The following is a 53,874-nucleotide window of genomic DNA, read 5'->3' on the forward strand; positions in this document are numbered from 1 at the left end:
CGACCAGCGCACGGCCGCCCTGGACGCCTGGCTGGAGCACTACAACACTGCCCGCAGCCACTCCGCCCTCAAAGGTCAGCCGCCGATCAGCCGCCTCGCCGCGTGAACAACCTGTCCGGTCACGACAACTAGCCGACCGGGCCGGCCCAGCGGGTCAGCGTCGCGGGGTCGACGACGCCGGGGCGCACCCGCTGCGGGTGGTCGCCGACCGGCACCGTCGCCACGACCTCGGCGGTGTCGTAGTCGATGACCACCACGCGGTCGTCCCCGCTGACCGAGACCCAGCACTCCTCGCCGTCGGGGCCGTTGGTCGTCCAGTACGGCTTCGCGCCCACGTCGACGATCGTGTGCTCGAGGGTGTCGCGGTCGACCAGCGCGGCGTAGTCCGACATCGTCCCGGCGGCGCACAGCGTGCTGCCGGTGGGGTCGATCGCCAGCCCGTGGTGCGCGGAGTCCAGCGTGTACAGCTCCCGGGGCAGCCCGTCGGTGCGGTCCGGCAGCGGGACGACGCGGCGGACGGCGCCCACGGTCGGCTCGCCCGGGTAGGTGACCTCGGGATCGGTGGCCTGGGTGTCGAACTCGACGAGGCCGTGGAAGAACGACACCTGCAGGTAGACGAAGCGCTCGTCCGGCGCCAGCGCCATCGGACGGACCGCCGAGGCCATGCCGGGGTACCCGGCCTCCGCCAGCTCCGCGCCCATGTCCCACCGGGACTCGATCGACATGTCCTCGGTGCGCACCACCTGGAACACCTGCTCGCCCTTGAGGGTGTCGTAGGCGGTGCCGAACTCGGGCCGGTCGACCGGCGTGTAGACCCGCCCGATGCTGGCGTGGAACACCCGTCCGCCGTCGGCGGTGTAGGTGTTCTCGTGCGGGGTGTCCCCGCTGGGGAAGGTGCGCAGCTCCGTGCCGGTGCGGATGTCGAGCTCGTGCACCACGTTCGCCGTCGAGTCGCTGACCAGCAGCCGCTCGCCGTCGGGGGACAGTCCCATGTGGTCGGCGCGGTAGCCCTCCATCGGGAACCGCCAGACGATGTCGCCGGTGGCCAGGTCCATCCCGACGACGTCGGCGAAGCTCGGCCGGCTGACCGCCAGCAGGCTGCCGTCGGGTGTCGTGTACGCGTCGTCGGTGAACTGGTCATGGCCCTCGCCGATGCCGGCCCGGATCGCCAGGTAGAAGGCCAGCCGGTCGGGGCGGGAGAGGACCTCGGCCATCCGCTGCGCGCGGTCGGGGATCACGTCGATCCGGGCCAGCGGCTGGTGGTCGGTGGCGTCGACGACGGTCACCGTCCCGTCCCGGTTGTCCCCGACGAGCATCACGTCGCGCAGCGCTCCGTCGTCCTGACCGGTCGGTCGTGTCTCGCCGGAGGCGGCGGTGGTGCCCGCGGTGAGGACCAGGGCGGTGGCGAGAGCGGTGACGGTGCTGCGGCGCATCGGCTCGTCCCCTCGGGGCAACGGGAGCAGGGTGGTGCTGCTGGGCTGGACAACGGCCCAGCAGCGAGCAGGTCACGGCTGACCACCGGGTTGCCGGGAATTCCCTGCGCACAGGGTCCGTCCACGTCCTGGACTGCCGATATCTCCGGTGTGACCGCCTCCCCGCTCCGCCGCCAGGCGCCGGGGACGTCCCCGGGGAGCCCGACCTGAGCGCCCTCGCCGCGGGGGAGCCGACCCCCGACGTGCTCGTGCCGTACTGGCTGGCCGCACCCGCGCGTGCCGCGCTGGCCACCGCGGTCCGGCACGGGCTGAACGCCGGTGAGGTGCACCCGGTCGCCGCGATCCACCTCGCCGACGTCCTCACCGAGCTGCACGTGGCCATGGCCCGCGACGCCGTCTGGCCGGATCCGGCCGCCCGGGTGCGCCGGGTCACCGGGTGGGACGACGACGTGCTCCCGGTCCGCCTCTCCGCCGTCGAGCTGGAGAGCGTGCTCGCCCTCCCCGCCCTCCCCGAGGTGCTGCGGGCGGCGCTGGCGCGGGTGCCGCGGTGACCGATCCCCGCTTCGGGCGGTCCTCCGCCGGGTTGCTGCACCGGTTGCGGCCGGTGCCGGTGGACCCCGAGGACCTGCGCGAGGTGGCGGCCGAGGTGCTGCCCGAGCTCGCGACCGCGCGACTGCGCGTGGTGCTCGCCGACGACCGCGTCGACGGGCCGGTCGTGGTGCTGCGGGAGGACGAGCGCACGCTGCGCACCTCGGTGCGCGACCTGGCCGAGGACATGACCGCGGCCGGGGTCGCTCCCGTCCCCGACTCCCTCGCCGCGGCGCTGTCGTCGTGGGTGGCGCACCGCCCCGTGCCCGATGCCGCAGCGGCCGCCGCCGGGACCGCGGTGCTGGACTGGACCGACCGGCGGCGGGCCGCGGTGGGCTGGCGCGTCGTCGTCCGGCGCGACGACGTCGCCCTGCCCTGGACGCCGTCGCCGTCGGCCGGGCCCGAGGACGTCGCCCGGGTCCGCACGCGCGCCGTCGGTCGTTCGGCCGAGGTGCGGACCGAGCTGCGGGTCCAGGGCCCGGTCGCACTGTGGTCGCACCCCGTGGTGCCGCTGCTGGCGTCCGCGCCGTTCACCGCTCCGGAGCTGGTGCTGGACCGGGTGGCCGCGGCCGGGCTGCCGATGCCCGACATGCACGTCGTCGTGACGCCCGGCCGGCCGGTGGCCGGTGCCGGCGCGGGGGTGGCCGCCCGGCTGGCCGAGTCGACCGGCGAGCCGTGCGTCCGCCTTCCCTGGCGGAGCCTGCCCACCCTGCCCTGGATCTAGCGGAGTCGCTGGAGCGCGGGAAACGCACTCCGGCGACTCCGATGCCTCACACGTCGAGCAGGTGGCCGAACTCCCAGTGCCACGCCTCGGGCTTCTCGCCGCCCGGCTGCGCCCAGTCCGGCTGCACGAAGCCGAACCGGCCGGCATTGGCGACCATCCACTGCCACTCGGCGCTGCCGCCGCGGTTGATGCCACCGCAGAGGTCGACCGCCAGGGCCCAGCCGTGGTTCGACGTGCCGGGGAAGGCCGCCAGCCGGGGCTTGGCGCGGTACGCCGCCACCTGACCGGCGTAGGACCGGTAGGAGTCGGTGATGCACAGCGGCCGGCCGAAGTCCTGGGCGAAGGCGGCGGCGAGCGCGTTGTAGCCGGCGGCGGCGTCGCAGCGCAGGGCGTGCGACCCACCGATCGAGCACAGCGCCTCGGCCGGGATGCGGCCGTTGCCGTAGCCACCCCACATCGGGCTCACCGGGCCGACCGGTGCCGGCGGGGTGCCGCAGGCGCCGTTGCCGGTCACGGCGGGCGGCAGCGGCGGGTTCGGCGTCTCCGGCGCGGGCAGGGTGACCCGCACCGTGCCGGTCGTGCCGGTCAAAGTCCGCACGCCGACCGACCATCCGGCGGCCGAGGACGCGAGGACCTGGCCCTCGCCGACGTACACGCCGACGTCCGCGCCGGCGTCGGTGAACACCAGGTCGCCGACCTGGAGCTGCGACGCCGGGACCGGGGTGCCGGTGGCCCACTGCTCGGCCGCCGCCGCGGGCAGGCCGACGCCGGCCTGCACGTAGGCCGCCGCGGTGAGCCCACCGCAGTCGTAGGCGTCCGGACCGGTGCCGCCGGCCTGGTACGGACGGCCCAGCTGGGAGAACGCGACGCTGACGGCGGTCACGGTCTCGGCCGACAGCACGGTGACCGGCCGGTTGCCGGCAACGGCCAGCGCCACGCCGGGGATCGGCGTGCCGGTGCCGTCGAGCGCGGGGGAGAAGCCGTCGGGGAGGGCGGCGGGATCGGCCAGCTCGGCGGCGGCCGGAGGCTGGACGCCGGCGACGGCGAGCGTGCCCAGGTAGTCCTGCCAGCGGTGCAGCGCCTGCTGGTTGCGCTCCTGCTGCTCGCCCGCGGCCGGGACGGCGGTCAGGCCGGCCAGCTGCGCGGTGGTCGCCGGCGACAGCTCGGCGACCTGCTCGCGGACGGCGGCCAGCAGCTCCTCGGCCTCGGCCTCCGCGGCGTCGACGGCGACCTGGGCGGTCAGCGTGGCCGAGGCGGCCGCGGTCACGGCCTGCTCGGCGCGGGCGGCGCGGACGACGGCGACGTCCCGGGCCTCGTCGGCCCGCTCGGCGATGCCCTGGAGCCACAGCACGTCGGTCACGGCGTCGGCGTCGTGCACGTCCAGGCCGAACACCGGGGAGCGCTGGGCGGCCGTCATCCGGTACAGGTCGGCGGAGCCGTCGCCGACGGTGGCCCGCGCCGTGGTGGCGGCCGCGCGGGCCTGCTCCTCGGCGGCCCGGGCACGCGTGAGCGCGTCGCGCCGGCCGACCAGGTCCTGCTGCAGCCGGCGGTAGCTCGCGGCGTCCTCGGCCAGGGCCTGCTGGGTGGACGCGGCCAGCCCCAGCGGGTCGGTGGCGGCGGCGGTGGCCGGGACGGGCGGGGTGGGGGAGAGGGCCCCGGCGATGGCGGGCAGCACGACCCCCAGCGCGACGACGACCGCGCGGTGCTTCCAGCGCCGGGCGTCCTGGGCGGCGAGGTACTGCCGCCACGCCGGCGGGCGGGCGGGACGGCGGGTGCGGCTCCGCGCGCCGGTGCGCGACGACGGCCGGCGGGTGGACGAGCGGCGCCCGGCGGAGGCCGTGCGCTTCGCGGCCGGCTTCCGGGCGGCAGTGCTGCGGCCGGGGGCGTCCCCGGCGGCGGCCCGGGCCGCCAGCAGGGCGCGGACGGCGGCCGCCTCCTGGGCGGTCATCGGCGCGCGCGTGGCGGTGCTGCGGCTCGCGGCGGGCCGGGCGGTACGGGCAGCCCTGGGGGCGGGCGTGCGTGGTGCGGGCACTGCGGGTCCCCCGGGGGTCTCGTCCTACGCGGCCGGCGCGCTGCGGTGCAGCGGCCTCGCCGTCGTATCGACGGGACACGGGGGTGCCCGGAGGGGCAGGGGGGAGCCCCTCACCCCTCCGGGTGAGGGTGGTTTCGGGATGTCGCCCGATCGGTGGAACGCGCGGACTCCGGTGTCCACCGCGGCGGCGACGGCGCCCACCAGGCGCCGTGCTGCTCCACCAGCGGGACGCGGTGCTCCACGCCGTCCTCGGTGCGGACGACGAGGGCCACCTCGGCGATCCGGCGGGAGGCGTCGGCGGCGCCGCCGCCGGGGAGGAGTAGTCCCGTCGCCAGCGGCAGCGGCGGCAGGACGATGGACTCCTCCCCGGACGGCTCGGACACGCGCGGACCCGTCAGCGGTCCCCGAGCTCGACGTACGCGCGCTCGGTGGGACCGGTATAGAGCTGGCGGGGGCGGCCGATCTTGGTGGACGGGTCGGCGATCATCTCGCGCCACTGGGCGATCCAGCCGGGGAGCCGGCCGAGCGCGAAGAGCACGGTGAACATGCGCGTGGGGAAGCCCATCGCCCGGTAGATCAGCCCGGTGTAGAAGTCGACGTTGGGATAGAGCTTGCGCTGCACGAAGTAGTCGTCCGACAGCGCGATCTCCTCGAGCTGACGCGCCAGGTCGAGCAGCTGGCTGTTGCCCCCCAGCTTGTCCAGCACGCTGTCCGCGGTCTGCTTCACGATGGCCGCGCGCGGGTCGTAGTTCTTGTAGACGCGGTGGCCGAAGCCCATGAGCTTGACGCCGGGCTCCTTGTTCTTGACCCGGTTCACGAAGGTCTTGATGTCGCCGCCGTCGCGCTGGATCGACTCGAGCATCTCCAGCACCGACTGGTTCGCGCCACCGTGCAGCGGACCGAACAGGGCGTTGATCCCGGCGGACACCGAGGCGAACAGGTTGGCGTGCGAGGAGCCGACGAGCCGCACGGTCGACGTCGAGCAGTTCTGCTCGTGGTCGGCGTGCAGCACGAACAGCATGTCGAGCGCCGCGGCGAGCTCCGGGTCGACCTCGTAGGGCTCGGCCGGGAAGCCGAACGTCATGCGGAGGAAGTTCTCGACCAGTCCGAGGGAGTTGTCCGGGTAGAGGAACGGCTGTCCGACGGACTTCTTGTAGGCGTAGGCGGCGATCGTCGGCAGCTTGGCCAGCAGCCGCAGGGTGGAGATCTCCACCTGGCGCTCGTCGAAGGGGTCGAGCGAGTCCTGGTAGAAGGTCGACAGGGCGCTGACCGCCGAGGAGAGCACCGGCATCGGGTGGGCGTCGAGCGGGAAGCCCTTGAAGAACTGCTTGAGGTCCTCGTGCAGCAGCGTGTGCCGCCGGATGCTCGAGTCGAAGGCCGCCAGCTGGTCGGCCGTGGGCAGCTCGCCGTAGATCAGCAGGTAGCTGACCTCCAGGAAGCTGGCCTTGCCGGCGAGCTGGTCGATCGGGTAGCCGCGGTAGCGCAGGATGCCGGCGTCACCGTCGATGTAGGTGATCGCCGACGTGCACGCCGCCGTGTTGACGAAGCCGATGTCGAGGGCGACGCGGCCGGTCGTGGCCAGCAGCTTGCTCGTGTCGAAGCCGTCGGCGCCCTCGGTGGAGGGGACGACGGGCAGGGGCAGTTCTCCACCGGGGTAGCGCAGGGCGACGTCAGGCGTGGCTACGTCACCGGCGCTCGTTGTCTCGCTCATCGGAGGGGACGCTACTACCGGCGGGGGTGCGTGGCCCTCTGCGCCGCTGCCCCGGCCCGGGGAGCTCAGGCGATCGGCTCCGCGGGAGCGTGGAGGGGGAGCTCGACGGCCCAGACCGCGTCGGCCCGCCCGGCGTGCCAGGTCGCCCCGCGAGCGGCCACCGCCAGCCAGGAGTCGCGCAGGAGCCCGGTCGGTTCGTCCGTGGGCACCAGCTCCACGTCGACGTCGGGTCCCCCGGCCAGGGCGGCCTCGACCAGCGGGGCGGTCGTGGTGAGGTGGTCCGGCGCGACGGCGAGCAGGAAGCGCTCGGCCGCGCCGGCCGAGCGCACGTCGCGGAATGCCTGCACGAGGGCGTCGACCTCGTGCCGGTCCGGGGAGGGGGCGGTGAGTGCGCCGAGGGCGACCGCCTGGGGGCGACCCCACACGTCGAGCTCCCGGGCGAACCGGTCCAGCAGCGGGGACGTGTGCGCCCGTTCGACCAGGGGCCGGGCGTCCCCGTCCGGATCGGCGCCCATGAGCTCGACGAGTCGCGCCGTGGCGAGGAAGGTCGCCTCCAGCGCGGCTGCGGCGGCGTGGCCACCGCCCAGCTCCGCCGAGCGCGTGGCGGTCATCAGCAGGGACTTGAGGTAGGCCCGCCGCTGGCGCTCCGTGTCGGCGAGGAAGCCGTTGCGCACTCCCCAGTCGATGAGTCGGGGCCAGTCGCGCAGGCCCCGCTCGATGAGCGCCGGGTTCTGCGAGCTCTGGTCGCCGTGCACGCGGAACCGGCTGAGGGTTCGCGGGGTGTAGAAGGCCGGCCCCCGGGCGAGCAGCCGCAGCCACAGCGCCAGGTCGCCGAGGACCGCCAGGCGCCGTCCGTCAACCTGCCAGAGCTCGGCCACGTCCACGTCCTCGCGGCGGAAGAGCACCGTGGTGAGCTCGCCGACCACGTTGCTGCAGTGCTCGAGCATGGTGTCGCCGAGCTGGCGGCCGTCCAGCGGCCCGGTGCGCTCGGTCAGCGGGGCCAGCTCGCCGCCGGGCACCGGGCGCCCGTCCTCGCCGATGACCACGCGGCGGGAGAAGGCCATGGTGGCTCCCGGGGTGGCCTGCATGCCGCGGACCAGGTCGCGAACGCAGTCGGTCGCCAGGACGTCGTCGTGCAGGAGGAACTTCACGTACTCGCCGCGCGCCAGTTCCAGCAGCCGGATCGGATTGGCGAAACCGCCCACGTTGGTCTCGTGCCGGACGACGCGGACCCGGTCGTCGGTGGCGGCGACCGAGGCGAGCACGGCGGCGGTGCCGTCGGTCGAGGCGTCGTCGCCGACGATCACCTCGATCTCCCGGTAGGACTGGCTCAGCGCCGACCGGAGCGCGGCCTTGAGGAAGCGCTCGCCGTTGTAGGTCGGCACGAGGATGCTGACGAGCGGGTTGCTCACGGTCGGAAGCTCCTGACTGCGTCGATCACGAGGTCCTGCTGGTCGTCGCGGAGGTGCGGGCCCATCGGCAGGCTGAGCACCTCGCACGCAAGCCTGTCGGCGGCGGGGAGGTGGGCGTCGGCGGCGGCGGTGCCGGCGAACGCGGGCTGGCGGTGCGGCGGCACGGGGTAGTGGACGAGGGTCTCCACCCCGTGCGCGGCCAGGTGCGCGCGGAGGGCGTCGCGGTGCGGGGTGCGGACGACGTAGAGGTGCCACACCGCCGTCGCCCAGTCGGCGACCACCGGCAGCACCAGGCCCGAGTCGGCGAGCGCCTCGCCGTACCGCAGCGCCGAGGCGTGGCGGCGGGCGTTGTGCCGATCGAGGTGGGCCAGCTTCACCGACAGCAGGGCCGCCTGCAGCTCGTCCAGCCTGCTGTTCCAGCCGATCTCGGCGTGCACGTACTTCTCGGTCGAGCCGTAGTTGCGCAGCGAGCGGACCCGCTGGGCCACCTGCGGGTCGGAGGTGGTAACCGCGCCGCCGTCGCCCAGGGCGCCGAGGTTCTTCCCGGGGTAGAAGCTCCAGGCGGTCGCGGCGGTCAGGCCGCCGACCGGACGTCCCCGGTAGGTCGCACCGTGGGCCTGGGCGGCGTCGTCGAGGACGGCCAGGTCGTGCCGGGCGGCGAGGCCGAGCAGCGGGTCGAGGTCCACCGGGTGGCCGTAGAGGTGCACCGGCACCAGCGCCCGTGTCCGGGGGCCGATCGCTGCGGCCACGGCGTCGGGCTCCCAGACGCCGGTCTCCACCGAGACGTCGACGGGCACGGGGGTGGCGCCGGCGTGCACGACGGCCAGCCAGGTCGCGACGAAGGTGTGCGAGGGGACCAGCACCTCGTCCCCGGGACCGACGCCGAGCGCCTGCAGGCCCAGCGTGAGCGCGTCCAGGCCGCTGGCGACCCCGACGCCGTGCGGGGCCCCGACGACGCGGGCCCACCGCTGCTCGAAGCGCTCGAGCTCGGGCCCGAGGAGCACGCGCTCGCTGTCGAGCACCCCCAGGGCGGCCTCGGCCAGCTGGTCCCGCAGCTCGACGTGGAGCGACCGCAGGTCCATGAACGGCACGCGGACCCTGGCGGGAGGCCGCGTCACGGAGCCGTCCCGGCGGCCTCGGCCTCCCGCCGGGCCCGGAGGAACCCGTCGTAGTCGCGGTGGTAGTCCTCCTCCGTGTAGGGCAGCGACGCCAGCACGAGGCACACGCTGCCCGTGGAGAAGTTGCCCAGCTCCCGCCAGGTGAGCCGCGGCACGAGCAGGCCGTAGTAGGAGCGGTTGAGGTGGAAGCGCGCCACCTCCGTCCCGTCGTCGACGACGACGTCGAAGCTGCCGGCGGCGGCGATGATCAGCTGCTGCAGGTCCTGGTGCGCGTGCCCGCCGCGGGACTCCCCGCCCGGGACGTCGTACAGGTAGTAGACGCGGGCGATGTCGAACGGGATCTGCGACCCGCCCTCGATGGAGGTGAGGTTCCCCCGAGGGTCGGTCACGCGGGGGAGGTCGACGATCCGGCACCCGGCGCCGTTCCCCGACGGCGGTGGGTTCCAGTCGGTCACCCTGCGGCCGGGGAGGAGTGAGCGACGGTCGTCGCGGACACCGGTTGGGTCGGTCACCCTCCTCTCATCGGCAGGGGAGAGGATCAGCGATACGGATCGGGGACGGGAGCGCCGGTGGCGGAGCAGTTGCTGGGCGGGGGGTTGCTGTTCTGCGACGCCCGGTTCCACGACCTGAACGGCGTGCCGTCCGGCGCACGCCGGTGGTACGACCACCGCGGCCGCGAGGGGACGCTGGTCGGCGTGCTGTCGGGCGTGGTCACCGACGGCGTCCTGCTGTCCGGGCACAGTGCTCCCTTCGGCGGGCCGGACCTGGTGCGGGAGGACCCGACCGTCGACGACGTCGTGGGGCTCGTCAGGGAGGGGCTCGCCCGGGCCCGTGCCGACGGTCTCCGGGAGGTGCGGATCCGCTGCCGGCCGCCGGAGTACTCGGCCGCCGAGCCGCTGGTCGAGTACGCGCTGCTGCAGGCCGGGTTCGCCGTCGAGCACTGCGACCTCAACCAGGTGGTGGACCTGCGCGGGCTCGGACCGGACACCGACCCGCTGTCGCTGCTGAGCCGAAAGCGGGCGCGGGACGTGCGCGCCGACCTCGCGTTGCCCTACGAGCTGACCGAGGCCGTCCACGACGAGGAGATCGCCGTCGCCCAGGGGATCCTGGCGGCCAACCGGGCGGCCCACGGCCGCCCGCCGGGCCTGCCGGCCGGGTACCTGGCGCGGGCACGCGAGGCGTTCCCCGGCCGGGTGCACGTGTGGGTGCTCCGCCACGACGGGCGCCCGGTGGCGGCCGCCGTCGTGTACCGCGTGCTGTCCGACGTCGACCTGCTGGTGGCCTGGGGCGACGACGCCGCGCACGGACTCCAGCGCTCGCCCATGAACCTGCTGGCGCACCGGCTGGTCGAGACGTCGCTGCGCACCGGCGCGCGGCTGCTGGACATGGGGCCCTCGAGCGAGAAGGACGGCAGTCCCAACCTCGGGCTGGCCCACTTCAAGCGCAGCGTCGGTGCCCGGCCGGGCACGCGGAAGGTCCTCGTCACCTCCCTCGTCCGGCCCGGCGCCGATGTCAGCGGAGCTCCGCCGGGACCGTGAACGAGTCGAACGGGTCGCCGCCGGTGGCCTTGGCGGGGCTGCCGACGTAGACCCCGCGCGGGGGCAGGTCCTTGACGACGACGGCGCCGGCTCCGACGACGCTGTCGGCGCCGATGGTGATGTTGTCGCCCACTGTGGCGTTCACGCCCATGAACGCCGACGAACCGATCCGGCAGAAGCCCGACACCACGACGTGGGACGAGACGAAGACGTGGTCCTCGATGACGGTCCGGTGGCCGATGTGGTTGCCGCTCCAGAGCACCACGTTCTCCCCGACCGACACGTGGTGCTGCAGCACGTTGTTCTCGAACACGAACGAGTTCTCGCCGATGGTGACGTTGCGCCAGACGAACGCGTGCGGGCTCACGAAGGAGGCGCAGGTGTACCCGTGCGACTTCACCTGGCGGAAGAGCCGGGCGCGCAGTCGGTTCAGCCACGTGGACGACAGCGCGACGAAGGTCTCCACCTGCGACGGGGGGTGGGTCTGCGTCAGGTCCTCGAGGGCGACGTACGGCAGTCCGCCCAGCCCCTCGGCCTCGGCCGGCAGGAAGGCCCGCTCGGCGGCGAAGGCCACCACCTCGCGGTCGGAGTCGACCGTGAAGTACTCGTAGGCGATGTCGGCGGTCTCACCGGCGCCCACGATGACGATGGGTTTGGCACTGGCGGTCACTGCGGCCTCCGCGGTCGTGGGTCAGGGGACGAGCGGCAGGGGCCGGCGGAGCGCGGCGACACCGAAGCCGTCCCGCCCGTAGCCGTTGCCGTTGTAGAACAGGAACGTCCCGGCGCCCGTGGTCACGACCGCCGGGTAGGCGACCATCTCGGAGTCCCAGCCCGCGTCGGCGACGTCGAGGCCGAGCAGGCCGTCGTGCCGGCGCCAGGACCGCCCGTCGGCGGAGTCAGCGAAGGTGAGCCGGTAGGTCGTCGCCTCGGTCCCGGCGCCGAAGAACATCCGCCAGCCCGCCTCGTGCCGGACCACGTACGGCCGCCCGACCCGGTGCTCGTCGGGTGACCCCAGGGGGACGGCGACCTCGCCGGCGTCGGGGAAGTCGAGTCCGTCGGGCGAGTCCATCTGCCGGATGTCGTACACCGGCAGGAGCTTGGTCCGCCCCTCGCGGAACTCGTGACCGGCGCCGTACCAGCAGCGCCAGCCGCCGTCCTCAGCGCGCACGAGGGAGTGCACGACGCGGAAGAGCCGCTCGCCGGGACTGGTCCGCAGCAGCGGCCGGTCCCGGAGGCGGGTGAAGGTGCCCGGGTCGGCGACGGGCGCGCTCGCCAGCCCGGAGAAGACGCGGAACCGCTCGCCCGGACCGGCGGGGGGCTGGTAACCCGCGTAGTACAGCCGCACGTCGGACCGGTCGGTGCCGACCACGGCGCAGGGGACCACCCCGGCGGCGTCGAAGGTGCCGGGAGCGCCGGGGGTCAGTGCCGCGGTGCGGGCCTCGGCGATCACGCGGGTCGGGTCCTCGAGGTCGAGGTCGACCCACCAGACCGAACTCGCGCCATCGGCGTCCCGGCAGCCGGTGAAGACCCGGATGCGGTCGCCGAGCAGGAGGGGCGTCGGCTGCAACGCGCCGGTCAGGCCGCTGCCTTCGGGGGCGCTCCACACCAGCCCCAGCCGGTCCCAGAGCATCGGCTCCACGGGAGCGGCCTCCGCGCGACCGGTCAGCACCGCAGCAACCTACACCGGCCGGTCCGGCCGTCCCGCTCCGCGACGGGCGCGGACCGGGACGGCACCGGGCATCAGGGGTGGGTCATCGAGAGGACGTCGAGGGCGTCGTCGAGCTGCTGCTCGGTGAGCTTCCCCTGCTCGACGTAGCCACGCTCGACGACCACCTGGCGGATCGTCTTCTGCTCCTTGAGCGACTGCTTGGCGACGATCGCCGCCTCCTCGTAGCCGATGTACTTGTTCAGCGGCGTGACGATCGAGGGGGAGGACTCGGCGTACTCCCGGCAGCGCTCCACGTTGGCCGTGATGCCGTCGACGCAGCGGTCGGCCAGCACCCGGCTGACGTTGGCCAGCAGGCGGATCGACTCGAGCACGTTGCGGGCCATGAGCGGCAGCGTCACGTTGAGCTCGAAGACGCCGGTCGTCCCGGCGAAGGTGACCGCGGCGTCGTTGCCGATCACCTGGGCGGCGACCTGGATGGTCGCCTCCGGGATCACCGGGTTCACCTTGCCCGGCATGATCGAGCTGCCCGGCTGCAGGTCGGGCAGGTTGATCTCGGCGAGGCCGGTCCGCGGGCCGGAGCCCATCCAGCGCAGGTCGTTGGCGATCTTCACCAGGCCGACGGCGATGGTCTTCAGCTGACCGGACGCCTCGACCAGGCTGTCGCGCGAGCTCTGCGCCTCGAAGTGGTCACGCGCCTCGGTCAGCGGCAGGTCCAGCTCGCCGGCGAGCAACTCGATGATCTTCGCGGCGAAGCCGGGCGGGGTGTTGATGCCGGTACCGACGGCGGTGCCGCCCAGCGGCAGCTCGCCGATGCGGGGGAGCGAGGCGTGCAGTCGCTCGACGCCGTAGCGGACGGCGGCGGCGTAGCCACCGAACTCCTGGCCGAGCGTGACCGGCGTGGCGTCCATGAGGTGCGTGCGGCCGCTCTTCACGACCTGTGCGAACTCGTCGGCCTTGCGCGACAGCGACAGCTCCAGGTGCTGCAGCGCCGGGATCAGGTCGCGGACGATCGCGCTCGTGGCCGCGACGTGGATGGCCGAGGGGAACACGTCGTTGGACGACTGCGAGGCGTTGACGTGGTCGTTGGGGTGCACCGGCCGGCCGAGCGACTCGGTGGCCAGGGTGGCGATGACCTCGTTGGTGTTCATGTTGCTCGACGTCCCCGAGCCGGTCTGGAAGACGTCGATGGGGAAGTGCTCGTCGAACTCGCCCTGGGCGACGCGGGTGGCTGCCTCGCGGACCGCGCCGGCGACGTCGCCGTCGAGCACGCCCAGGTCGGCGTTGACGCTCGCGGCGGCGCCCTTGATGGCGGCCAGCGCGCCGATGAGGGCGCGCTCGATCGGGGTGCCCGAGATGGGGAAGTTCTCGACGGCGCGCTGGGTCTGGGCACGCCACTTCGCCCATGCCGGGACGCGGACCTCGCCCATCGAGTCGTGCTCGACGCGGTACTCCGCGGCGGCGTTCGAACCGTCCTGTCCAGAGGCGGTGTCGGCAGGGGGCATGGCTGCGCTCCGTGTGGGGTGGAAGGGGTGGGTGCTCCGGGAGCGACCCTAGATGCCGGGGCTGCTCGCTCCGGGGGAGGCGTACCCGCGCCGTGCCCCACGGTGCGCCCGAGGGCCGTACGGTTCGCCGACCGTCGAGGCCGAGGAGCCCCCATGACCGACAGCTACGGCACCGCCGCACAGGCCGCTCCCGGCTACGGGGCGCCCGCGTATCCGCCGCCCGGTGCGGGGTACGGACCCGGGTACGGCGCGGGCCAGGTCCCCGGCTACGACGTCACCTACGGCGCGATCGGCCACGGGGCGCCGCAGCCGTCGCCCCGCCCCGTCCCCGCGGCTCCGGCGTCGGCGTTCCCGGCCGGCCCCTACCGTCCGGTGCTGGTGGCGACGGCGGCTGCGGCGGTCCTCGTCGTGGGGGCCGGGGTGGCCGCAGCCGTGGCCGGCGCGATCATCGCGACCCAGGCCGACGACGTGGGCCGGGAGATCGGCGCGGAGCTGGGGCGCGCGCAGAACCAGCAGATGGACCAGATGATGGACGACTTCATGTCCATGGACCCGTACGCCTCGAGCGGGGGCGGCGTCTACGGGCCGCTCGGACCGGTGGAGCAGTCGCCGCCGGTGGCGCCCGGCGACCTCGGCCCGGACCCGGTGCTGAACGGCTACGCGGAGGAGTGCTTCGCCGGGGACCTGCAGGCCTGCGACGACCTCTTCTTCGAGTCGCCGCCGATGTCGGACTACGAGGAGTACGCCTCCACCTGCGGCGGCCGGGTCAAGATCTACACCGTTCCGTACTGCACCGAGCTGGAGTGACCCCGGCGCCCCCGGCCGGGCGCCAGTGGCCTCCAAGTCCCGCGCAAGCGGGAGCGGCCAGGCTGCTGCACGGGACCTCCCCGTGACCTCGTCGTGCTGGTCGTGGGGGAGGGTGCCGAATAGCATCCCCACGCCACGTCCCTGACGTGCGCCGTTCCCGCGACGCTCGAGGAGTCCGCACCATGTCTCAGCCTCCGTATCCGCCTCCGGGTGGCTCCGACCCGTCGGAGCAGCCTGGCTCGCAGGGCTGGGGGCAGCAGCCGGGCCAGCCGGGGCAGCAGCCCGACGAGGCCACGCAGCAGTTCGGTGAGCCGGCGCCGCCGACGGCGCAGTTCCCGGCCGGTCAGTACGGCCAGCCCGGTGAGCGCGACCAGACCGCGCAGTTCGGCCAGCCCCAGTACGGGCAGCCGCAGTACGGCCAGCCCCAGCCCGAGTACGGCCAGCCGCAGTACGGGCAGCCGCAGTACGGCCAGCCCCAGCCCGAGTACGGGCAGCCGCAGTACGGGCAGCCCCAGTACGGCCAGCCCCAGTACGGGCAGCCCGAGTACGGCCAGCCGCAGTACGGCGGCCCGGGTGGTCCCGGCGGCCCGGTGCCGCCTCCCGGTGGCTACGGCGGCGGGCCCGGCGGCGGGTCCTCCGGTGGCGGCAGCGGCAAGCTGATCGCGATCATCGCCGCGATCGTCGTCGTCCTCGCCGGCGCCGGCGTGGGCCTGTTCTTCCTGCTCAAGGACGACGACGGCGGCAGCGACACGGCCTCCCCGACCACCACCGCGTCGACGAGCTCGTCGTCCTCGTCCAGCTCGTCGTCCTCGTCGAGCTCGTCGTCCTCGGTCGACTGCGAGGAGCCCTCGGGCAGCGGTTCCGCCGGGGTCCCCGACCCCGACAGCCCGTGCGACATCACGGAGGAGGACGAGGACGGCGACCTGCTGCCGCTCGCCATCGACTGCGCGGACGAGGACTGGGTGGCCTGCGACGACCTGTGGCTGCAGTCGCCGGTCGGCTCGGAGTGGGAGGAGTACGGCTCCACGTGCGGCGGTCGCAACGAGGAGCTCTACGGCGGGTGCGAGGACGAGTACGCCGGCGGCGGTGCCGGCGGTGGCGGTGGCGGGGGCGGTGGCGAGATCCCGGCTGCGACCATCCCGCCGACCGGTCTCGGTGACGACCCCGCGCTGAACGCCCAGGCCCAGGCCTGCTTCGACGGGAACATGCAGACCTGCGACGACCTGTTCTTCGCGGCGCCGATCGACTCGCCGTACCAGGACTACGCCGACAGCTGCGCGGGCCGTCAGCCCGTGGGCACCGGTGAGCTCTGCCGGGTCACCTTCCCGAGCTGAGGTCCGCCTCGGCACCCGCTGATCCGTACACCGGCCCGGCACCTCGACGAGGTGCCGGGCCGGTGTCGTCGCGGGGGGCGGGCCTCTACGGTCGGTACGTGACCGACGACGCCGACCGGACGCCGGCCGTCCGCGCCTCCGACGCCGACCGCGAGGCCGTGGTGGCCCGGCTGCAGACCGCGCTCACCGAGGGCCGCATCGACGTCGACGAGTTCGGCGAGCGCGTCGCCGCCGCGTACGCCGCGGTGACCACCGCCGACCTCGCGGGGCCGGTGGCCGACCTGCCGGGGCCGGCTCCCGCCGCGGCGCCCGCCGCGGCGCCCGCCCCCGTGGTGGGCGGTCGCGCGCCGGAGCGGGTCACGTCGTTCTTCGGCGACGTGGTGGTGCAGGGCGGGACCGCCCTGCCGCAGGCGATCGCCACCGTGTTCGGCGACATCCGGCTGGACCTGCGCGGCCTGCGCACCTCCGCCGACCGCGTCGAGCTCGGCCTGGGCGCCGTCTTCGGCGACGTCGAGGTGGTGGTGGACGAGGGCGTGGAGGCCGAGCTGCAGGGCTGGACCGTCTTCGGCGACAAGCGGACCGAGCTGGCCCCGGTGCCGCGCGCACCGGGCACGCCCCTGGTCGTCGTCCGTGCCCGGACGCTCTTCGGCGACCTGCGGCTGCGCAGTCTCGCGCCGGGCGAGCCCACCAGCCGGTGGCGGGCCCGCCTCGAGCGGTGGCACCGCGGCCACCTCCCGCCACCCCCGCGGTGAGGACCCGGTCGGGCTACTCGGTGTCGTGCCGGTCGAAGGGCACCGCGGAGTAGGCCCGCAGCTTCTCCAGCGAGTGCAGGCTGTCGATCAGCCGGATCGTCCCCGAGCGCGAGCGCATGACCAGCGACTGCGTGGTGCAGCCCCCGGCGCGGTACTGCACCCCGCGCAGCAGCTCGCCGTCGGTCACGCCGGTGGCGACGAAGAAGACGTCGCCGGCGACCAGGTCGTCGATGGAGAGGACGCGGTCGAGGTCGTGACCGGCGTCGATCGCCTTCTGCCGCTCCTCGTCGTCCTTGGGCCACAGCCGGCCCTGCAGCGCACCGCCCATGCACTTGAGCGCGCAGGCCGCGATGATCCCCTCGGGCGTGCCGCCGATGCCGACCAGCATGTCGACGCCGGTGCCCTCGCGGGCGGCGGCGATCGCGCCGGCCACGTCGCCGTCGCTGATGAACTTGATGCGCGCGCCGGCCTCCCGGACCTCGTGCACCAGCTGCTCGTGCCGCGGGCGGTCGAGGATGCAGACGGTCACGTCGGCGACGGTGCTGTGCTTGGCCTTGGCCACCCGGCGGATGTTCTCCGCGACGGGGGCGGTGATGTCGACGACGTCGGCGGCGGCCGGGCCGACGGCGATCTTCTCCATGTAGAAGACCGCCGACGGGTCGTACATCGCGCCGCGGTCGGCGACGGCCATGACCGAGATCGCGTTGGGCATGCCCTTGGCCATGAGCGTGGTGCCGTCGACCGGGTCGACCGCCACGTCCGTCTCCGGGCCGTAGCCGTCGCCGACCTGCTCGCCGTTGTAGAGCATGGGCGCCTCGTCCTTCTCGCCCTCGCCGATCACCACGACGCCGCGCATGCTCACCGTGCCGATGAGCGCCCGCATCGCGTCGACGGCCGCGCCGTCCCCACCGTTCTTGTCCCCCCGGCCGACCCAGCGCCCGGCGGCCATCGCCCCGGCCTCGGTGACCCGGACCAGCTCGAGAGCCAGGTTGCGGTCCGGCGCGGGGCGGTCGGCGAGGAAGGTGCTCGCGCGGCCGGTCGGGTTCGGCTGTCCGTCGGGGAGCGGCAGTGACACAGGACCTCCATGGATGAGACCCCTCCCGGGGTCCCTCCCTGGCTCGGAGGGGTCCTCGGATGCGCGGTCGCGGGACGACGGCGGCAGAGCGGGGGAGCTGTGCTGCGATCCTAGGGGAATGACCGGAGCGGGCCCCTCGGACCAGCAGCAGCAGACCGTCCCCGCGGAGGAGCTGCCGGCACCGACGTCGGCGGTCGAGCGGGCCAACCGGATGAGCGCGCAGAACATGCTCCGCTCCCTCGCCCCACTGGTGGTGATCTGCGTGGCGTTCGTCGGGTGGCTGGCCTTCCTCCGGCAGGACGACCGGGACCCGGTGCGGCCGATCGACCCCGCGCCGAGCATCGGGCGGGCGGCGGAGTACGCCGCGTACCCGCTGGAGGCGCCCGAGGACCTGCCGGAGGGCTTCCGCGCGACCGACACCGACGTGACCGCGAGCCCGGAGACCCCGGGCAGCCCGGTGACGCTGGGGATCGACTACGTGACCCCGGCCGACGAGTACGCCGTCTACGTCACCAGTGACGACCCGGACGCCCCCGAGGTGGACGACGTCCTCGACGGCGCCGAGAACCAGGGGACGGTCGACGTCGACGGCGACGAGTGGACGCGGGCGACCACGACGCGGGACGAGACGGTGCTCTTCCGGGAGCTCGACGGGGTGACCCAGCTGGTCACCGGATCGGCCGGCGAGGACGACCTGCGCACCCTCGCCGCCGCGGCCCGGCCGGTCGCCGGCTGACCGCGGATGTGGCGCACGTCACGACTTGGTGACGCTGCGGTGCGCCGCGCCGTGTGACGGGTGGGGCTGGCGGGACCCTCGGCGCCCCGGTCCCCGGGATCAAGCTCCGGCGGGCCACCCCTGCGATCCCTCGAGGAGTTCGGCGTGAACGGATACGGCGTGTGCCGCGGCGGCGACCACCGTGCGCCCCAGAGCGGAGGATCGTGCCCTTGCGGCATGGTCACGCGCATCCCCGCCCGACGGCCGGCGCCGCCGGCCACCCCGCTCGGCGCGGACGTGCTGGCACTGCTGGAGCGCTGCCTGCGCGACGGCCCCGGCGTCCTGGACCCGGAGGCCTCGGGGCTGCTGCGCGAGCGGGCCGCCCAGCTGCTCGCCGCCCTCGACGTCGCCGGTGCGCTGCCGCACCCGGGCGACCACGAGCAGGCGGCCGCCTGACTACTGCTGGTCGGTCGGGGCCGCGGCGGCCAGCCGCTCGCGGGCCCGGTCCAGCCAGTGCTGGCAGAGCTCGGCGAGCTGCTCGCCGCGCTCCCACAGGGCGAGGGACTCCTCGAGGGTGAGCCCCCCGGCCTCGAGCCGGCGGACCACGTCGGCGAGCTCCTCGCGGGCCTGCTCGTAGGTCGTGGTCGGCTGTTCGTCCTCGGTGGGGGTGCTCACGGCTGCCCATCCTCCCTGGCGACCCGCACCGGCAGCCGGCCACCGGCCACCCGCACGGTCAGCCGCTCGTCGTCCCCGACCGCCGCCGGGTCGCGCACCAGTGCACCGTCGGCCCGCTGGACCACGGCGTACCCCCGCTCCAGCGTCGCGGCGGGGGAGAGGGCGGCGACACGGGCCCGGGCGTGCTCGAGGTCGCGCTCGGCGCTCTCCACGCGGTGGGTGAGCGTGCGCAGCGCCCGGCCGCGCAGCGCTGCGACGTCGTCGGCCCGGCCGTGCAGCATGCGTTCCGGCGCGGCCAGCACCGGGCGGCTGCGCACGCCCTCCAGCCAGCGCTCCTGCTGCTCCAGCCGGCCGGTGAGCACGGCGCGCGCGCGGGCGCGCAGCGCCTGCACGAGGCGGCTCTGCTCGCCGATCTCGGGCACCACCCGGTGCGCGGCGTCGGTGGGCGTGGCGGCGCGGACGTCGGCGACGTGGTCGACCAGCGTCGTGTCGGTCTCGTGCCCGACGGCGGTGACGACCGGGGTGCGGCAGCCGGCGATCGCCCGGACCAGTCCCTCGTCGGAGAACGGCAGCAGGTCCTCCACCGAGCCGCCGCCGCGGGCGATCACGATGACCTCGACCTCCGGGTCGCGGTCCAGCCGCTGCAGGGCCTCGATCACCGAGCCGGCGGCCATGGGGCCCTGCACGAGGGTGTGGGAGACGGCGAAGCGGACGGCGGGCCAGCGGCGGCGGGCGGTGACCAGCACGTCCCGCTCGGCCGCGCTGTCCTTGCCGGTGACCAGGCCGACCACCGCCGGGGCGAAGGGCAGCGGGCGCTTGCGGGCGGAGTCGAACAACCCCTCGGCGGTCAGCAGCCGGCGGATGCGCTCGATGCGCGCCAGCAGCTCGCCCAGCCCGACGGCCCGGATCTCGGTGGCGCGCAGGGAGAACGAGCCGCGGGCGATGTAGTAGTCGGGCCGGGCCCGGACGATCACCCGGGCCCCCTCCGCGAGCTCGAGGCCCGGCCGGTCGGCCACGTCGCGGGCGCAGGTCACCGGCATCGACAGGTCGGCGGCCGGGTCGCGCAGCGTGAGGAAGACCGTGCCGGCGCCCCGGCGGGAGAGCTGGGCGACCTGACCCTCCACCCACACCTCGCCGAGCCGGCCGATCCACTCGGCGACCTTGCGGGCCACCGTGCGGACCGGCCACGGCGCCTCGGGGGAGGACGGGCTGGTCATGCCCCCGAGACTGCCATGAGCCTCCGACGGTGCCGTTACATGCCGCGAGGCGCCAGCGGGCTGGCCTCGACGGCCTGCCGCTCGAGCTTCTCCAGGCGGTTGCGCAGCATGCTGACGAACGGCTGGCGGTTGCGGCCCGACTCCTCGTACGCCAGCAGGTCGGCGACGGTGGAGAGCTGGTAACCGCGGAGCCGACCCCGGAGCTGGGCGACGGTCCAGCCGTCGTACCCGGCGACGGGGGCGTCCCCGGAGGGTGCCTCGGCGGTGTCGGTCGCGGTGTCGGTCGCGGTGTCGGTCGCGCCACCGGTGGCCGCCGCGACGGGCGTGCCACCCTCGTCCACGGCGGTCGCCTCGTCGGCGGCCGGCGTCTCGTCGGCGGTGCCCTCGGCGTCGGCCTCGGTGACCGGCGCCGGGCCGGCGTCGGCGGTCTCGGTGTCGGCGGGGGACTCCGGAGCAGCGATCGCCTCGTCGGTGACCGTGGCCTCGACCGTCTCGACCTCGCCCTCGGGCGTGAGGACGTCGACCTCGGTCACGTCCGGGACGCCGTCGACCTCGCCGACGGGGGAGCCACCCGGATCGGCCGGGACGCCGGGGGTGCCGTCGGTCTCCAGCAGCGCGGTCTCCAGGGCGTCCTCGGGCGTGAGGACCGCCTCGGCGTCCTCGACCGCGGCGGCCTCGTCGAGGGCCGCCACCTGGTCGGTGATGTCCTGCAGCGTCTCCACGACCTCGTCCGGGTCCGGCACGGCGGCCAGCCCGGAGATCTCGTCGTCGACGATGTCCTCGACCGCGGTGACGGCGTCGGTCTCGTCGAGCGCCGCGGCGGTGTCCTCGACCGCGAGGTCGTCCTCGTGGTCGGGCACGTCGGCGGCGGCGCGGTCGAAGGCGGAGGCGCGCGCGGACGGGGCGGGGGCCGGGGCGGCGTCCTCGTCGTCGTCGAACGTGGCGAGACCCGGCTCGTCCTCACCCCGCAGTCCGGTGAGCAGTTCGTCGCCGCGGGCGACCAGCCCGGCCCACTGCTGCTGGACCTTGAGGGCGGTCTGCATCGCCAGCCCGATCACCCGGACCGGGAGGCCCGGCAGGGTCTCGGGCAGCTTGCGTGCCTCGTCGAGCACGGTGGCGGCGAGTCCGACATACGCGCGGATGGGCTCGGGGATCTGACGCGACATGCCGACAAGGGTGCCGTAGCCGGGCGTGTCCGGCAGCCCCACCTCCCTGGATGCACCCGGCCGGGGCATGAGTTCCGTCACGGCGGGCTGTCCCCGACCTGCAGGGCACCTGTCCGGAGCCCGCGGAGGACGGGGGGTGAGTGTGTTCCTTCTCTACAGTGGGTGCATGGCTGATCAGCGCGGACGCGTCCTGCTCGCAGACCCCCGCGGCTACTGCGCCGGTGTCGACCGCGCGGTGGTGGCCGTCGAGCGGGCGTTGGAGATCCACGGCGCCCCGGTCTACGTCCGCAAGCAGATCGTCCACAACAAGCACGTCGTCGCCACGCTCGAGCGGCGGGGCGCGATCTTCGTCGACGAGACCGACGAGGTGCCCGAGGGCTCGGTCGTCGTCTTCAGCGCGCACGGGGTCTCCCCGACCGTGCACGAGGAGGCGGCCCAGCGTTCGCTGCGCACCATCGACGCCACCTGCCCGCTGGTGACCAAGGTGCACTCGGAGGCGAAGCGGTTCGCCAAGGACGACTTCGACATCCTGCTGATCGGCCACCGCGGGCACGAGGAGGTCGAGGGCACCTCCGGTGAGGCCCCCGCCCACATCCAGCTCGTCGACGGCGCCGACGACGTGGCGAACGTGCAGGTGCGCGACCCCGAGAAGGTCGTGTGGCTGTCGCAGACGACGCTCTCGGTCGACGAGACGCTGGCGACGGTCGACGCGCTGCGCGAGCGGTTCCCCACGCTGCAGTCCCCGCCCAGCGACGACATCTGCTACGCCACGCAGAACCGGCAGCAGGCGGTCAAGCAGATGGCGCCGGGCTGTGACCTGGTGATCGTCGTCGGGTCGACCAACTCGTCGAACTCCGTCCGGCTGGTCGAGGTGGCCCTCGAGGCCGGCGCCCGCTCCTCGTACCTGGTGGACTACGCCGCCGAGATCGACCCGGCCTGGCTCGAGGGCGTCGGCACGGTCGGGGTCACCAGCGGAGCCTCGGTGCCCGAGGTGCTCGTGGACGAGGTGCTGGACTGGTTGGCCGAGCGGGGCTACGCCGACGTCGAGACGGTCAAGGCCGCCGAGGAGCGGCTGGTCTTCGCGCTGCCGCACGAGCTGCGCCAGAAGCGCGCCGCGGAGTAGGGCGCCGGCCCCCGCAGGGCCCGACGCCGGTCAGCGGCGGGCGGCCCAGCGGACGAGGGCGAGCACCAGGGCGGTGCCGGTGGCCGCGGCCATCACGGTGAAGCCCTGACCGAGCGCGAGCTCGGCGGCGATCTCGGCGATCACCTTCCTCGGACCCGACTCGGGCCCGCGGTGCACGAACTTCAGGACCCCCACGACCGCGAGGTACACCAGCGGCGGGGCGATGACCAGCGTGGTCAGGTCGCGGCGGCGCACGAGCAGGGTGGCCGCGGCGGTGCCGACGACCAGCCCGACCAGGGTGATCAGGCCGAGGGTGTTGGCGCCCATCGTGTCGACGAACCCGGCGGCGAGCCCCACCACGAGGAGGCCGAGGACCGCGACGCTGCCGCGCAGCCGGCTGCCCCGCTCCGGGACGGCGGTCTGTGCCGCGCGGTGCGGACGGGCGGTGGCGCGCGGGGCGGAACCGGCGTCGGGGACGTCGTCGTGGTCGCGGCGCCCGCGGCGCGGGCCGGCGTCGGGCGCGAGGTCGGAGGAGGCGCGCGGGTAGCCGGGGGTGGCCCGGATGCGGTCGTCGTGCTGGCGGGCGGGGCCGACGCGGTCGGCGCGGTCGGGGGCGGGATTGGACGGGCGCTGCACCGGGCGGCCCTGGCCCGCGCCGCGGGAGGCGGCGGCCGGGGGGCGCTGCGCCGGGGAGCCGGCGCGGTTCTGCGAGGGCAGCGGCGGGAGGGGCGGCAGCGGCGGTCGGGCCGGGCGCTCACCCGGCGCCGAGCGGGCGTTGCGGGGCGCTCCGGGACCACCGGCGGACCGCGCGGAGCGAGCTCCGGCCTCCCGCCAGGTGTCGGCAGTGCTCGCCGAGGCCATGGCGCACCTCCCGTCCCGTTCGCGGGGAGCTCGTGGAGGAGCTCCCACCATCAGGGGAAACGGTAGCGAGCCGAGTCGCTCTTCGGGGGAAGGCGGAGCCGTTGCGCGCAGGCAACTTGTGCCCAAGCCGGGGCGCGTCGGTGACCACTCGTCGCAATGCGCGGGGCGGATGTGACCGCTGGTGGACGGCGAGCCCAGCGGGACGGACCGGTCACCTTCAGCCGGCGGTGCCGTCCCGGCTCTCGGGGAACGCGGCGTCCTCCTGCGGGACCGATGGCCGCAGGGCCCGGACGGTGGCCTCGATCGGCGGCGGCGTGGGCACCTCGGTCTCGGCCACCCCGAGCTCGTCGAAACGGCGGGCTGCGGTCAGCACCGACCGCTCGTAGGAACCGACCGTGTCGTTGTAGCGCGCCATCGCGGTGCCCAGCGCCGACCCGAGACGGGTGAGGTGGCCCGACAGGGTGGTCAGCCGGGCGTGCAGCCGGCGGCCCACCTCCAGCACCTGGTCGGCGTCGCGGGCCAGCCGCTCCTGCCGCCACGAGTAGGCCACGGTGCGCAGCAGGGCCAGCAGGGTGCTCGGCGTCGCCAGGACGACGTCGCGGCTGAAGCCGTACTCGAGCAGGCCCGGCTCCGCCTCGAGCGCGGTGGTGAGGAAGCCGTCGGAGGGGACGAAGAGCACCGTGAACGGGGCCGCCGGGCGGAACGCGGTCGGGTACCGGCGGGCGGAGAGGGCGTCGACGTGCGTACGCAGCTGCCGCGCGTGGGCGGCGACCCGCTCGGCCCGGACCGCGGCGTCCTCGGCCTGGACCGCCTCGATGTAGCCGGTGAACGGCACCTTGGCGTCGACCACCACCTGCCTGCCGTCGGCGAGGGTCACCACCAGGTCGGGGCGCACGCCGGCGCCGGAGTCGTTGGTGCCCGAGGGCTGCTCGACGAAGTCGCAGTGCTCGAGCAGTCCGGCGACCTCGACGACCCGGCGGAGCTGCACCTCGCCCCAGCGCCCCCGGACGTGCGGGGTGCGCAGCGCCGTGACCAGCGCGGCGGTCTCCTGCCGGAGGAGGGCCGAGGTCTGGCCCACCGTGCCCATCTGCTCGCGCAGCTCCCCGTGGGCGGTCGCCCGGTCGCGCTCGATGCCGGCGAGCAGGCGGTGCAGGTGGTCCAGGGACTCGTGCACCGGCTCCAACCCGGCGTCCTCCGGGCGGCGCCGCGCCAGCAGGGCGACGACCCCGAGGGTGACCGCGGTGGCCAGCAGCGCGCCCAGCAGCAGGCCGAGCAAGAGAGAGGCGGCGTCCACGTCCGGCAGGGTGCATCACCCCACCGACGAAACCGGGCGGCGACACCAGGGCATGGGTACCGATACCCACGTCCCGAGGGGTGCAGACGGGGGTATCGGTACCCATGCCTGGGGCGGACGGCGCGAGCTCAGGCAGGGACGGCGGCGTGGCGGGCCTCGTGGTCGAGCAGCCAGCGCTTCACGTCGGTGCCCCAGCGGAACCCGCCGAGTCCGCCGTCGGAGCCCAGCACCCGGTGGCAGGGCACGAACAGCGCCGCCGCGTTCCGGGCGCAGGCGTTCGCGGCGGCCCGGATCGCGGCCGGCCGGCCGCACCGCGCGGCGAAGGCGGCGTAGGTGTCGGGCCGGCCGGCGGGGACCGTGCGCAGCACCTCCCACGCCTCGGTGAGGAAGGGCCCGGAGTGCTGCCGGACCACCACGTCGTCGATCGCGCCCACCTCGCCGGCGTGGAACGCCTCGACGACGTCGAGGACCGCCAGGTGAGGGTCCGGCGCGACCGCGTCCGGGCGCAGCGAGCGGTGGACGACGGGGAGCAGCTCGCCGACCTCCTCGGTCCAGCCGCCGGCCAGCACGACGTCGGCGCCGTCCGCGTCCTCGGTGACGACGACGGTGAAAGCGCCGGGGGGAGTGGGGACGGTGGCGTAGCGGGCGGTCATGACGCGCTCCGATCGGGGGTGGCGGGCAGCGGGCGGGTGAAGAGGGAGGGCACGGCCAGGGCCCAGAGGTGCAGGACGGCGTAGGAGCGCCAGGGCCGCCAGCGGGTGGCGGCGTCGGCGTCGGAGCTGCCGAGCGCGGCGAGCGAGCGGCGCAGGGCGAGGTCGCCGGGCAGCCAGACGTCGGGATCGGCCAGTCCGCGGAGCCCGACCAGAGCCGCCGTCCACGGGCCGATCCCGGGGACAGCGAGCAGCGAGCGGGTCGCCTCCTGGCGGTCCGCGCCCGGGTCGAGGACGACCTCCCCGGCGGCCAGGGCGGCGGCGAGCGCACCCACCGTCCGCCGCCGGGCACCGGTCAGACCGACCGCGGTCAGGTCGGCGTCGGCCAGCACCTCGGCCCGGGGGAAGGCGTGCGTCAGCGTGCCCACCGGCTCGGGGAGGGGCGTCCCGTGCGGCACCAGCCGCGCGGTCAGGGTGCGGGCGCCGGCCACCGACACCTGCTGCCCGAGGACCGCGCGCACCGCGAGCTCGGCGGCGTCGGGGGAGGCCGGCACCCGCCGACCCGGGGCGGCCGCGACCAGGGCGGCCAGCGCCGGGTCCGCGCCGAGGACGTCGTCCACGGCGGAGGGGTCGGCGTCGAGGTCGAGCAGGCGCCGGCAGCGGGCCACGGCGGCGCCCAGGTCGCGCAGCTGCGCCAGCCGCAGGCGGGCGGTGACGGCGGCGTCGCCGGCGGGGGAGAGGTGCACCACCGCGGGGCCGTGCGGGAGGTCGAGCACCCGGGCGAACGTCGTCCCGTCCCACTCCTCCAGGCCGGGGACGGCGTGCGCGCCGAGGAACAGCAGCACCTCGGGGGCGTCGAACGGCGGGCGGGCGGCCAGTCGCACGGTCAGCTCGCCCGGGGCTCCGGCGTCGGCACCGGGACGGCGGCGGCGCAGGTCGGACGGGGTCGCGGCGAAGACCTCGCGGATCGTGTCGTTGAACTGCCGGATGCTGGCGAAGCCCGCGGCGAACGCGACGTCGGCGACGGGGAGCGCGGTGGTCTCCAGCAGCACCCGGGCGGTCTGCGCCCGCTGCGCCCGGGCCAGTGCGAGCGCGCCGACGCCGAGCTCGCCGACCAGGTGGCGGTGCAGCTGGCGCTCCGAGTAGCCCAGGCGGGCGGCCAGCCCCGGGACGCCGGTGCGCTCGACCTCGCCGTCGGCGATCAGCCGCATGGCCCGGGCGACGACGTCGGCGCGGGCGTCCCACTCCGGCGATCCCGGCACCGCGTCGGGGCGGCAGCGCTTGCAAGCGCGGTACCCGGCCGCCTGGGCGCCGGCGGCGGTGGCGAAGAACGAGACGTTCGCCGCCAGCGGGGTGCGGGCCGGGCAGGAGGGGCGGCAGTAGATCCGTGTCGTGCGGACCGCGGTGAAGAACCAGCCGTCGAAGCGGGCGTCCCGGCTGGCCACCGCGCGGTAGCAGCGCTCGTGGTCGAGGGAGGCGGTCACGGGGTCGAGCATGGCACCGGAGGACGACGGTGCCTGGCGGTTTTCGGACGACGCCGTGGCCGGGCGACTCAGGGCTCGACCAGCACCGCGATCCCGTCGAGCACCCGTGACAGACCGAACTCGAACGACCGCGCGGGATCGCCCGCCCCGAGCTCGGGACCGGAGACCGGGCCGACCCGCGCCGCGGTGGGGAAGCGCTGGGCGTCGAAGACCTTCTCGATGTGCGGCTCGGTGGCGGCCCACCACTGCTCGTCGGTGAGCCCGCTGGCGCGCTCGGCGGCGTGCTTGTCGTGCAGCATGCCCACGCTGCCGCGGACGAAGTCGCCGATCAGCGTGATGACCAGCTCCATGTCGACCTCGGACAGCCCCAGGCCGTCGACGGCGGCGAGCTCCAGGTCGTACTTGCGCATCAGGTTGGGCCCGAGGATCGGCCGGCCGGTGCCCAGGGGTGCCGCCCACGGGTGGCGGACGAACAGGTCCCAGTTCTCCCGGGCCACCGCGGTGAGCCGGTCGCGCCACTCCCCGGTGGGAGGGGTGGGGTACACCTCGCCGAGCACGGAGTCGTACATGAGGTCGACGAGCTCACCCTTGCCCGGCACGTGGGTGTACAGGGTCATCGCGCCGACGCCGAGGTCGGCGGCCAGCCGCCGCATGGTGACCGCGGCCAGGCCCTCGCGGTCGGCGAGCTCGACGGCCGCCGCGACGATCCGGTCGACGTCGAGCGCGGCCCGCGGACCGGGCCGGCGACCGGATCCGTTCGGGTCGCGCCAGAGCAGGGCCATGGTGCGGGCGGGGTCGCCTCCACCGCTGGACTCGGTCGCCATGCCACCACCCTTCCCCATCCACCCGGACGTCCTTGCGGAACCTTCTCCGTACAGCGTACGTTGTGCGGCCTCGACAATGTCGTATGTCGTACGGAGGTGCGGTGCAGGCAGCGGTGCATGTGCGGGACCTGGTGAAGCGGTACGGGGACCGGGCGGTCCTCGACGGGGTCGACCTGGAGGTGGCGGCGGGGTCGGTGTGCGCCGTCCTGGGCCCGAACGGAGCGGGCAAGACGACGGCGGTGCGGGTCATGACGACGCTGCTGCGCCCGGACGGCGGATCGGTCGAGGTGGCCGGGGTGGACGTGCTCGCCCGGCCGCGCGAGGTGCGGCGCCGGATCGGTGTCGTCGGCCAGCAGCCGACCGTGGACGAGGTCCTCGGGGCGCGGGAGAACCTCGTGCTGTTCGGGCGGCTGCACCACCTCTCCCGCGTCGCGGCGCGCCGGCGGGCCGGGGAGCTCCTGGACCTGGTCGGGCTGCCCGACACCGGGGACCGACCCGTCCGGCAGTTCTCCGGTGGCATGCGGCGCCGGCTCGACATCGCCGCCGGCCTGGTGCTGGCGCCGCGCGTCCTCTTCCTCGACGAGCCGACCACGGGTCTGGACCCGGCCGGCCGTCGCGAGGTGTGGGACGCGGTGCGCGACCTGGTGGCCGGGGGGACGACGGTGCTCCTCACCACGCAGTACCTGGAGGAGGCCGAGCAGCTGGCCGACCAGGTCGTCGTGCTGGACGGCGGCAGGGTGGCCGCCCGCGGCACGCCCCGGGAGCTGACCGCCGCGATCGGCGGCGACCGGCTCGAGCTGGTGGTGAGCGACCCCGCCCGGGCGGAGGAGGCGGCCGCCCTCGCCGAACGGGCGGCGGGAGGCCCACCGGGCGCAGCGGCGGGCGGAGGGACGACGCGGGTCACCGTGCCGGTGGCGCGCCGCGCCGGCGTGGTCGGCGCGGTCGTCCGGGCGCTGGACGACGCCGGCATCACCGTCGACGACCTGGTGCTGCGCCCGACCACCCTCGACGAGGCCTACCTGCGGATCACCGGACACAGCGACGAGCGCACGGAGGTGCCGGCATGACCACGACCGTCCTCGATCCCGAGAGCCGAGTGGAGCGGGTGCGGTGGGCGGTCGCCGACGCCCTCGCCGTCGCCGGCCGCGACGTCGCCCACTGGCGGCGGCAGCCCGGCGCCCTGCTGGTGGGGCTGCTGTTCCCGGTCCTGATGCTCGTGATGTTCCTGTACCTGCTCGGCGGCGGGATGGAGGTGCCCGGCGGGGGGAGCTACCGCGACTTCCTGGTCCCGGGGATCCTCGGCCTGGCCGTCGTCTTCGGCCTCGAGTCGACCATGACGGCGGTCGTCACCGACGCCGGACGGGGCATCACCGACCGCTTCCGGGCGCTGCCCATGGCGCCCTCGGCGGTGGTCGCGGGCCGGTGCCTGGCCGATCTGGCGTCCTCCACGGTGGGCCTGGCGGTGCTGGCGCTGGCCGGGGTCCTGGTCGGCTGGCGACCCGACGAGGCCGGCCCCGCGGTCGCGGCCTTCGGCCTGCTGCTCCTGCTCCGGATCGGCTTCCTCTGGATCGGCATCTGGCTGGGTCTGCTGGTCCGGGACCCGGCCTCGGTCGCGGCGGTGCAGATCCTGGTGTGGCCGTTCGCCTTCCTGTCCAACGCGTTCGTCGCGACCTCGACCATGCCGGGCTGGCTGGCGACCGCGGCCGAGTGGAACCCGCTGGCGGCGACGGTGACCGCCGTCCGCGAGCTCTTCGGCGACCCGGTGGGCACCGGCGGGGGCTGGGCGACCGAGCACGCGACCCTGCTCGCCGTCGTCTGGCCCGTCGTCCTCACCGCGGTGTTCGCGACGCTCGCCGTCCGGCGGTGGCAGGCGCTGTCGCGCTGAGCCGCCCGGGAAATCGGAGGCGGCGGCGTCGTCGACCTGTCACGCTCCTCGGGTCCGTGGTCAGCAGCCGGGCGGCATCGCCGTCGCGGGTCCTGCACATCGGCCGCGGGCGGCCTGTATGGCACTGCGCTCAGGACGCACCGGGTTCGACTCCCGTCGCCGTCCGGCGCCCGGCCACCCCGGCCTCCGGCGGTCTGCAGCGCTGCGTGCGCTCCCCGCCGGGGGCCCGGCCGGGCGCCGGACGGTCCCGCGTGCAGGCGCAGCCGGGACCGAGGAGAGGAGGGCAGGGGACGTGAGGGTCGTCGTGCAGGAGTGGGAGCGGGTGCTGGTGTACCGCGACGGCCGGTTCGCCGAGGAACTGGGCGCCGGCCGGCACCGGCGGTCGCGGCGGAGGCAGCGGTTCGTCCGCGTCGCCGTCCACCCGAGGCTGCTCGCCGTCCCCGGCCAGGAGGTCCTCACCGCCGACGGGCTGTCGGTGCGGGTCAGCCTGACCGTCCAGTGCCGGACCGCGGACCCGCGTCGCTGGCACGAGACCGTCGAGGACGCCGACGCCCTGGTCTACGCCACCGTCCAGGTGGCGCTGCGCGAGGCCGTCGCCGGCCGCACGCTCGACGAGCTGCTCGCCGCGCGGGCGGACCTCGCCGACGACGTCCGGGAGCGGGTCGGTCCCGCGCCCGAGGTGGTCGGCGTCGAGCTGGAGCGGATCTGGCTGCGCGACGTGATGGTGCCGGCCGAGCTGCGGCACGCCGCGGCCGAGGTCGCCACCGCCCGTGCGCAGGGGCAGGCGGCGCTGGAGCGGGCGCGGGCGGAGGTCGCGGCCACCCGCGCCATGGCCAACGCCGCCCGGATGGTCGCCGAGCAGCCGGCGCTGCTCCAGCTGCGCACGCTGCAGGCGGTCGAGGCCGGCCGGGCGACCGTCGTCCTCACCACGGGGCCGGCGGTCCCGGACGTCCCTGCGCCGGCCTGACGACGCCCCTCTCGCGTCGTTCCTCGTGCTCCTGCGGTGCTGCAGCACCGCAGGAGCACGAGGAACACCGCAGGAGGGAATACCCCGCGCTCTGGTAAGGCTTGCGGCTGCAACCCGCCCGCCGCGCGAGAGGACCCCGCATGAAGACCCACGACTTCACCGTCGACGCCGCCGACGGCTCGACCCAGCGCCTGAGCGACTACGCGGGGAAGGTCCTGCTCGTCGTCAACACGGCGAGCAAGTGCGGTCTGACGCCGCAGTACGAGGGCCTGCAGAAGCTGTACGAGGACTACAGCGATCAGGGCCTGGAGGTGCTCGGCTTCCCGTCCAACCAGTTCATGGGGCAGGAGCCGGGGACGAACGAGGAGATCCAGGAGTTCTGCTCGACCGAGTACGGCGTGACCTTCCCGGTGTTCGCGAAGGTCGACGTCAACGGCGACGACGCGCACCCCCTGTGGTCCTACCTGCGCGCCGCGGATCCCGGTGACTTCACCGCGGAGTCCGCGCCGGGGATGTTCCAGCACATCGAGAAGACCCGGCCCGAGGCGATCGGGACCGACGAGATCAAGTGGAACTTCACCAAGTTCCTGATCGGCCGGGACGGCGAGGTCATCCGTCGCTACGAGCCGACGGTGCAGCCCGACCAGATCCGCGGCGACATCGAGGCCGCTCTCTCCGCCTGATCGCAGCGCCCGCCCCGGACGGCCCCGCGGCCGTCCGGGGCGGCTGCGTCAGACCGCCGGAGTCCGGCTCAGCGCGCGGTCGACGAGGGCGAGCAGCCGGTCGCTGACCTCCCGGCGACGCTCCATCTGGACCATGTGGCCGACCCCCGGGTAGACGGCGAGCTCCGCCTCGGGCAGCGCCTCGGCGATCGTGCGGCTGTGCTCGACCGGGCAGAGGCGGTCGGCGTCCCCGACCGCGATCAGCACCGGGACGTCGCTCAGCGCCGCCAGGGCCGTGGCGCGGTCGTGGGTGGAGAAGGTCGGGAGGAAGGCGGCGACCGTCTCGGCGGTGGTGCCGCGGTGCACCTCCGTCGCCGCCGCGAGGTCGGCCGCGTCGGCGGTGCCGCTGAAGATCAGCCACATGTCGAGGGCGCCCACCGCGCGCTTCTTCCCGGCCAGCTCCGCCTTGACCGCGCGCTCGTTGAGGATCGGCAGCAGCTTCTTGACGGCCTTGGCGACGGGCGCCGGCAGGCCGTAGGTGACCGCATCCAGGCCGCCGGAGCTGGTGCCGACGAGGGCCACGCCGGCGATGCGGTCGCCGAAGAGCTCGGGTCGCTGCTCGGCCAGCGCCATGACCGTCATGCCGCCCATCGAGTGGCCGCCGAGCACCACGGGCCCCTCGGGGACGACCTCCTCGAGCACCCGCGCCATGTCGCGTGCCAGCTGCTCGATGGTGGCCTTGTCGCGCGACGTCGGGCCGGACGCGCCGTGGCCGCGGTGGTCGTAGGTGACCACCCGCAGGTCGGCGCGGGCCTCGAGCAGGTCCCGGATCTGGCCGGCCCACAGCCGCGAGGACTGCACGTAGCCGTGGGCGAGGACGACGGTGGCGACCGGCTGCTCGGCGCCGAAGACCTCGACGTGCAGGTCGACGCCGTCCTCGGTGGTCACCGTGCGGACCTCGCCCCGCGGGGGTGGGGGGACCTGGGCGGTGGGCCGCTTCGACCCGGCAGCCCGGCGGCGGGCGGCGACGGCCGCCCCGGCGACGACGAGGGCGAGTCCGGCGGCGGTGGTGGCGCGCATGGGCGGGATGTTCTCAGGAGCGGACCTCGGGCGCCCTCTGCAGGTCCCCGTACGCTCGTACCCCGTGAGTCTCACCATCGGGATCGTCGGTCTCCCCAACGTCGGCAAGTCGACCCTGTTCAACGCGCTGACCAAGAACGACGTCCTGGCGGCGAACTACCCGTTCGCCACGATCGAGCCCAACGTCGGCGTGGTCGGGGTCCCCGACCCGCGCCTGGAGCGGCTGGCCGAGGTGTTCGGCTCGCAGAAGATCATCCCGGCGACCGTGTCGTTCGTGGACATCGCCGGCATCGTGCGCGGCGCCAGCGAGGGCCAGGGGCTGGGCAACAAGTTCCTCGCCAACATCCGCGAGAGCGACGCGATCTGCCAGGTGATCCGGGTGTTCAGCGACCCCGACGTCGTCCACGTCGAGGGCAAGGTCTCGCCCGCCGACGACATCGAGACCATCAACACCGAGCTCGTCCTCGCGGACATGCAGACGCTGGAGAAGGCGATCCCGCGGCTGGAGAAGGAGGCCAAGAAGGACAAGGAGCGCGCGGCGCTGCACAAGGCCGCCGTCGAGGCCGCCGAGGTGCTGGACACCGGGAAGACGCTGTTCGCCGCCGGCGTCGACACCGAGCCGCTGCGCGAGCTGTCGCTGCTGACGACGAAGCCGTTCCTCTACGTCTTCAACGTCGACGCCGACGAGCTGGGCAACTCGGAGACCCTCGACGAGCTGCGTGCCCTGGTGGCGCCGGCCGAGGCGATCTTCCTCGACGCGCAGACCGAGTCCGAGCTGATCGAGCTGCCCGCCGACGAGGCCGCCGAGCTGCTGGAGTCGATCGGCCAGAACGAGCCCGGCCTCGACCAGCTGGCCAAGGTCGGCTTCCGCACCCTCGGGCTGCAGACCTACCTGACCGCGGGCCCCAAGGAGTCGCGGGCCTGGACCATCCCGATCGGCGCCACCGCCCCGCAGGCCGCGGGCGTCATCCACACCGACTTCCAGCGCGGCTTCATCAAGGCCGAGGTCGTCTCCTTCGACCACCTGATGGAGGCCGGCTCGATGACCGAGGCCAAGTCCAAGGGCTGGGTGCGGATCGAGGGCAAGGACTACGTGATGCAGGACGGCGACGTCGTGGAGTTCCGCTTCAACGTCTGACCGGGGACGCCGCCCGACCGATGAACCCCCATGGCCCGTTCCGGGACTCGGAACGGGCCACGGAGGTACATCACCGGCCTCGGCTCGGGTCGCGGCCGATGAAGGCCAGCAGCTTCGTCTGCGGGTCGGCGTCCTCGGGCACCGGCACCCGCGGACCGTACTGACCGCTGGCCCGGAGCATCTCGTCCATGGGCTCCATGCCCGCGAACATCACCGCGCACCGCTCGGGGTCCAGCGTCTCGTCCTGCCCGGTGGCCCGGGCCAGGTCCCAGGTGTGCATGAAGACGTCGGCGGTGAAGAACTGCGACACCGCGCGGGGGAGCGGGATGTCGCCGATGTGCGGGTTGCGCACGACGAGGTCCGCGGACGCCGGGTCGTCGAGCAGTGCCTGGACGCCGTCGCTGAACGTCCGCCAGGCGGCCGCCGGGTCGTCGTCCACCGACGGCCCGGCGGGTAGCTCGACCCCGGCACCGGCGCGCAGGAAGCCGGGGAACCACTCGACCAGGTGCCGCACGACGTCGCGCGCGGTCCAGCCGTCGACGGGCGCGGGCCGGTCCCAGGTCGCGGCGTCGGGCACCCCTTCGACGAGCCGGGTGAAGCGGCCGCCGATCTCGCGGTACTCGTCGGCGGGGGTCTGGTCGGCGTCCATCGCGGCTCCCTCTCGTGGCGGTCGACACCGGATACGACTGCGCCGGCGGGGAAAGTCATCGGTGAGGTGTCCGATCCGCCCGCTCCCGTTCGTCAGGAGGATGACCGCACCACCTGACCAGGGAGGATCCCCAGCATGGCCCGCTACGTGTTCCTGATGTACGACGCCGAGGACTGGTACGACACCGCCGACGAGCAGGGCGTCGCCGACGAGATGCGCCTGCACGAGGAGTTCATGGCCGCCGTCGAGGCGGCGGGTGCGAGCGTCGTGGGCGGGGAGGCGCTGGAGCGGTCGTCGACGGCCAGCACCGTCCGCCGCGGCGAGAGCGGCGCGCTGGTCACCGACGGCCCGTTCGCCGACACCAAGGAGGCGCTCGGCGGCTTCTACGTGATCGACGCGCCCGACCTCGACGCGGCGCTGCGCCTCGCGGAGCTCTGCCCGGCCGGCAACGTCGAGGTGCGGCCGGTCATGGACCTGCCCGAGGGCTGACCGCCGCCGTGGACGAGGTCTTCCGCACCGCGTGGCCGGCCGTGGTCGCCTCCACGGCCCGGCTCACGGGGGACCTCGACCTGGCCGAGGACTGCGCGCAGGAGGCCCTCGAGCGGGCGCTGCGCAGCTGGCCGGCGGGCGAGCCGGACAACCGCACCGGCTGGCTGACGACGACGGCGCACCGCATCGCGCTCGACCGGTTGCGCCGGGAGGCGACGCTGCGGCGCAAGCTCCCGCTGCTCGTGGAGCCGGCGGGGGAGGACGGGCCGGGGCCGACGGATCCGCTCCGGCTCGTCTTCACCTGCTGCCACCCCGCGCTGGCACCCGAGTCGCAGGTCGCGCTCACCCTGCGGCTGGTGTGCGGGGTGGACGTCCCCGCGATCGCCGCCGTCCTGCTGTCGGGGGAGGCGGGCGTCGCGCGGCGGATCACCCGCGCGAAGCAGAAGATCGCGGCGGCGCGGATCCCCTTCCGGGTGCCGGACGACGACGAGCTGCCGGCCCGCCTGGACGCCGTCCTCACCGTCGTGCACCTGGTGCACACCGCCGGCCACCGCGGCTCCGCGACGGCGCTGCGCGATCCCGACCTCACCGGCCGCGCGACGGAACTGGCCCGCATGCTCGTCCGGCTGCTGCCCGGCGAGCCCGAGCCACGGGCACTGCTCGCGCTGGTGCTGCTCACCGAGGCTCGCGGTCCGGCGCGGACCGACTCCGCCGGCGACCTGGTGCTGCTGGCCGACCAGGACCGGAGCCGCTGGGACCGGGCGCTCATTCACGAGGGGCTCACGCTCGCCGTGAGCGCACTGCGGGACGGGCGGCGCGGGCGCTTCGCCCTGCAGGCCGGCATCGCCGGCATCCACGCGACGGCACGGAGCTGGGCCGAGACCGACTGGCCGAAGCTCGTCACCACCTACGAGGCGCTGATGCGGGTCTGGCCCACGCCGGTCGTGGCGCTGAACCGGACGGTCGCCCGCAGCCGGCTGGAGGGCGCGGACCTGCGCGGAGCGCTGCGCGAGCTGGACGCCCTGGCCCCGTCGCTGGCCGGCTACCCGTACCTGCCGGTGGCCCGGGCCGACGTCCTCGTCCGGCTGGACCGGCCCGAGGAGGCCGCGGCCGCCTACGACGAGGCCCTGGCCCTCACCGCGAACCCCGTCGAGCGGCGCTTCCTGATCCGCCGCCGCACCGACCTCCTGCCCGGCGCCTAGACCCGGCCGCGGAGGATGCGCCGCCAGTAGACCTGCGGCAGGCCGTAGCGGTCGAACCACCAGGTGGCACGGCGGGGCTTGACCGGGTCGACGAGCGGCACCGACGGCGTCGGCCGGCCGGCGCGGTCGACCTCGGTGAGGGTCAGGGTCCGCCGGCCCACCGTGATCGGGACGACGGTGTAGCCGTCGTAGCGCTGCAGCGGCTCCCCGTCGCGGTCGGCGGTGATGTTCGCGCTGAGGACCGCGACCTGCTTGCGCAGGGCTCCGCCGGACGGTCGCGGGGTCACGCCCGCAGCGTCGCCGATCGCCCAGATCGATTCGTGCCGGCGGGAACGCAGCGTCTCCGGATCGGTGTCGACGAGCCCGGTCGCCGGGTCGGCGAGGCCGCTGTCGGCGATCCAGGCGGGCGCTCGGTAGGAGGGGACGGCGTGGGCGAAGACGACGTCCTCGAGCACCTGCGGTCCGGCCGGCGTGCTGACCGTCAGCGAGTGCAGGTCGGCGTCCACGCGCTCGACCCGCGACTCGCGCAGCACCTGGACGCCGTACTCGGCGAACGCCCGCTCGAGGACCTCGTCGGCGGACGGGATGCCCACCGAGGTCCGCTCGGGCAGCACCAGCCGTACGTCGATGCCGTCGAGGACGCCGGTCCGGCGCCAGTGGTCGCAGGCCAGGAACAGCGGCTTGAGCGCCGTCGGCCCGCAGGAGGCGGGCTCCGGCGGCACGGTGAAGACGACGGTGCCGCTCCGCACCGCCGAGAGGGCCGGCCAAACGCGCGGCGCGCTCCCCGGGACGTACGTGGCGGCGGCCCACCCGTCGGCGTAGGCCTCCTGCAGACCTGGGGTCGCCGCCCAGTCCTCCTCGAGGCCGGGGCAGAGCACGAGGGTGGTGTAGCGCAGGGTGCGGCCGAGCCGGGTGCGGACGGTGGAGACGGCCGGATCCACCGCGTCGACCGCGTCGCGGATCCAGGTGCAGCTCTCCGGCACGACGTCGGCCATCGGCCGTTCGAGATCGGCCATCGTCGCCTCGCCGCCGCCCACGTAGTTCAGCAGCGGCTTGTAGCGGTGCACCGGCTGCGGCGCGACCAGGGTGACGCCGGCGACGCCGTCGCGCAGCAGCTTCGCCGCCAGCGAGATGCCGGCGTTGCCTCCGCCGACGATGAGGACCTCGGCATGCTCCATGGGACCGCCGTGCCCACCCTGGATGGGTTGCACACAACCGTCCCTCCTCCGGCCGGGAGGCTCCGCTGGCGCTGAGCCGAGTGATGTGCGGTCAGGGCGGGTTCTGCGACGGGAAGACGCCCTGACCGCACATCACTCGGTCTCCCGCGTCAGGTGGTGACGAGGCTGCGCACGCTGCCGGTCACGACGAGGGCCAGGCGGCGGGCCACCCGCAGCCCCTGGTCGGCCAGCGCGAAGGTCGTCTCGATGGCCTCCTCCGGCCGGATCAGCACCGCCGGCACGAGGCTGCGCACGATCGTCGTCACGCCCTGCACGAGACCGGCGACGGCGTCCTCGCTGCTGTCCGCGGCCGCGGCCAGCTGACGGCGGGCCTGCTCCTGCTCCTGCTCGCGCAGCTCGGCGAGCAGGTCGCGGCGGACGGCGAGGACCAGCTGCCGCGCCCGCTCGTCGTGGGAGCCGTTGCGGGTGGACTGCAGCACCTCGGCGGCCAGGAGCTCGCGGGCCCGGTCCTCGGCCTCGTCGCGGGTGCGGCTGAGCTCCTCGAGCTCGGTGTCGGTACCCGCCGTGGCGGTGGTGGCGTCGGTGCGCGGGGCGTCCGCGTCGGTGCGGGCGGCGTCCGCGGGCGTGGTCGGGGACTTCGGCTTCGGCGTGGTCATGGCTTCCTCCAGCATCGGGTCCGTCCGGGCACCCCGAGCCTCCGGCCGCCGGATGACACCCGGGAGAGGACCGGGCGCACGGCAGGCGAGCGAGCTCCCAACAACAGGCGTGGGCCTCACCGCCGGAGGTCGGCCACCACGTCGAGCCGGCCGAGCTTGTGCGGGTTGCGCATCGCGTACATGCGGGAGATCAGCCCGTCGGCGACGACGAATGTCACGGCGGTGTCGAACTCGCCGCCGGCGTCGATGCGCACGGCCACCGCGCCGTTGACCAGTGGCGTGGTGATCGGCACGCCGGGTGCCAGCCGTGCGAAGTGCGACAGCGCCGCAGCGACCTTCCGCCGTCCGGCCACCGGGCGCAGGGCGGCGGGCGCCAGCCCTCCGCCGTCGGCGACGACGACCACGTCGGGGGCGAGGACGTCCATCAGGCCCTGGAGGTCCCCGGCGGTGAGCGCGACGAGGAAGCGGTCCACCACCCGCTGCTGCTCGGCCCGGCTCACCACCATCCGCGGACGGCGTGCGGCGACGTGCTCCCGCGCCCGGTGCGCGATCTGCCGGACCGCGGCGCCGGACTTGCCGACCGCCTCGGCGATCTCCGGATAGGGCACGTCGAACACCTCGTGCAGCACGAGGACCGCGCGCTCGGTCGGGCCGAGCGTCTCGAGGACGGTGAGCATCGCGATCGACACGCTCTCGGCCAGCTCGACGTCGTCGGCGACGTCCGGACCGGTCAGCAGCGGTTCGGGGAGCCACTCGCCGACGTAGTCCTCCCGGCGGCGGGCGAGGGTGCGCAGCCGGTTGAGCGCCTGGCGGGTGACGATCCGCACCAGGTAGGCCCGCGGCTCGCGCACCGCCGTCCGGTCGACCTCCGCCCACCGCAGCCAGGTCTCCTGGACGACGTCGTCGGCGTCGGCAGCCGAGCCGAGCATCTCGTAGGCGACGGTGAACAGCAGGCCACGGTGGGCGGTGAAGGGGTCGTCGCTCATGCCGACGCCACGCCGTCCGCCGACGGGGACGCGAGCGGCGGCAGGCCGCAGGACGCCGAGAACTCCTGCGAGCGGATGCCGAGGGCGACGTTGCCGCGGGCCGTCATGTTCATCATGCCGATCCTGGCGGTCAGCTCGACCAGTGCCGGAGCGCCGAGGTTCGCGAGCAGTGCGGCCGACAGTTCGTCGGTCACGGCCGGCGGGGTCTGGCTCATCGCCTCGGCGTACTCCATCACGCGGCGCTCCAGCGGCGTGAAGACGTCGGACTCGCGCCAGCGCGGCACCTCGCGCGCATTGGCCGCGTCGAGGCCGCGGTTCGACGTCATGAAGTAGTGCAGGTCCAGGCAGAAGCCGCAGCCGACCGCGCCGGCGGCGGCCATGGCCGCGAACGAGGCGAGGTTCGGGTCGAGCCGGTTCCACGAGTCGACCTTGCGACCGAACGACATCGAGTCCTTGAGGACCGCCGGGTAGTGCCACATGACCCCGGCGCCTTCGGGCACCTGGCCGAACATCCGGCGGCTGATCGCCTTCAGCAGGGTGCCGAACACCCCGGTGATCTCGATGGCGGGGATGCGGGGGCTGCTCGTCATGTCTCCTCCAGGTGCGTGCTGGGTCGACATGGAGACACCGCCCGCGGCCCGGACGTGACACCGCTCGCCGCTCCGGGCGTGAACGCGGTCGGGAGCTGACCGCGATCGTGCCTAGCGTCGGGGTCATGAGCGATCAGCTGACCGTCGTCCTCGGGGGCACCGGGCGGACCGGCCGGCGCGTCGTCGAGGCGTTGCAGCGGGACGGGCACCCCGTCCGGGCGGCCTCGCGCGGCGGCTCCGGGCCGGGCACGGTGCGCTTCGACTGGACCGACGACGACACGTGGGAGGCGGCGCTGACCGGCGCGACCCGCCTCTACCTGATGGCGCCGGACGGGACCCCGGTCGACCCAGGGTTCGTCGCGCGGGCGGTGGAGTCCGGCGTGCGGCGGATCGTGCTGCTCTCGAGCGGCGCGGTCGAGGAGATGGGAGACCAGCGGCTCCTCGACGCCGAACGGCTGGTCCAGGACTGCGGCGCGGAGTGGACGGTCCTGCGGCCCAGCTGGTTCGACCAGAACTTCGACGAGGGGTTCTTCCGGCCCGGTGTCATGGCCGGCGAGGTCGTGATGCCGGTCGGTGACCTGCGGCAGGCCTTCGTCGACGCCGGGGCCGTCGCGGCGGTCGCCGCGGCGGCCCTCACCCGGGACGGTCACGCCGGGCAGGTGTACGAGGTGCGCGGTCCCGAGGCCCTGACCTTCGACGAGGCGGTCGCCACGATCGCGCGGGTCAGCGGGCGTCGGGTGCGCTTCGTCGGGGACCCCGGTGCCTACCGCGACGCGCTGACGGCGGCCGGCCAGCCCGGAGAGGTCACCGAGGCCGAGCTGGCGGCCTTCGCCGCGTTGCGCGCACGAGGGGACGACGAGCCCGACGACGTCGTCGAGCGGCTGACCGGCCGTCCGCCGACCACCTTCCCCGACTACGCCGCCGCGGCGGCCGCCCGGGGAGCCTGGCGGGACTGACGCCGTCACGTCTTGCGGAGATCGTGCGGAACGGCTGCGGGGACCCTGCGGGACGACGGGCAGAGTCCTTCCTGTCACCGGGTCACGGGGGGACCGGAGACACACACGGGGGATGTACGCAGGAGCCCCGCTCACCACCTCGGGGGAGGGTCGGTGAGCGGGGCTCCTGCACGTCCCGCCCCCGATCGCCGTCCCCGATCGCCGTCCGCGGTCCCGTCGCACCTCCGGCGGATCACCTGGCACATCCGCGTGTCGCGAGCCCCGTGCACCGCCCGGCCGAGTTCCCGGGAGCCGGCGAGGTGCTCGGACGGTGGATCACCCTGCCGCGGGGTGACCGCGGCCACTTACAGTCCCCGGCGCGACGCGTCGGTGGCACGCGTCCCGGAGAGCGGAGAGACCGTTGGACCTCACTGGAGCATCAGCACTCGTCGTCGGCGGTGCCGGCGGGTTCGGCGAGCAGACCGTGCGCAAGTACGCGGCCGAGGGCCTCAAGGTCGTCATCGCCGACGTCGCGGAGGAGAAGGCCAACGCGATCGCGGCCGAGCTCGGCGAGAACGTGGTCTTCGTGCACACCGACGTCACCAGCGACGAGTCGGTGGACGCCGCCATCGCCAAGGCGCAGTCCTTGGGCACCCTCCGGGTCACCGTCATCGTCAACGGCGGCCCCGGCGGAGGTGCGGCCCAGCGGATCGTCTCCCGCGACGGCAAGCCGATGCCGATGGAGGCCTTCCTCCAGACGACCGAGTACTACTACACGGCCACCTACCGGGTGCTCTCCCGCGCGGCCGCCTCGATGCAGAGCAACGAGCCGCTCGAGGACAACCAGCGCGGCGTCGTGATCCTGACCGCCAGCATCGCCGGCTTCGAGGCCGCACCCGGCCAGACCAGCTACGCCATGGCCAAGGGCGGCGTCATCGCCCTGACCCTGGCCGCGGCCCGCGACCTGGCCCCGGCCGGCATCCGCGTCATGGGCATCGCGCCCGGCACCTTCCTCACCCCGGCCTTCCCGGACCCGGTCAAGGCCGACGAGACCTTCGGCAAGATGGTGCTCAACCCCAAGCGCATGGGCCGCCCCGCGGAGTACGCGAAGCTCGCCTACCAGATCGCCGAGAACGACTACCTCAACGGCTACGTCATCCGGCTCGACGGCGGCCTGCGCTTCGGCGCCTGACCCCGCTACCCGGGGGGCGCCGGTGCGCCCCCCGGGTCACTCCGGCCGGCTCGGCCGGTCGAGGCCGGCGGCGAGGGCGCCGAGCGTCCGCTCGAGCTCTCCGCGGAGGCCGTCGAGCGAGGGGACGGCGCCCGCGCCGGCCGACTCCAGCCACCGGTCCAACGTGACCCGCAGCGCCGCCAGCGCGGCCGCCGCGCACAGCCGCGGGTAGCCCTCGTCCTGCCCCGGCCCCACGCGGTCGGCGATCGCCTCGGCGAGGACCGTCTCCTGCGCGGCGAGGGCGGCCAGCAGCTGGGGGACCAGCGACCGCTCCCCGCGGATGACCACCAGCGCCGCGAGGTGGTCGCGGTCGTCGGCCATCGCCTGGTCCAGCACGACCAGCGCGGCCTCGTGCAGTGCCCGCAGCACCGACTCGCTCCCCGGCCGGTCGCGGAACCCGGCGACGAAGGCGCGGAAGTCGCCCGCGGCTCCGGCGACGACGGCCTCCTCCTTGCTGGAGAAGTAGTTGAAGAACGTCCGCAGGGCGATGTCGGCCTCGGCGGCGATCTGCTCCAGCGTCACGCGCTCCACGCCGTCGCGCAGGGCCAGCCGCATCGCCGCGTCGCGGATGGCGGCCCGGGTCGCCGTCTTCTTGCGCTCCCGGCGCCCGGTGCCTGCGTCGCTCTCCACGGCGACCTGTGTACCAACCGCCACGTCAGCTCCCCGGGTGCAGGCCGCCGTTGGCCCCGAGCACCCGGCCGCTGACGAAGCCGGCCTCCCCGGAGCACAGGTAGGCGCAGGCGGCCACGATCTCCTCGGCGGTGTCCCCGGCCCTCTGGGCCTGACGTGACATCGGGGTGTCGATGGGTCCGGGCGCGATGGAGTTCGCGGTGATGCCGGACCGGGCGTACTCCCACGACAGCGCCTTGGTCAGCGCGATCACCCCGCCCTTGGCCGCGCTGTGGTGCGCCTGCCGCGGGCTGCCGTTCTGGCCGGCCAGCGAGGAGACGGTGACGATCCGGTCCCACCGCGCGGCGACCATGTCGGGCAGTGCCGCCTGGACGCAGGGAGAGGACCCCGTCCTCCTCACGCCTCGCTCCGCTCGCCGCGAGCCTCGGGACGGGGCCGGGCGGGCGCGTAGCCGGCGATGGCGACCACGATGCCCACCGCCTGCGCCCCCGTGGCACGCAGGTCGGTGGCCACGGAGTCGGCGGCCACGGAGTCGGCGGCCGCGCCGTCGAGGTCGAACAGGGCGACGCGGTGCCCGCGGGCGGCGAGGTCCCGGGCGATGCCCAGCCCCATCCCGGACGCCGCCCCGGTGACGACGGCGACGCGACCGCCGTCGCTCATGCCCAGGTGACCGGCAGCGAGTGCAGCCCGAAGATGAGCATCTCGTTCTTCACCGGGACCTCCTCGAAGGGCACGGCCAGGCGGAGGTCGGGCAACCGCGTGAACAGCTCCTCCAGCCCGATGCGCATCTCGATCCGCGCGAGCTGCTGGCCGAGGCACTGGTGCACGCCGTGCCCGAACGCCAGGTGCGAGCTGCGCGGCCGGGTCACGTCGAACCGGTCGGGATCGGGGAAGTGCACCGGGTCGCGGTTGACCTCCGGGGTCGAGAGCATCACGGTCGCACCGGCCGGGATGTCGACGCCGCCGAGGGTGAGGTCCTCGGTGGCGATCCGGGTGACACCGAGCTGCACGATGCTCATGTAGCGCAGCAGCTCCTCGACGGCGTTGTCGAACAGCGACGGGTCCGCCCGCAGCGCGGCCAGCTGCTCGCGGTCGTTCAGCAGCGCCAGCGCGCCGAGGCTGAGCATGTTGGCCGTCGTCTCGTGGCCGGCACCGAGCAGCACCAGGGACATGTCGATCAGCTGCGCGTCGGTGAGCTCGGGGTCGGTGGCACGGACCAGCCCGGAGAGGATGTCGTCGCCGGGGTTCTCCCGCTTGCTGGCCACCAGCTGCGCGATGAACCCGTACAGCGCCCCGCCGGCGACCGCCTTCTCCTCCTCGCTGGCCTCGACGTTCGTGCCGACCGAGGTGTTGTGCTGGAACTCCTCGCGGTCCTTCGGGTCGACGCCGAGCAGCTCCGAGATCATCAGCGACGGGATGGGCAGGCAGTAGGACGGCACGAGATCGGCCTCGGTCCCGGCCGACTGCATGTCCTCGATCGCGTCGACGGCGATCTCGCGCAGCCGCGACTCCAGAGCCTGCATCCGCCGCACGGTGAACTGGCCGGTGAGCAACCGCCGCAGCCGGGTGTGCTCGGGCGGGTCCATGAACACGAAGTAGCCGTCGCCACGGGGCTGGGCGTCCTCCGGGGAGACGACGGGGCACCGCCCGCCCGTCGCGGCCTCGCCCATCGCCGCGATCTCCTCCGGCTGGAAGGAGGTCGCCTCGCGGTTGCGGAACTTGTCGGCGCTGAAGCGCGGGTCGGCGAGCACGGTGCGGCCCTCGTCGAACCCGGTGACGAGGTAGGCGGTGGCCCCGTTGAGCAGCTCGAACGGCTGGACGGCGCCCCGGCCCCGGCGCGCGAGCATCCCCGGGGGCGGGTCGAACGGGCAGCCCGGCGGGTGCTCGACGAACTCCGGCGCGATGGGCCGGCGGATCGTGACGGCGACCGGGTTGGTCGTCTCCTCGGTCTGCGCGCTGTCGGTGCTCATCGCTGCGTCGTCCTCTCCTGCCGGCCGTTCCGGGTCGGGGAGGACGCTAGTGTGGGATGCACGTCGTGCATAGATGCATGATGTGCACGAATGAGCCCAGGAGGCGCCGTGATCGTCGAGGCCGACCGGGACCGGTGCATCGGCGCCGGTCAGTGCGTGCTCGCCGCGCCCGAGCTGTTCGACCAGGGGGAGGACGACGGGCTGGTGCTGGTCCTCCAGCCGTCGCCGTCGCCGGAGCAGGAGGGTGCCGCCCGAGCAGCGGTGGCGGCGTGCCCGGCCTCCGTCCTCAGCCTCGGCGAGTAGCGCCGAGCAGCGTCGCGAGCTCCGCGTAGACGCCCGCGTCGTTGGGCCGCGGTCCGAGCACCTGCAGGCAGACGTGGTCGGCGCCGGCGTCCCGGTGTTCCTGCACCCGGGCGCCGATCGCGTCGACGTCGCCGATCGCCACCAGGGCGTCGACCAGGCGGTCGCTGCCGCCGTCGGCGACGTCGGCCTCGGTGAAGCCGGCCCGGAACCAGTTGTTCGCGTAGTTGGGCAGCTGCAGGTAGTGGGTCAGCTGCGAGCGGGCCTGCTCGCGGCCGGCCGCGAGGTCGGAGGTGAGGACGACGGGCAGCTCCGGGGCGACCAGCCGGCCGGGACCGACCCCCTCGCGCGCGGCGGCGGTGTTGGCCACGACCACGTGGTACGGGTGCGTGCCGGCCGTGCGCTCCGCGGCGAGCGCCAGCATCCTGGGCCCCAGCGCGCCGAGCACCCGCCGCTCCGGCGGCAGCGGGTCGGTCCGCGCGTCGAGGGCGTCGAGGTAGGCGCGCATCGTGGCCAGCGGCCGCCGGTAGGTCTGGTCGGTGAAGGCGTCGATGATCGGTCCGTGGCTGATGCCCAGCCCGACCAGCAGCCGGCCCGGCCAGCGCTCCTCGCACCGGTGCCAGCCGGCGGTCACCGACTCCGGGGTCTCCATCCAGATGTTGACGATCCCGATGCCGACGGTGATCTGCTCGGTGGCCTCGAGCACCGACTCGATCACCTCGAAGATGCCGGGGCTGATGCCGCCCGCGATCCACACCGTCGGGTAGCCGAGCTCCTCGAGCCGGACCGCCAGTTCGGCCGGCGTGGTGTCGGACATGACGGGCGGCAGCCACGCCCCGAGGGGCCCCAGATCCATGCGGCGATCCTCTCGCAGACCTTCCGGTAGGTCATCCCGGCCGTGTAGTGATCGGGGTGTGACCTGCCGCAGCGTGGACCGCCGGATCGACGTCGACGGGGGCCGCCTCGCCGTCACCGCGTACCTGCCGGAGAGCGTGACCACCGACGCCGTCCTCTTCCTGTTCCCCGGTGGGGGCTACGGCCGGCACTACTTCGACCTGCGCGTCGACGGCCACCCCGACCACAGCCAGGCGCGGTGGCACGCCGAGCGCGGTCTGCTCACCGTCGCCGTCGACCACCTGGGGGTGGGGGAGAGCACGGTGCCCGAGCACCCGCTCGGCTTCGCGGAGGTCGCGGCGGCGGGCGACTCGGCTGTCAGGGCGCTCGTGGCGGAGATCCGGGCCGGCACCCTCGACGCGGACCTGCCCGCCGTCCCCGGGGCGGTGGCGATCGGTGCCGGGCAGTCGATGGGCGGGCACGTCGTGGTCGTGACCCAGGCCGCGCACGACACCTTCGCCGCCGTCGCCGCGCTCGGCAGCAGCTTCACGCAGACCCGGCTTGCGGTGCGGCCGGGGGCGCGTCAGCCGTTCCGCGGGGACGGGATGGCGGCGGTGTACGCGGGCATGGGCGACGTCGACTTCACCGCCAGCTTCCACTGGCCCGAGGAGCCGCCGGAGCTCGTCGCCCTCGACATGGACGCCGAGCACCTCGCGCCGTGGCGGTCGGCGACCGTGCCCGGCTGCGCCGTCGAGCTGATGGAGCCCCTCGCCGTCGCGCGCCAGGCCGCGGCGGTGCGTGTGCCGGTCCTGCTCGTGTACGGCGAGCAGGACGTCACCGTCGAGCCGCTTGCCGACCTCGCCGTCTTCCGCTCGGCGCCGGACCTCTCGCTGCTGCTGGTCCCGCGCAGCGCCCACATGCACAACTTCGCCCCGACCCGACACCTGGTGTGGGCGCGCCTGGAGTCCTTCGCCGAGCAGGTCCTCGTCCGGCGCCGGCTGCTGGCCGACGCGGGGTGAGCGCGCCGAGGGGGGTGCGAGCATGCCCGGCGTGCCCTCTCTCGCCGACGACCGCGACGCCATCCGCGACCTCTACGCCCGCTACGTCCGCTCCGTCGACACCGGTGACGTGGACACCTTCGTCTCGCTCTACGCCGCCGACGCCGTCTTCGTCGGTGGCGGCGTCGGCGGCCCGGACGTCGTCGGCCACGAGGCACTCCGGGAGTTCGCGGCCGGGCTCCGCGTCGGGTCCACGCACCGGCTGTCGCTCAACCACGTCATCGACGTCGACGGCGACAGGGCCGAGTGCCACTCCTCGATCGTGACGCTGGCCGGCACCACCGTCGTGAGCACCGGCCGGGTGCACGACGAGTTCCGCCGCGTCGACGGCACCTGGCGGATCGCCCGGCGCACCTTCACCCCCGACCCGGCACCCGTCGCCCGCTGACGCGGCGCGCCGGCCTCAGGCGGCGATGCGGTGGTGGTGGCAGCGGCCACCGGAGGTGGCCCGCGCCGCGCAGGGCGCGCCGGCCTTGGTGAGGCCGCCGTTGTCGCCGCACCGGACCGGTCCCGCGGCCGGAACGGGCACGGCCCGCAGGAAGGGGAGGACGACGCCCGCGGGCTCCGGCGTCGCGGGGAGCTCCCGCTCCGCGGGCGCCGTGGCGACGTCGGTGCTCCCGGGCCGCTCGGCGCGGCGGTGCAGCACGGTCGCGGCCGTGAGGCCGGCGGCGAAGGCGGTCAGGGCGGTGGCGAGGTGGCTGGCGCGCATGTCCTCCTCATCGGCAGGGCGCCGCCCGGATGGGAAGGGCCGGGCTCCGGAGGTCGACGGTGCGCGTGTGACTCGCTGGACGGATCGGTCCGCCACGCCCGGCCGTGGTCCCGGGACGCGGCGGTGGCGGGTGTCACCGTCGTCCCATGCACGCGCACCGCACTCCCGCCGTCCCTCCCGCAGACGACTCCCACCGCGTCCGCTACCTGCACCTCGTCGCGGCCGCCCGCGCCGCGGCGCTGCGCCCGACCAGCGAGCAGCAGGTCGCCGACGTCGTCCGGGTGACCGTCGACGACGAGGTGGACACGACCACGTTCCGCGCGATCGTCACCGACGTCTCCCGCGACGTCCTGCGCTGAGCCCGGCTCAGGTGCCGCAGAACGTCCGGTAGGCGGCGCCGAACTCCTCCGGCGCGGGGGCGGCGTAGCGCTCGAGGCCCGGCCGCTCCTCGAACGGCCGGCCCACCGCGTCGAGCAGCTCGCCCAGGGGCCTGAGGTCGCCGCCCGTGGCCGCGTCCAGCGCCTCCTCCACGAGGTGGTTGCGGGGGACGTACACGGGGTTCACCCGGTCCATGGCGTCGGCGTCCGGTGCCAGCGCCCGCCACCGCTGGGCCCAGGCGTCGAACCCGGCGAGGTCCAGGAACAGGTTGCGCGCCGGGTCGACGTCACCCCGGGCCGCGGAGCCCAGCGCCCGGAAGAACGACGTGTGGTCGACGTGCCCGGCCCGCAGCAGCCCCAGCAGGTCGTCGGCCAGGGCGGTGGTCGCCTCGTCGTCCAGACCCTCCGGCAGGCCGAGCTTGGCTCGCATCCCCTCCGCCCAGGCGGCGCTGTACCGGGGGCGGAAGCCCTGCAGCGCCTCGACGGCGATCTCCACCGCCCGCTCCTGCTCGTCGGCGAACAGCGGGAGCAGGGACTCGGCGAACCGGGCGAGGTTCCACTCGATGACCAGCGGCTGGTTGCCGAACCGGTACCGGCCGCCGGTGTCGATCGAGCTGTAGACCGTGTCCGGGTCGACCGCCTCCATGAACGCGCACGGCCCGTAGTCGATGGTCTCGCCGGAGATGGTGGTGTTGTCGGTGTTCATCACGCCGTGGATGAAGCCGACCAGCATCCACTGCGCCACCAGCGACGCCTGGGCGGCCACGACCGACTCGTAGAGCGCCAGGTACCGGTTCTCCGCCTGGGCGGCGGCCGGGTGGTGTCGCTCGATCGCGACGTCGGCCAGGCGGCGGAGCAGGTCGACGTCCCCGGTCGAGCGGGCGAACTGGAAGCTGCCCACCCGGAGGTGGCTGCTCGCGACCCGGGCCAGGACCGCTCCCGGCAGTGCGGTCTCGCGGTAGACGGGCCGGCCGGTCGCCACCACGGCGAGCGCGCGGGTCGTCGGGATGCCGAGGGCGTGCATGGCCTCGCTGACGACGTACTCGCGCAGCATCGGGCCGACCGCGGCGAAACCGTCGCCGCCGCGGGAGAACGGGGTGCGGCCGGACCCCTTGAGGTGCAGGTCGCGCACCCGCCCGTCGGGGCCGGTCAGCTCGCCGAGCAGCAGCGCCCGCCCGTCGCCCAGGCGGGGGTTGTACCCGCCGAACTGGTGGCCGGCGTAGGCCTGCGCCACCGGGTGCGCGCCCTCCGGGACGGCGGTGCCCACCAGGAGCCGCACGCCGGCGTCGCTGCGCAGCGCGGCCGGATCCAGCCCCAGCTCGGCGGCGAGGGGTTCGTTGAGGACGAGCAGCCGCGGCTCGGGCGTCTCCTCGGCGTGCCAGGGCAGCGCCATCTCCGGCAGCTCACGGGCGAAGCGGTCGCTCAGGGAGACGGTCGACGGCGGGGCGATGCTCACCCCCTCGACGGTACGACCCGGGACCGCGCCCCACCGGACGGGAGAGCGGTCCCCGCCCGTCCCGGCCGCCCCAGCCGGAGCGACGGAGGTGTCGACCGGGCGGTGTTCACCACCGTCGCGGGCACCACCTCGAGTGCCGCTGCGGTGGTGGCGGGCCCGTCCGCCGGCGGGCCGGCCTCCGGTCCCGGCTGTTCCTCGCCGGTGGCCGACGGCTCCCCCGGCGCCCGGTGGGGGGCCGGAGGCGTCAGCCGGTGGGGGAGTCGACCAGCGCCTGGATCGCCGCGCCGTAGAGCTCCACGACCCGCTGCCGGCCCACGGTGTCCAGCAACTCGACCCCGACGGTGGGCCACGCCTGCATGAGCCCACCGATCTGCGCGGCGATCAGCTCGGCCCGCGCGCTCGCGTCGGGGCCCGGGAGCAGGGCGCAGAGCCCGTCGATGAAGCTCGCGCGCGCGGCCTGGCGCAGGCTCTCGCGGACGCCGTCGTGGTCGGAGGCGCGGACCATCGCCGCGTAGGCGCGCCGCTCGCGGTCCCGCTCGGGATCCAGGACGTGCTCGACGAGCCGACGGCCGAGGGTCTCCAGCGGGCCGTCGAGCTCGGGTCCCGCCCCCCGGGAGGCGCCGACCACCTCGACGAACAGCTGCTCCTTGGAACCGAAGTGCCGCATGACCAGGGCGGCGTCGACGCCGGCCCCGGCGGCGATGGCCCGGACCGAGGTCGCGGCGAACCCGCGCTCCTCGAACAGCTCCCGGGCACTGGCCGCGATGGCCTCGCGAGTGGTGCTCCCCACGCCCGCCGCTGTGATGGTCACCTCATCAGCCTGCCACCCTTGTCAACGCTGTTGACAGGGTGAGTGTCAACGGCGTTGACTGCGTCGGCAGTAGTTGCTCCGAGCAACGAATGAGGATCCCCGGCAGTGCCGCCGGCGTGACCCCAGCACCGTTCCGCAGCGCCCCGGGAGCTCCCGCATGACCACCCAGACCCTCGCCGTCCCCACCCGCGCCGCCGAACCGCCCGTCCGCACCTGGCCGTGGCTGCTGTTCGTCGGACTCGGCGCGCTGGTCGTCTCGCTCGCCCAGTCCCTGCTCATCCCCGTGCTGGCCACCCTGCCGGCGACGCTGGACGCATCGGCCGACGCCGTGCAGTGGCTGCTGACCTCGACGCTGCTCGTCGCCGCCGTCTCGGTGCCGCTCTTCGGGCGGCTGGGCGACATGTTCGGCGCCCGGCGGATGCTGCTCGTGGCGATCGGCGCGCTCGTCGTCGGCTCGCTGATCACCGCGACGACCAGCGAGGTCGCGCTGCTGATCGTCGGCCGCGGGATCCAGGGCATCTCGACCGCGGCCATCCCGCTGGGCATCAGCCTGCTCAGCCGGCTGCTGCCGCGGGAGCGGGCGGGAGGGGCGATCGCGCTGATCAGCGCCATGCTCGGCGTCGGTGGCGCGCTCGGCCTGCCCTTCGCCGGCATCATCGCCGAGCACTTCGACTTCCACGCGCTGTTCTGGATCTCCGGCGCGGTCGCCGCGGTGGCGTTCGTCGGCATCCTGCTCGTCGTCCCGGAGGCCCCCGGCCGGACCGGTGGGCGGGTCGACGTCGTCGGCGCGGTCCTGCTGGCCGGCGCCCTCGTCTCGCTGCTGCTGCCGCTGGCGGAGGGCTCGGACTGGGGCTGGGGCTCCGGCACGGTGATCGGCCTGTTCGTGCTCTCCGCCGCGCTCCTGGCCGTCTTCGGCTGGTCGCAGACGCGTGTCGGCAACCCACTGGTCGACCTGACGGCGATGCGCCGGCGGCCCATCGTGCTGACCAACCTGGCGTCGCTGCTCTTCGGCTTCGCGATGTTCGCCTCGCTGATCGGCACCGCCTCCTACGTGCAGGCGCCGGAGGCCAGCGGCTACGGGTTCGGGACCTCGATCGTCGTCGGCGGCCTGGCGATGCTCCCGGGTGGTCTCGCGATGCTCGTGTTCGCGCCGGTCTCCGCGCGGCTCGTCGCCTGGCGGGGCGCCCACCAGGTGCTGGCGCTCGGCGGCGTCATCGTGGCCGCCGGCTGGCTGGTGCGGATCGTCTTCACCGGATCGCTGACCCAGGTCATCGTGGGCGCGACGGTGGTCGGTATCGGCAGCAGCATCGGCTACGCGTCCATGCCGGCGCTGATCAACGAGTACAGCCCGCGGGCCGAGATCGCGGCCGCCAACGGGGTCAACTCGCTGCTGCGGGCCATCGGCAGTTCCCTGGCCAGCGCGGTCGGCGGGAGCATCCTCGCGGCGAGCACCATCTCGCTCGGCGCGTTCGCCCTGCCGTCGCTCACCGCCTACCGGGTGCTGTTCGTCATCTGCGGCTGCGCAGCGTTGCTGGCCGCGGCCGCTGCGCTGTGCATCCCCGGTCGCGCTCCCCGCGACTGAGACGGCCGGGCCCGGCGCCCGCGGGGCGGGCGCCGGGGATCCGCGGTCAGCTGGTGCGCTCGGTGGCGGGGTCGTCCGCGCTGCGCTCGGTGTAGGCCGAGAAGGTCTGCGCGACGGGGTCCTCGTCCTCGGCGGCCAGGTTCACCGGCACCGGTCCCGCCGTGTTCCCCGGGTCGTCGGTCGCCGGGTCGTCCCCCGAGCGCCCGCGCATGGCCGAGAACGTCTGGACGACGACCTCCTCGTCGTCCTCCATGGGGAAGGACCCGGTGACGGCGGGGCCGGGAGCCGCAGGGGTGCTGCCGCCGGCCTTCTGCACCAGCCCGTCGACCGTGTCCTGCAGCGGCGCCGGCAGGCTGTCGCGGACCTTGCCGACCGCCTCCTGCACCTGGGGCTTCTCGGCCAGGCGGCCGGCCGCCTGCTGGATCTGCTCGTACCGTCCGTGTCCCGCCCGGGACCCCAGCACGTAGCCGATCCCCAGTCCGAGTGCCAACGAGAACTTGCCCATGGGTCGCTCCCTCTCCTCCGGCCCGCGTTCGGCGGGTCCGTCCCGGTGGTGCCTGCGGAGGCCCCTACCCGCGGAGTCGCAGGTGAACCCGCTGGACCGAGGCGCGCCGGGCCTCTCCGGCCGCCCCCGGACGGCAGGATGGCCGGGCCCACCGCGACGTCGACAGGAGCACTGCCGTGACCCAGCCCCCCGCCGCGATGGTGGTGCCCCGCTTCCTCGTGAAGCAGCGGATCACCGTCATGGTCAACCGCTACGAGGTGCTCGCCGCGAACCCCGACGGCAGCGAGGGCCCGCTGCTGGCGCTGGCCGAGCAGAAGCGGTTGAAGCTCAAGGAGGAGGTGGTCTTCTACGCCGACGCGGACAAGCGGCGGAAGGTCTTCTCGTTCAAGGCGCGCCAGCGGCTCGACGTGGCTGCCCAGCACGACGTGTTCGACGAGTACGGCGTCGCGATCGGCGCGTTCAGCAAGCGGTTCGGCGCCAGCCTCCTCCGCTCCACCTGGGAGCTCGCGGCGCCCGGGCTGCAGGCGCTCGGACGGGAGCGTCGTCCGGTCATCGCCGTCCTGCGCCGCGTCTGGGGCTGGATCCCGTACCTGGGCAACGTCTGGGTGCCCTTCGTCTTCCACTTCGACTTCGTCGACACCGCGACCGGCGCTCCGGTGATGACCAGCGAGCGGCGCAAGGCGGTGCGGGACCGCTACGAGGTGACCGTGCAGGACCCGCGGCTGGACTTCCGCGTGGCGGCCGCGATGGCGGTGGCGCTGGACGCGCTCCAGAGCCGCTGACCCCACGGGCGCGTACGCGCCGACGCCCCCCGCTCCCGGGTCAGGGGGAGCGGGGGGCGTGGGGTCGACCTGCCCCCTCCGTCGACACCCCGCGGTCGGCGGGGCGGGGGCGGCCGGGTCAGCGAGCGGTGCCGTCGGCCTGGACGCCGGTGAAGGTCAGCCCGAGCGTCGCGCTCTTGTCCTGGAAGCCGTTGCCGGCCGAGTTCGGCAGGGACAGGGAGAAGACGAGGTGGTCGACCCCGTCCGGCTGCAGGCTCGCGACGCCGGCCAGCGGCGCGTCCATGACGGCGCGGCCCGAGTACAGGGTCGTCACGCTGCCCGAGCAGCTGTAGGTCGGCGCCGCGGCGGTACCCCCCTGCGTCCACGGCACGGAGCAGTCGCGCACGGACAGCTGGAGACCGTCGACGGCGTCGCTGGTCAGGACGTTCGCGGTGGTGGCCCGCGAAGCCAGGCTGACCCGGCCCAGCGGCGAGGTGCCGTCGTTGACCAGGTCCACGGCGCGGGTCATCGAGTCGCCGGGCACGAAGTTCGCCGTCGTCGCCGGGACGGTGGCGCCCCGCTGGCTGACGTCGATCGACACGGTCCCGGTCGAGAGGTTCGTCGAGATCGGGGTGGTGCTGTCGGTGAACGTGCCGAACGTGCCCAGGCCGGCCACGGCGGCGGCCGCGGCCACGACGCCCAGCGAGCCGAGCACCTGGGTGCGGCGGCGGGCGACGACGTTGCGGGAAGACGTCATCAGGAGTTCCTCCGGTCGGTTCGCGGCGGGCTGTTCCGCCGACAGGGAGGACTCTCGGCCCCCAACCGCAGGCCGCCCGCCGTGCTCCCGCAAGGTCTCCGCAAGACCGGGGCGTGTTTGCCGGGGCGGCCCGACCGGGCAGGCGGGACGCGTGACCTACTCGATCGTCGCCCGCGACACGACGACCGGCGAGATGGGTGTCGCCACCCAGTCGCAGGCGTTCGCCGTCGGCAGCAGCGTGCCCTTCGCCCTCCCCGGTCAGGGCGTCATCGCCAGCCAGTCGATGGCCGAGCCGATGTACGGGCAGATCGGGCTGGACCTCCTGCGCGGGGGGTTCACCGCCCAGGAGGTGCTCACCGCCCTGCGCAGCGTGGATCCCCATCCGGAGCGCCGTCAGGTCGCGGTGCTGCACGTCTCCGGTGACCTGGCCGTCTACACCGGTGACAACTGCGTCGCCGGTGCCGGGCACCAGGTGGGCGAGGGCTGCGTGGCGCTGGCCAACATGGTCTCCTCGCCGGAGGTGTGGGAGTCGATGGTCGCCACGTTCGAGACCTCCCAGGGTGCGCTGGCGCAGCGGCTGCTGCTGGCGCTGCACGCGGGCGAGGATGCGGGCGGGGACGTCCGGGGACGGCGGTCGGCGGCCGTCTTCGTCGTCCGTGCCACCCCCACCGGCCGGCCCTGGCACGACACCGTGGTGGACCTGCGCGTCGACGACTCCGACGACCCGGTCGCCGAGCTCGACCAGCTCGTCGTCCGGCTGGCCCGCTACCAG

The 53,874-nt window shown here is 74.7% G+C and carries 61 protein-coding genes (1 of these 61 only partly in view); 26 read left to right on the forward strand and 35 right to left on the reverse strand.

The window, feature by feature from the left end; all coding sequences use genetic code 11:
- On the forward strand, positions 1 to 106 hold a 106-nt coding region (locus DQ240_RS11600; RefSeq protein WP_147261914.1), incomplete at its 5' end, for an integrase core domain-containing protein.
- Positions 107 to 128: 22 nt separating this feature from the next.
- On the opposite strand, the gene DQ240_RS11605 is transcribed toward DQ240_RS11600, so the two are convergent.
- Positions 129 to 1,433: a YncE family protein gene (locus DQ240_RS11605; RefSeq protein WP_113839775.1), complete on the reverse strand. Its 1,305-nt coding sequence runs from the start codon at positions 1,431 to 1,433 to the stop codon at positions 129 to 131.
- A gap of 242 nt (positions 1,434 to 1,675) precedes the next feature.
- Between DQ240_RS11605 and DQ240_RS11610 the strand changes: the two genes are divergently transcribed.
- Together DQ240_RS11610 and DQ240_RS11615 are read left to right on the forward strand one after the other, a co-directional pair.
- A complete protein-coding gene (locus tag DQ240_RS11610) occupies positions 1,676 to 1,984 on the forward strand; it encodes a hypothetical protein (protein WP_233498654.1) in 309 nt (102 codons plus the stop codon).
- Complete coding sequence (locus DQ240_RS11615; protein WP_113839777.1) at positions 1,981 to 2,745, forward strand: hypothetical protein; 765 nt, start codon at positions 1,981 to 1,983, stop codon at positions 2,743 to 2,745. Before DQ240_RS11610 ends, DQ240_RS11615 begins: the two co-directional genes overlap by 4 nt.
- 46 nt (positions 2,746 to 2,791) lie before the next feature.
- On the opposite strand, the gene DQ240_RS11620 is transcribed toward DQ240_RS11615, so the two are convergent.
- The 6 genes from DQ240_RS11620 to DQ240_RS11645 form a co-directional block, all read right to left on the reverse strand.
- The gene (locus tag DQ240_RS11620; protein WP_233498655.1) at positions 2,792 to 4,693 is read right to left on the reverse strand and encodes an NlpC/P60 family protein; all 1,902 of its coding nucleotides are present in this window, start codon (positions 4,691 to 4,693) and stop codon (positions 2,792 to 2,794) included.
- Between the two features lie 194 nt (positions 4,694 to 4,887).
- The gene (locus tag DQ240_RS11625; RefSeq protein ID WP_199589257.1) at positions 4,888 to 5,160 is read right to left on the reverse strand and encodes a hypothetical protein; all 273 of its coding nucleotides are present in this window, start codon (positions 5,158 to 5,160) and stop codon (positions 4,888 to 4,890) included.
- Positions 5,161 to 5,171: 11 nt separating this feature from the next.
- Positions 5,172 to 6,488, reverse strand: a complete 1,317-nt coding sequence (locus tag DQ240_RS11630; protein ID WP_113839779.1) for a citrate synthase — start codon at positions 6,486 to 6,488, stop codon at positions 5,172 to 5,174.
- A gap of 65 nt (positions 6,489 to 6,553) precedes the next feature.
- On the reverse strand, positions 6,554 to 7,900 hold the full coding sequence (locus DQ240_RS11635; protein ID WP_158548651.1) for a glycosyltransferase family 2 protein: 1,347 nt from the start codon (positions 7,898 to 7,900) through the stop codon (positions 6,554 to 6,556).
- Complete coding sequence (locus tag DQ240_RS11640; RefSeq protein ID WP_304549943.1) at positions 7,897 to 9,018, reverse strand: DegT/DnrJ/EryC1/StrS aminotransferase family protein; 1,122 nt, start codon at positions 9,016 to 9,018, stop codon at positions 7,897 to 7,899. The genes DQ240_RS11635 and DQ240_RS11640 overlap by 4 nt, the downstream gene beginning before the upstream one ends.
- Entirely contained in the window at positions 9,015 to 9,686 is a 672-nt protein-coding gene (locus tag DQ240_RS11645) for an FdtA/QdtA family cupin domain-containing protein (RefSeq protein WP_369832007.1), read from the reverse strand. Before DQ240_RS11645 ends, DQ240_RS11640 begins: the two co-directional genes overlap by 4 nt.
- Here DQ240_RS11645 and DQ240_RS11650 point away from each other — a divergent pair.
- Positions 9,588 to 10,556, forward strand: a complete 969-nt coding sequence (locus DQ240_RS11650; RefSeq protein ID WP_158548653.1) for a GNAT family N-acetyltransferase — start codon at positions 9,588 to 9,590, stop codon at positions 10,554 to 10,556. The two genes, DQ240_RS11645 and DQ240_RS11650, sit on opposite strands and share 99 nt — an antisense overlap.
- Here DQ240_RS11650 and DQ240_RS11655 read toward each other — a convergent pair.
- From DQ240_RS11655 to DQ240_RS11665, 3 genes are all read right to left on the reverse strand, one after another.
- On the reverse strand, positions 10,531 to 11,226 hold the full coding sequence (locus DQ240_RS11655; RefSeq protein ID WP_113839783.1) for an acetyltransferase: 696 nt from the start codon (positions 11,224 to 11,226) through the stop codon (positions 10,531 to 10,533). The genes DQ240_RS11650 and DQ240_RS11655 overlap by 26 nt on opposite strands.
- A gap of 21 nt (positions 11,227 to 11,247) precedes the next feature.
- Positions 11,248 to 12,225 (reverse strand): hypothetical protein, encoded by a 978-nt coding sequence (locus DQ240_RS11660; RefSeq protein WP_113839784.1) that lies wholly within the window; start codon positions 12,223 to 12,225, stop codon positions 11,248 to 11,250.
- A gap of 71 nt (positions 12,226 to 12,296) precedes the next feature.
- Positions 12,297 to 13,727 (reverse strand): aspartate ammonia-lyase, encoded by a 1,431-nt coding sequence (locus DQ240_RS11665; RefSeq protein ID WP_113839785.1) that lies wholly within the window; start codon positions 13,725 to 13,727, stop codon positions 12,297 to 12,299.
- Positions 13,728 to 13,880: 153 nt separating this feature from the next.
- Here DQ240_RS11665 and DQ240_RS11670 point away from each other — a divergent pair, with 153 nt between their 5' ends.
- The 3 genes from DQ240_RS11670 (at position 13,881) to DQ240_RS11680 (ending at position 16,620) form a co-directional block, all read left to right on the forward strand.
- Entirely contained in the window at positions 13,881 to 14,534 is a 654-nt protein-coding gene (locus tag DQ240_RS11670) for a hypothetical protein (RefSeq protein ID WP_113839786.1), read from the forward strand.
- Positions 14,535 to 14,716: 182 nt separating this feature from the next.
- Positions 14,717 to 15,868, forward strand: a complete 1,152-nt coding sequence (locus DQ240_RS23610) for a hypothetical protein (protein WP_199589259.1) — start codon at positions 14,717 to 14,719, stop codon at positions 15,866 to 15,868.
- A gap of 98 nt (positions 15,869 to 15,966) precedes the next feature.
- Positions 15,967 to 16,620 carry a DUF1707 domain-containing protein gene (locus tag DQ240_RS11680; protein ID WP_113839944.1) on the forward strand — a complete coding sequence of 218 codons (654 nt, stop codon included), beginning with the start codon at positions 15,967 to 15,969 and terminating at the stop codon, positions 16,618 to 16,620.
- A 13-nt stretch (positions 16,621 to 16,633) separates the two neighbouring features.
- Here DQ240_RS11680 and glpX read toward each other — a convergent pair whose 3' ends face one another.
- On the reverse strand, positions 16,634 to 17,695 hold the full coding sequence (glpX, locus tag DQ240_RS11685; RefSeq protein WP_113839787.1) for a class II fructose-bisphosphatase: 1,062 nt from the start codon (positions 17,693 to 17,695) through the stop codon (positions 16,634 to 16,636).
- Positions 17,696 to 17,813: 118 nt separating this feature from the next.
- Between glpX and DQ240_RS11690 the strand changes: the two genes are divergently transcribed.
- On the forward strand, positions 17,814 to 18,431 hold the full coding sequence (locus DQ240_RS11690) for a DUF4245 domain-containing protein (RefSeq protein WP_113839788.1): 618 nt from the start codon (positions 17,814 to 17,816) through the stop codon (positions 18,429 to 18,431).
- Between the two features lie 216 nt (positions 18,432 to 18,647).
- Positions 18,648 to 18,866, forward strand: a complete 219-nt coding sequence (locus tag DQ240_RS11695) for a hypothetical protein (protein ID WP_113839789.1) — start codon at positions 18,648 to 18,650, stop codon at positions 18,864 to 18,866.
- Here the strand turns inward: DQ240_RS11695 and DQ240_RS11700 are convergent, their stop codons facing one another.
- Genes DQ240_RS11700 through DQ240_RS11710 form a run of 3 tightly spaced genes read right to left on the reverse strand, consistent with a single transcriptional unit; the run spans position 18,867 to position 21,468 of the window.
- Positions 18,867 to 19,085 carry an exodeoxyribonuclease VII small subunit gene (locus DQ240_RS11700; protein WP_113839790.1) on the reverse strand — a complete coding sequence of 73 codons (219 nt, stop codon included), beginning with the start codon at positions 19,083 to 19,085 and terminating at the stop codon, positions 18,867 to 18,869. It lies immediately after the preceding gene.
- Complete coding sequence (gene xseA / locus DQ240_RS11705; RefSeq protein ID WP_113839791.1) at positions 19,082 to 20,302, reverse strand: exodeoxyribonuclease VII large subunit; 1,221 nt, start codon at positions 20,300 to 20,302, stop codon at positions 19,082 to 19,084. The genes DQ240_RS11700 and xseA overlap by 4 nt, the downstream gene beginning before the upstream one ends.
- Positions 20,303 to 20,337: 35 nt before the next feature.
- Complete coding sequence (locus tag DQ240_RS11710; RefSeq protein ID WP_147261982.1) at positions 20,338 to 21,468, reverse strand: hypothetical protein; 1,131 nt, start codon at positions 21,466 to 21,468, stop codon at positions 20,338 to 20,340.
- 166 nt (positions 21,469 to 21,634) lie between these two features.
- On the opposite strand from DQ240_RS11710, the gene DQ240_RS11715 reads away from it, so the two are divergent.
- The gene (locus tag DQ240_RS11715) at positions 21,635 to 22,591 is read left to right on the forward strand and encodes a 4-hydroxy-3-methylbut-2-enyl diphosphate reductase (RefSeq protein ID WP_113839793.1); all 957 of its coding nucleotides are present in this window, start codon (positions 21,635 to 21,637) and stop codon (positions 22,589 to 22,591) included.
- Positions 22,592 to 22,621: 30 nt separating this feature from the next.
- Here DQ240_RS11715 and DQ240_RS11720 read toward each other — a convergent pair whose 3' ends face one another.
- The 5 genes from DQ240_RS11720 to DQ240_RS11740 form a co-directional block, all read right to left on the reverse strand.
- The gene (locus tag DQ240_RS11720) at positions 22,622 to 23,452 is read right to left on the reverse strand and encodes a DUF6542 domain-containing protein (RefSeq protein WP_113839794.1); all 831 of its coding nucleotides are present in this window, start codon (positions 23,450 to 23,452) and stop codon (positions 22,622 to 22,624) included.
- Between the two features lie 217 nt (positions 23,453 to 23,669).
- Positions 23,670 to 24,746 (reverse strand): DNA recombination protein RmuC, encoded by a 1,077-nt coding sequence (locus DQ240_RS11725; RefSeq protein ID WP_113839795.1) that lies wholly within the window; start codon positions 24,744 to 24,746, stop codon positions 23,670 to 23,672.
- 128 nt (positions 24,747 to 24,874) lie between these two features.
- On the reverse strand, positions 24,875 to 25,399 hold the full coding sequence (locus DQ240_RS11730) for a methylated-DNA--[protein]-cysteine S-methyltransferase (protein WP_113839796.1): 525 nt from the start codon (positions 25,397 to 25,399) through the stop codon (positions 24,875 to 24,877).
- Positions 25,396 to 26,880 (reverse strand): AlkA N-terminal domain-containing protein, encoded by a 1,485-nt coding sequence (locus DQ240_RS11735; protein ID WP_304549951.1) that lies wholly within the window; start codon positions 26,878 to 26,880, stop codon positions 25,396 to 25,398. The genes DQ240_RS11730 and DQ240_RS11735 overlap by 4 nt, the downstream gene beginning before the upstream one ends.
- 68 nt (positions 26,881 to 26,948) lie before the next feature.
- Positions 26,949 to 27,704 carry a TetR/AcrR family transcriptional regulator gene (locus DQ240_RS11740; protein WP_113839797.1) on the reverse strand — a complete coding sequence of 252 codons (756 nt, stop codon included), beginning with the start codon at positions 27,702 to 27,704 and terminating at the stop codon, positions 26,949 to 26,951.
- A 101-nt stretch (positions 27,705 to 27,805) separates the two neighbouring features.
- Here DQ240_RS11740 and DQ240_RS11745 point away from each other — a divergent pair, with 101 nt between their 5' ends.
- From DQ240_RS11745 to DQ240_RS11760, 4 genes are all read left to right on the forward strand, one after another.
- The gene (locus tag DQ240_RS11745) at positions 27,806 to 28,771 is read left to right on the forward strand and encodes an ATP-binding cassette domain-containing protein (protein WP_233498656.1); all 966 of its coding nucleotides are present in this window, start codon (positions 27,806 to 27,808) and stop codon (positions 28,769 to 28,771) included.
- Entirely contained in the window at positions 28,768 to 29,589 is an 822-nt protein-coding gene (locus tag DQ240_RS11750; protein WP_113839799.1) for an ABC transporter permease, read from the forward strand. Before DQ240_RS11745 ends, DQ240_RS11750 begins: the two co-directional genes overlap by 4 nt.
- A 292-nt stretch (positions 29,590 to 29,881) precedes the next feature.
- On the forward strand, positions 29,882 to 30,556 hold the full coding sequence (locus DQ240_RS11755; RefSeq protein ID WP_113839800.1) for an SPFH domain-containing protein: 675 nt from the start codon (positions 29,882 to 29,884) through the stop codon (positions 30,554 to 30,556).
- 140 nt (positions 30,557 to 30,696) lie between these two features.
- Positions 30,697 to 31,239, forward strand: coding sequence for a glutathione peroxidase (locus DQ240_RS11760; RefSeq protein ID WP_113839801.1), 543 nt, complete (start codon positions 30,697 to 30,699; stop codon positions 31,237 to 31,239).
- A 48-nt stretch (positions 31,240 to 31,287) separates the two neighbouring features.
- On the opposite strand, the gene DQ240_RS11765 is transcribed toward DQ240_RS11760, so the two are convergent.
- A complete protein-coding gene (locus tag DQ240_RS11765) occupies positions 31,288 to 32,298 on the reverse strand; it encodes an alpha/beta fold hydrolase (RefSeq protein WP_113839802.1) in 1,011 nt (336 codons plus the stop codon).
- Between the two features lie 64 nt (positions 32,299 to 32,362).
- On the opposite strand from DQ240_RS11765, the gene ychF reads away from it, so the two are divergent.
- Positions 32,363 to 33,436 (forward strand): redox-regulated ATPase YchF, encoded by a 1,074-nt coding sequence (ychF, locus tag DQ240_RS11770; RefSeq protein ID WP_113839803.1) that lies wholly within the window; start codon positions 32,363 to 32,365, stop codon positions 33,434 to 33,436.
- 70 nt (positions 33,437 to 33,506) lie between these two features.
- Here the strand turns inward: ychF and DQ240_RS11775 are convergent, their stop codons facing one another.
- Positions 33,507 to 34,085, reverse strand: a complete 579-nt coding sequence (locus DQ240_RS11775) for a TIGR03086 family metal-binding protein (RefSeq protein ID WP_113839804.1) — start codon at positions 34,083 to 34,085, stop codon at positions 33,507 to 33,509.
- Between the two features lie 135 nt (positions 34,086 to 34,220).
- On the opposite strand from DQ240_RS11775, the gene DQ240_RS11780 reads away from it, so the two are divergent.
- Both DQ240_RS11780 and DQ240_RS11785 read left to right on the forward strand, forming a co-directional pair.
- Entirely contained in the window at positions 34,221 to 34,574 is a 354-nt protein-coding gene (locus tag DQ240_RS11780; protein ID WP_113839805.1) for a YciI family protein, read from the forward strand.
- Between the two features lie 8 nt (positions 34,575 to 34,582).
- The gene (locus tag DQ240_RS11785; RefSeq protein ID WP_233498657.1) at positions 34,583 to 35,776 is read left to right on the forward strand and encodes an RNA polymerase sigma factor; all 1,194 of its coding nucleotides are present in this window, start codon (positions 34,583 to 34,585) and stop codon (positions 35,774 to 35,776) included.
- Here the strand turns inward: DQ240_RS11785 and DQ240_RS11790 are convergent.
- The 4 genes from DQ240_RS11790 to DQ240_RS11805 all read right to left on the reverse strand — a co-directional run bounded on the left by DQ240_RS11790 (position 35,773) and on the right by DQ240_RS11805 (position 39,186).
- The gene (locus DQ240_RS11790) at positions 35,773 to 36,954 is read right to left on the reverse strand and encodes an NAD(P)/FAD-dependent oxidoreductase (RefSeq protein WP_113839806.1); all 1,182 of its coding nucleotides are present in this window, start codon (positions 36,952 to 36,954) and stop codon (positions 35,773 to 35,775) included. The two genes, DQ240_RS11785 and DQ240_RS11790, sit on opposite strands and share 4 nt — an antisense overlap.
- 149 nt (positions 36,955 to 37,103) lie before the next feature.
- On the reverse strand, positions 37,104 to 37,610 hold the full coding sequence (locus DQ240_RS11795; protein ID WP_147261983.1) for a hypothetical protein: 507 nt from the start codon (positions 37,608 to 37,610) through the stop codon (positions 37,104 to 37,106).
- Positions 37,611 to 37,726: 116 nt separating this feature from the next.
- Positions 37,727 to 38,596, reverse strand: a complete 870-nt coding sequence (locus tag DQ240_RS11800; protein ID WP_113839808.1) for an RNA polymerase sigma-70 factor — start codon at positions 38,594 to 38,596, stop codon at positions 37,727 to 37,729.
- Complete coding sequence (locus DQ240_RS11805; RefSeq protein WP_113839809.1) at positions 38,593 to 39,186, reverse strand: carboxymuconolactone decarboxylase family protein; 594 nt, start codon at positions 39,184 to 39,186, stop codon at positions 38,593 to 38,595. Before DQ240_RS11805 ends, DQ240_RS11800 begins: the two co-directional genes overlap by 4 nt.
- A 125-nt stretch (positions 39,187 to 39,311) precedes the next feature.
- Here DQ240_RS11805 and DQ240_RS11810 point away from each other — a divergent pair, with 125 nt between their 5' ends.
- A complete protein-coding gene (locus tag DQ240_RS11810; protein WP_113839810.1) occupies positions 39,312 to 40,142 on the forward strand; it encodes an SDR family oxidoreductase in 831 nt (276 codons plus the stop codon).
- Between the two features lie 400 nt (positions 40,143 to 40,542).
- Complete coding sequence (locus DQ240_RS11815; RefSeq protein WP_113839811.1) at positions 40,543 to 41,313, forward strand: SDR family NAD(P)-dependent oxidoreductase; 771 nt, start codon at positions 40,543 to 40,545, stop codon at positions 41,311 to 41,313.
- Positions 41,314 to 41,349: 36 nt separating this feature from the next.
- Here DQ240_RS11815 and DQ240_RS11820 read toward each other — a convergent pair whose 3' ends face one another.
- From DQ240_RS11820 to DQ240_RS11830, 4 genes are read right to left on the reverse strand one after another with little or no spacing between them, the layout of a single operon-like run.
- Complete coding sequence (locus tag DQ240_RS11820) at positions 41,350 to 41,982, reverse strand: TetR/AcrR family transcriptional regulator (RefSeq protein ID WP_113839812.1); 633 nt, start codon at positions 41,980 to 41,982, stop codon at positions 41,350 to 41,352.
- Positions 41,983 to 42,007: 25 nt separating this feature from the next.
- Entirely contained in the window at positions 42,008 to 42,382 is a 375-nt protein-coding gene (locus DQ240_RS23615; RefSeq protein ID WP_199589261.1) for an SDR family NAD(P)-dependent oxidoreductase, read from the reverse strand.
- Entirely contained in the window at positions 42,379 to 42,642 is a 264-nt protein-coding gene (locus DQ240_RS23620) for an SDR family NAD(P)-dependent oxidoreductase (RefSeq protein ID WP_199589262.1), read from the reverse strand. The genes DQ240_RS23615 and DQ240_RS23620 overlap by 4 nt, the downstream gene beginning before the upstream one ends.
- Entirely contained in the window at positions 42,639 to 43,952 is a 1,314-nt protein-coding gene (locus DQ240_RS11830; protein ID WP_199589263.1) for a cytochrome P450, read from the reverse strand. Before DQ240_RS11830 ends, DQ240_RS23620 begins: the two co-directional genes overlap by 4 nt.
- Before the next feature lie 108 nt (positions 43,953 to 44,060).
- On the opposite strand from DQ240_RS11830, the gene DQ240_RS11835 reads away from it, so the two are divergent.
- A complete protein-coding gene (locus tag DQ240_RS11835) occupies positions 44,061 to 44,255 on the forward strand; it encodes a ferredoxin (protein WP_113839813.1) in 195 nt (64 codons plus the stop codon).
- Here DQ240_RS11835 and DQ240_RS11840 read toward each other — a convergent pair.
- Positions 44,239 to 45,108 carry a TIGR03620 family F420-dependent LLM class oxidoreductase gene (locus DQ240_RS11840; protein ID WP_113839814.1) on the reverse strand — a complete coding sequence of 290 codons (870 nt, stop codon included), beginning with the start codon at positions 45,106 to 45,108 and terminating at the stop codon, positions 44,239 to 44,241. The two genes, DQ240_RS11835 and DQ240_RS11840, sit on opposite strands and share 17 nt — an antisense overlap.
- Positions 45,109 to 45,166: 58 nt before the next feature.
- Between DQ240_RS11840 and DQ240_RS11845 the strand changes: the two genes are divergently transcribed.
- Both DQ240_RS11845 and DQ240_RS11850 read left to right on the forward strand, forming a co-directional pair.
- Positions 45,167 to 46,105, forward strand: a complete 939-nt coding sequence (locus tag DQ240_RS11845; protein ID WP_113839815.1) for an alpha/beta hydrolase — start codon at positions 45,167 to 45,169, stop codon at positions 46,103 to 46,105.
- A gap of 31 nt (positions 46,106 to 46,136) precedes the next feature.
- On the forward strand, positions 46,137 to 46,532 hold the full coding sequence (locus DQ240_RS11850) for a nuclear transport factor 2 family protein (protein ID WP_158548655.1): 396 nt from the start codon (positions 46,137 to 46,139) through the stop codon (positions 46,530 to 46,532).
- 15 nt (positions 46,533 to 46,547) lie between these two features.
- Here the strand turns inward: DQ240_RS11850 and DQ240_RS11855 are convergent, their stop codons facing one another.
- Positions 46,548 to 46,853 carry a hypothetical protein gene (locus tag DQ240_RS11855; protein ID WP_113839817.1) on the reverse strand — a complete coding sequence of 102 codons (306 nt, stop codon included), beginning with the start codon at positions 46,851 to 46,853 and terminating at the stop codon, positions 46,548 to 46,550.
- Between the two features lie 146 nt (positions 46,854 to 46,999).
- Between DQ240_RS11855 and DQ240_RS11860 the strand changes: the two genes are divergently transcribed.
- Positions 47,000 to 47,212 carry a hypothetical protein gene (locus tag DQ240_RS11860; RefSeq protein WP_113839818.1) on the forward strand — a complete coding sequence of 71 codons (213 nt, stop codon included), beginning with the start codon at positions 47,000 to 47,002 and terminating at the stop codon, positions 47,210 to 47,212.
- A gap of 7 nt (positions 47,213 to 47,219) precedes the next feature.
- On the opposite strand, the gene DQ240_RS11865 is transcribed toward DQ240_RS11860, so the two are convergent.
- Together DQ240_RS11865 and DQ240_RS11870 are read right to left on the reverse strand one after the other, a co-directional pair.
- Positions 47,220 to 48,686 (reverse strand): YdiU family protein, encoded by a 1,467-nt coding sequence (locus DQ240_RS11865; RefSeq protein WP_113839819.1) that lies wholly within the window; start codon positions 48,684 to 48,686, stop codon positions 47,220 to 47,222.
- 244 nt (positions 48,687 to 48,930) lie between these two features.
- A complete protein-coding gene (locus DQ240_RS11870) occupies positions 48,931 to 49,497 on the reverse strand; it encodes a TetR family transcriptional regulator (RefSeq protein WP_113839820.1) in 567 nt (188 codons plus the stop codon).
- A 157-nt stretch (positions 49,498 to 49,654) separates the two neighbouring features.
- On the opposite strand from DQ240_RS11870, the gene DQ240_RS11875 reads away from it, so the two are divergent.
- A complete protein-coding gene (locus tag DQ240_RS11875) occupies positions 49,655 to 51,079 on the forward strand; it encodes an MFS transporter (RefSeq protein ID WP_113839821.1) in 1,425 nt (474 codons plus the stop codon).
- A 46-nt stretch (positions 51,080 to 51,125) separates the two neighbouring features.
- On the opposite strand, the gene DQ240_RS11880 is transcribed toward DQ240_RS11875, so the two are convergent.
- Entirely contained in the window at positions 51,126 to 51,584 is a 459-nt protein-coding gene (locus DQ240_RS11880) for a hypothetical protein (RefSeq protein WP_113839822.1), read from the reverse strand.
- A 176-nt stretch (positions 51,585 to 51,760) separates the two neighbouring features.
- On the opposite strand from DQ240_RS11880, the gene DQ240_RS11885 reads away from it, so the two are divergent.
- The gene (locus DQ240_RS11885; RefSeq protein ID WP_233498658.1) at positions 51,761 to 52,366 is read left to right on the forward strand and encodes a hypothetical protein; all 606 of its coding nucleotides are present in this window, start codon (positions 51,761 to 51,763) and stop codon (positions 52,364 to 52,366) included.
- A 118-nt stretch (positions 52,367 to 52,484) separates the two neighbouring features.
- Here DQ240_RS11885 and DQ240_RS11890 read toward each other — a convergent pair whose 3' ends face one another.
- Positions 52,485 to 53,102 carry a TasA family protein gene (locus DQ240_RS11890; protein ID WP_113839823.1) on the reverse strand — a complete coding sequence of 206 codons (618 nt, stop codon included), beginning with the start codon at positions 53,100 to 53,102 and terminating at the stop codon, positions 52,485 to 52,487.
- A 151-nt stretch (positions 53,103 to 53,253) separates the two neighbouring features.
- Here DQ240_RS11890 and DQ240_RS11895 point away from each other — a divergent pair, with 151 nt between their 5' ends.
- Positions 53,254 to 53,874 carry the 5' portion of a DUF1028 domain-containing protein gene (locus DQ240_RS11895; RefSeq protein ID WP_113839824.1) on the forward strand. 294 nt of this gene lie beyond the right edge of the window, so 621 of the gene's 915 nt are visible here — the first part of the coding sequence; its start codon is at positions 53,254 to 53,256; its stop codon lies off the right edge, out of view.

Origin of the sequence: Blastococcus sp. TF02A-26 (assembly GCF_003319125.1) — a bacterium.
GTDB lineage: Bacteria > Actinomycetota > Actinomycetes > Mycobacteriales > Geodermatophilaceae > Trujillonella.

Coding starts and splice junctions, on each gene's coding strand:
- DQ240_RS11605 (WP_113839775.1), bottom strand. CDS start 1,433: ATGCGCCGCAGCACCGTCACCGCTCTCGCCACCGCCCTGGTCCTCACC.
- xseA (WP_113839791.1), bottom strand. CDS start 20,302: ATGACCAGCCCGTCCTCCCCCGAGGCGCCGTGGCCGGTCCGCACGGTG.
- DQ240_RS11720 (WP_113839794.1), bottom strand. CDS start 23,452: ATGGCCTCGGCGAGCACTGCCGACACCTGGCGGGAGGCCGGAGCTCGC.
- DQ240_RS11890 (WP_113839823.1), bottom strand. CDS start 53,102: ATGACGTCTTCCCGCAACGTCGTCGCCCGCCGCCGCACCCAGGTGCTC.
- DQ240_RS11840 (WP_113839814.1), bottom strand. CDS start 45,108: ATGGATCTGGGGCCCCTCGGGGCGTGGCTGCCGCCCGTCATGTCCGAC.
- DQ240_RS11630 (WP_113839779.1), bottom strand. CDS start 6,488: ATGAGCGAGACAACGAGCGCCGGTGACGTAGCCACGCCTGACGTCGCC.
- DQ240_RS11620 (WP_233498655.1), bottom strand. CDS start 4,693: ATGACCGCCCAGGAGGCGGCCGCCGTCCGCGCCCTGCTGGCGGCCCGG.
- DQ240_RS11750 (WP_113839799.1), top strand. CDS start 28,768: ATGACCACGACCGTCCTCGATCCCGAGAGCCGAGTGGAGCGGGTGCGG.
- DQ240_RS11775 (WP_113839804.1), bottom strand. CDS start 34,085: ATGGACGCCGACCAGACCCCCGCCGACGAGTACCGCGAGATCGGCGGC.
- DQ240_RS11710 (WP_147261982.1), bottom strand. CDS start 21,468: ATGTCGCGTCAGATCCCCGAGCCCATCCGCGCGTATGTCGGACTCGCC.
- DQ240_RS23620 (WP_199589262.1), bottom strand. CDS start 42,642: ATGAGCGACGGCGGTCGCGTCGCCGTCGTCACCGGGGCGGCGTCCGGG.
- DQ240_RS11690 (WP_113839788.1), top strand. CDS start 17,814: ATGACCGGAGCGGGCCCCTCGGACCAGCAGCAGCAGACCGTCCCCGCG.
- DQ240_RS11740 (WP_113839797.1), bottom strand. CDS start 27,704: ATGGCGACCGAGTCCAGCGGTGGAGGCGACCCCGCCCGCACCATGGCC.
- DQ240_RS11805 (WP_113839809.1), bottom strand. CDS start 39,186: ATGACGAGCAGCCCCCGCATCCCCGCCATCGAGATCACCGGGGTGTTC.
- DQ240_RS11800 (WP_113839808.1), bottom strand. CDS start 38,596: ATGAGCGACGACCCCTTCACCGCCCACCGTGGCCTGCTGTTCACCGTC.
- DQ240_RS11880 (WP_113839822.1), bottom strand. CDS start 51,584: ATGGGCAAGTTCTCGTTGGCACTCGGACTGGGGATCGGCTACGTGCTG.
- DQ240_RS11765 (WP_113839802.1), bottom strand. CDS start 32,298: ATGCGCGCCACCACCGCCGCCGGACTCGCCCTCGTCGTCGCCGGGGCG.
- DQ240_RS11830 (WP_199589263.1), bottom strand. CDS start 43,952: ATGAGCACCGACAGCGCGCAGACCGAGGAGACGACCAACCCGGTCGCC.
- DQ240_RS11670 (WP_113839786.1), top strand. CDS start 13,881: ATGACCGACAGCTACGGCACCGCCGCACAGGCCGCTCCCGGCTACGGG.
- DQ240_RS11695 (WP_113839789.1), top strand. CDS start 18,648: ATGGTCACGCGCATCCCCGCCCGACGGCCGGCGCCGCCGGCCACCCCG.
- DQ240_RS11790 (WP_113839806.1), bottom strand. CDS start 36,954: ATGGAGCATGCCGAGGTCCTCATCGTCGGCGGAGGCAACGCCGGCATC.
- DQ240_RS11860 (WP_113839818.1), top strand. CDS start 47,000: ATGCACGCGCACCGCACTCCCGCCGTCCCTCCCGCAGACGACTCCCAC.
- DQ240_RS23610 (WP_199589259.1), top strand. CDS start 14,717: ATGTCTCAGCCTCCGTATCCGCCTCCGGGTGGCTCCGACCCGTCGGAG.
- DQ240_RS11730 (WP_113839796.1), bottom strand. CDS start 25,399: ATGACCGCCCGCTACGCCACCGTCCCCACTCCCCCCGGCGCTTTCACC.
- DQ240_RS11810 (WP_113839810.1), top strand. CDS start 39,312: ATGAGCGATCAGCTGACCGTCGTCCTCGGGGGCACCGGGCGGACCGGC.
- DQ240_RS11875 (WP_113839821.1), top strand. CDS start 49,655: ATGACCACCCAGACCCTCGCCGTCCCCACCCGCGCCGCCGAACCGCCC.
- DQ240_RS11795 (WP_147261983.1), bottom strand. CDS start 37,610: ATGACCACGCCGAAGCCGAAGTCCCCGACCACGCCCGCGGACGCCGCC.
- DQ240_RS11665 (WP_113839785.1), bottom strand. CDS start 13,727: ATGCCCCCTGCCGACACCGCCTCTGGACAGGACGGTTCGAACGCCGCC.
- DQ240_RS11855 (WP_113839817.1), bottom strand. CDS start 46,853: ATGCGCGCCAGCCACCTCGCCACCGCCCTGACCGCCTTCGCCGCCGGC.
- DQ240_RS11780 (WP_113839805.1), top strand. CDS start 34,221: ATGGCCCGCTACGTGTTCCTGATGTACGACGCCGAGGACTGGTACGAC.
- DQ240_RS11760 (WP_113839801.1), top strand. CDS start 30,697: ATGAAGACCCACGACTTCACCGTCGACGCCGCCGACGGCTCGACCCAG.
- DQ240_RS11715 (WP_113839793.1), top strand. CDS start 21,635: ATGGCTGATCAGCGCGGACGCGTCCTGCTCGCAGACCCCCGCGGCTAC.